This is a genomic window from Nocardioides terrae (assembly GCF_900112345.1).
In the GTDB taxonomy this organism is placed as follows: Bacteria; Actinomycetota; Actinomycetes; order Propionibacteriales; family Nocardioidaceae; genus Nocardioides; species Nocardioides terrae.
In genome coordinates, this window is record NZ_FOLB01000010.1 from 56,220 (window position 1) to 112,588 (window position 56,369).

50 protein-coding genes and 1 riboswitch (2 of these 51 cut by a window edge) are annotated in these 56,369 nt (G+C 71.8%); of the genes, 30 read left to right on the plus strand and 20 right to left on the minus strand.

Going from position 1 to position 56,369, the window contains the following annotated elements; genetic code table 11:
- The 5 genes from BM236_RS13840 to BM236_RS13860 all read left to right on the plus strand — a co-directional run.
- Positions 1-683: the 3' portion of a serine hydrolase gene (locus BM236_RS13840; protein WP_091124854.1), read on the plus strand. 100 nt of this gene lie to the left of the window's left edge; only the last 683 of its 783 coding nucleotides appear in the window; its start codon lies off the left edge, out of view; the stop codon is at positions 681-683.
- Positions 677-1,783: a dipeptide epimerase gene (locus tag BM236_RS13845; RefSeq protein ID WP_091125033.1), complete on the plus strand. Its 1,107-nt coding sequence runs from the start codon at positions 677-679 to the stop codon at positions 1,781-1,783. The genes BM236_RS13840 and BM236_RS13845 overlap by 7 nt, the downstream gene beginning before the upstream one ends.
- 54 nt (positions 1,784-1,837) lie before the next feature.
- The gene (locus BM236_RS13850) at positions 1,838-3,577 is read left to right on the plus strand and encodes a glycerol-3-phosphate dehydrogenase/oxidase (RefSeq protein ID WP_175507690.1); all 1,740 of its coding nucleotides are present in this window, start codon (positions 1,838-1,840) and stop codon (positions 3,575-3,577) included.
- Between the two features lie 92 nt (positions 3,578-3,669).
- A complete protein-coding gene (locus tag BM236_RS13855) occupies positions 3,670-5,286 on the plus strand; it encodes a succinic semialdehyde dehydrogenase (protein WP_091124856.1) in 1,617 nt (538 codons plus the stop codon).
- Between the two features lie 67 nt (positions 5,287-5,353).
- Positions 5,354-7,117 carry a GMC oxidoreductase gene (locus tag BM236_RS13860; RefSeq protein WP_091124858.1) on the plus strand — a complete coding sequence of 588 codons (1,764 nt, stop codon included), beginning with the start codon at positions 5,354-5,356 and terminating at the stop codon, positions 7,115-7,117.
- A 401-nt stretch (positions 7,118-7,518) separates the two neighbouring features.
- Here the strand turns inward: BM236_RS13860 and BM236_RS13865 are convergent, their stop codons facing one another.
- Complete coding sequence (locus tag BM236_RS13865; protein ID WP_091124860.1) at positions 7,519-8,271, minus strand: ZIP family metal transporter; 753 nt, start codon at positions 8,269-8,271, stop codon at positions 7,519-7,521.
- Positions 8,272-8,400: 129 nt separating this feature from the next.
- Here BM236_RS13865 and guaA point away from each other — a divergent pair, with 129 nt between their 5' ends.
- Positions 8,401-9,975, plus strand: a complete 1,575-nt coding sequence (guaA, locus tag BM236_RS13870; protein ID WP_091124862.1) for a glutamine-hydrolyzing GMP synthase — start codon at positions 8,401-8,403, stop codon at positions 9,973-9,975.
- A gap of 37 nt (positions 9,976-10,012) precedes the next feature.
- Positions 10,013-10,960 carry a hypothetical protein gene (locus BM236_RS13875; protein WP_091124865.1) on the plus strand — a complete coding sequence of 316 codons (948 nt, stop codon included), beginning with the start codon at positions 10,013-10,015 and terminating at the stop codon, positions 10,958-10,960.
- A gap of 73 nt (positions 10,961-11,033) precedes the next feature.
- Here the strand turns inward: BM236_RS13875 and BM236_RS13880 are convergent, their stop codons facing one another.
- Positions 11,034-12,569 (minus strand): hypothetical protein, encoded by a 1,536-nt coding sequence (locus BM236_RS13880; protein ID WP_091124866.1) that lies wholly within the window; start codon positions 12,567-12,569, stop codon positions 11,034-11,036.
- 202 nt (positions 12,570-12,771) lie between these two features.
- On the opposite strand from BM236_RS13880, the gene BM236_RS13885 reads away from it, so the two are divergent.
- Together BM236_RS13885 and BM236_RS13890 are read left to right on the plus strand one after the other, a co-directional pair.
- Positions 12,772-13,407 (plus strand): UdgX family uracil-DNA binding protein, encoded by a 636-nt coding sequence (locus BM236_RS13885; protein WP_091124869.1) that lies wholly within the window; start codon positions 12,772-12,774, stop codon positions 13,405-13,407.
- A 45-nt stretch (positions 13,408-13,452) separates the two neighbouring features.
- Positions 13,453-14,295 carry an SMP-30/gluconolactonase/LRE family protein gene (locus BM236_RS13890; RefSeq protein WP_091124871.1) on the plus strand — a complete coding sequence of 281 codons (843 nt, stop codon included), beginning with the start codon at positions 13,453-13,455 and terminating at the stop codon, positions 14,293-14,295.
- 77 nt (positions 14,296-14,372) lie between these two features.
- On the opposite strand, the gene BM236_RS19045 is transcribed toward BM236_RS13890, so the two are convergent.
- Both BM236_RS19045 and BM236_RS13895 read right to left on the minus strand, forming a co-directional pair.
- Complete coding sequence (locus BM236_RS19045; protein WP_175507691.1) at positions 14,373-14,516, minus strand: GPGG-motif small membrane protein; 144 nt, start codon at positions 14,514-14,516, stop codon at positions 14,373-14,375.
- A gap of 79 nt (positions 14,517-14,595) precedes the next feature.
- Positions 14,596-15,024, minus strand: a complete 429-nt coding sequence (locus BM236_RS13895) for a DUF5709 domain-containing protein (protein WP_091124873.1) — start codon at positions 15,022-15,024, stop codon at positions 14,596-14,598.
- Between the two features lie 129 nt (positions 15,025-15,153).
- Between BM236_RS13895 and xylB the strand changes: the two genes are divergently transcribed.
- The 3 genes from xylB to BM236_RS13910 are packed head-to-tail and all read left to right on the plus strand — an operon-like array spanning position 15,154 to position 18,912.
- Positions 15,154-16,539 carry a xylulokinase gene (gene xylB / locus BM236_RS13900; RefSeq protein ID WP_091124875.1) on the plus strand — a complete coding sequence of 462 codons (1,386 nt, stop codon included), beginning with the start codon at positions 15,154-15,156 and terminating at the stop codon, positions 16,537-16,539.
- Entirely contained in the window at positions 16,536-17,702 is a 1,167-nt protein-coding gene (gene xylA / locus BM236_RS13905) for a xylose isomerase (RefSeq protein WP_091124877.1), read from the plus strand. Before xylB ends, xylA begins: the two co-directional genes overlap by 4 nt.
- A 16-nt stretch (positions 17,703-17,718) precedes the next feature.
- On the plus strand, positions 17,719-18,912 hold the full coding sequence (locus BM236_RS13910) for an ROK family transcriptional regulator (RefSeq protein WP_091124879.1): 1,194 nt from the start codon (positions 17,719-17,721) through the stop codon (positions 18,910-18,912).
- Between the two features lie 27 nt (positions 18,913-18,939).
- Here the strand turns inward: BM236_RS13910 and BM236_RS13915 are convergent, their stop codons facing one another.
- From BM236_RS13915 to BM236_RS13945, 7 genes are all read right to left on the minus strand, one after another.
- On the minus strand, positions 18,940-20,178 hold the full coding sequence (locus BM236_RS13915; RefSeq protein ID WP_091124882.1) for an ROK family transcriptional regulator: 1,239 nt from the start codon (positions 20,176-20,178) through the stop codon (positions 18,940-18,942).
- Between the two features lie 31 nt (positions 20,179-20,209).
- Entirely contained in the window at positions 20,210-21,499 is a 1,290-nt protein-coding gene (locus BM236_RS13920) for a sugar ABC transporter permease (protein WP_091124884.1), read from the minus strand.
- Between the two features lie 29 nt (positions 21,500-21,528).
- Positions 21,529-22,305: an ATP-binding cassette domain-containing protein gene (locus BM236_RS13925; RefSeq protein WP_091124886.1), complete on the minus strand. Its 777-nt coding sequence runs from the start codon at positions 22,303-22,305 to the stop codon at positions 21,529-21,531.
- 392 nt (positions 22,306-22,697) lie between these two features.
- Positions 22,698-23,783: a sugar ABC transporter substrate-binding protein gene (locus BM236_RS13930; protein WP_217645346.1), complete on the minus strand. Its 1,086-nt coding sequence runs from the start codon at positions 23,781-23,783 to the stop codon at positions 22,698-22,700.
- Positions 23,784-24,045: 262 nt separating this feature from the next.
- The gene (locus tag BM236_RS13935) at positions 24,046-26,190 is read right to left on the minus strand and encodes an MMPL family transporter (RefSeq protein WP_091124892.1); all 2,145 of its coding nucleotides are present in this window, start codon (positions 26,188-26,190) and stop codon (positions 24,046-24,048) included.
- 92 nt (positions 26,191-26,282) lie between these two features.
- Positions 26,283-27,320, minus strand: a complete 1,038-nt coding sequence (locus BM236_RS13940; RefSeq protein WP_091124895.1) for an LLM class F420-dependent oxidoreductase — start codon at positions 27,318-27,320, stop codon at positions 26,283-26,285.
- Positions 27,321-27,476: 156 nt separating this feature from the next.
- Positions 27,477-27,947, minus strand: a complete 471-nt coding sequence (locus tag BM236_RS13945) for a DUF6328 family protein (RefSeq protein WP_091124897.1) — start codon at positions 27,945-27,947, stop codon at positions 27,477-27,479.
- A gap of 41 nt (positions 27,948-27,988) precedes the next feature.
- Here BM236_RS13945 and BM236_RS13950 point away from each other — a divergent pair, with 41 nt between their 5' ends.
- The gene (locus tag BM236_RS13950; RefSeq protein WP_091124899.1) at positions 27,989-28,726 is read left to right on the plus strand and encodes an acyltransferase; all 738 of its coding nucleotides are present in this window, start codon (positions 27,989-27,991) and stop codon (positions 28,724-28,726) included.
- 22 nt (positions 28,727-28,748) lie between these two features.
- Here the strand turns inward: BM236_RS13950 and BM236_RS13955 are convergent, their stop codons facing one another.
- Complete coding sequence (locus BM236_RS13955; RefSeq protein WP_245750338.1) at positions 28,749-29,303, minus strand: YbaK/EbsC family protein; 555 nt, start codon at positions 29,301-29,303, stop codon at positions 28,749-28,751.
- A 91-nt stretch (positions 29,304-29,394) separates the two neighbouring features.
- Between BM236_RS13955 and BM236_RS13960 the strand changes: the two genes are divergently transcribed.
- Positions 29,395-30,231 carry a glycerophosphodiester phosphodiesterase family protein gene (locus BM236_RS13960; RefSeq protein WP_091124903.1) on the plus strand — a complete coding sequence of 279 codons (837 nt, stop codon included), beginning with the start codon at positions 29,395-29,397 and terminating at the stop codon, positions 30,229-30,231.
- Positions 30,232-30,233: 2 nt separating this feature from the next.
- On the opposite strand, the gene BM236_RS13965 is transcribed toward BM236_RS13960, so the two are convergent.
- Both BM236_RS13965 and BM236_RS13970 read right to left on the minus strand, forming a co-directional pair.
- The gene (locus tag BM236_RS13965) at positions 30,234-30,602 is read right to left on the minus strand and encodes a hypothetical protein (protein ID WP_139230114.1); all 369 of its coding nucleotides are present in this window, start codon (positions 30,600-30,602) and stop codon (positions 30,234-30,236) included.
- Entirely contained in the window at positions 30,599-31,966 is a 1,368-nt protein-coding gene (locus tag BM236_RS13970) for a PspC domain-containing protein (protein WP_091124908.1), read from the minus strand. Before BM236_RS13970 ends, BM236_RS13965 begins: the two co-directional genes overlap by 4 nt.
- Before the next feature lie 144 nt (positions 31,967-32,110).
- Here BM236_RS13970 and BM236_RS13975 point away from each other — a divergent pair, with 144 nt between their 5' ends.
- The 4 genes from BM236_RS13975 to BM236_RS13990 are packed head-to-tail and all read left to right on the plus strand — an operon-like array spanning position 32,111 to position 35,032.
- Positions 32,111-33,388 (plus strand): ATP-binding protein, encoded by a 1,278-nt coding sequence (locus BM236_RS13975; protein ID WP_091124911.1) that lies wholly within the window; start codon positions 32,111-32,113, stop codon positions 33,386-33,388.
- The gene (locus BM236_RS13980; RefSeq protein WP_091124913.1) at positions 33,385-34,023 is read left to right on the plus strand and encodes a LuxR C-terminal-related transcriptional regulator; all 639 of its coding nucleotides are present in this window, start codon (positions 33,385-33,387) and stop codon (positions 34,021-34,023) included. Before BM236_RS13975 ends, BM236_RS13980 begins: the two co-directional genes overlap by 4 nt.
- Positions 34,024-34,050: 27 nt before the next feature.
- Positions 34,051-34,641 (plus strand): LysE/ArgO family amino acid transporter, encoded by a 591-nt coding sequence (locus BM236_RS13985; RefSeq protein WP_091124915.1) that lies wholly within the window; start codon positions 34,051-34,053, stop codon positions 34,639-34,641.
- A gap of 19 nt (positions 34,642-34,660) precedes the next feature.
- On the plus strand, positions 34,661-35,032 hold the full coding sequence (locus tag BM236_RS13990; RefSeq protein WP_091124918.1) for a hypothetical protein: 372 nt from the start codon (positions 34,661-34,663) through the stop codon (positions 35,030-35,032).
- Between the two features lie 23 nt (positions 35,033-35,055).
- On the opposite strand, the gene BM236_RS13995 is transcribed toward BM236_RS13990, so the two are convergent.
- Both BM236_RS13995 and BM236_RS14000 read right to left on the minus strand, forming a co-directional pair.
- The gene (locus BM236_RS13995) at positions 35,056-35,697 is read right to left on the minus strand and encodes an NAD(P)-dependent oxidoreductase (protein WP_091124919.1); all 642 of its coding nucleotides are present in this window, start codon (positions 35,695-35,697) and stop codon (positions 35,056-35,058) included.
- A gap of 22 nt (positions 35,698-35,719) precedes the next feature.
- Entirely contained in the window at positions 35,720-36,742 is a 1,023-nt protein-coding gene (locus tag BM236_RS14000; protein ID WP_091124921.1) for an LLM class flavin-dependent oxidoreductase, read from the minus strand.
- Between the two features lie 136 nt (positions 36,743-36,878).
- Between BM236_RS14000 and BM236_RS14005 the strand changes: the two genes are divergently transcribed.
- Together BM236_RS14005 and pcrA are read left to right on the plus strand one after the other, a co-directional pair.
- Positions 36,879-37,991 carry a hypothetical protein gene (locus tag BM236_RS14005; protein ID WP_091124923.1) on the plus strand — a complete coding sequence of 371 codons (1,113 nt, stop codon included), beginning with the start codon at positions 36,879-36,881 and terminating at the stop codon, positions 37,989-37,991.
- A gap of 63 nt (positions 37,992-38,054) precedes the next feature.
- A complete protein-coding gene (pcrA, locus tag BM236_RS14010) occupies positions 38,055-40,469 on the plus strand; it encodes a DNA helicase PcrA (protein ID WP_091124926.1) in 2,415 nt (804 codons plus the stop codon).
- Positions 40,470-40,536: 67 nt separating this feature from the next.
- Here the strand turns inward: pcrA and BM236_RS14015 are convergent, their stop codons facing one another.
- Complete coding sequence (locus BM236_RS14015; protein WP_091124929.1) at positions 40,537-41,847, minus strand: peptidoglycan DD-metalloendopeptidase family protein; 1,311 nt, start codon at positions 41,845-41,847, stop codon at positions 40,537-40,539.
- Between the two features lie 421 nt (positions 41,848-42,268).
- Between BM236_RS14015 and sucC the strand changes: the two genes are divergently transcribed.
- Both sucC and sucD read left to right on the plus strand, forming a co-directional pair.
- Entirely contained in the window at positions 42,269-43,435 is a 1,167-nt protein-coding gene (gene sucC, locus BM236_RS14020) for an ADP-forming succinate--CoA ligase subunit beta (protein WP_091124931.1), read from the plus strand.
- 18 nt (positions 43,436-43,453) lie between these two features.
- The gene (gene sucD, locus BM236_RS14025; RefSeq protein WP_091124934.1) at positions 43,454-44,350 is read left to right on the plus strand and encodes a succinate--CoA ligase subunit alpha; all 897 of its coding nucleotides are present in this window, start codon (positions 43,454-43,456) and stop codon (positions 44,348-44,350) included.
- A gap of 120 nt (positions 44,351-44,470) precedes the next feature.
- On the opposite strand, the gene BM236_RS14030 is transcribed toward sucD, so the two are convergent.
- Positions 44,471-46,285, minus strand: coding sequence for a sigma-70 family RNA polymerase sigma factor (locus BM236_RS14030; RefSeq protein ID WP_091124935.1), 1,815 nt, complete (start codon positions 46,283-46,285; stop codon positions 44,471-44,473).
- 80 nt (positions 46,286-46,365) lie between these two features.
- Between BM236_RS14030 and BM236_RS14035 the strand changes: the two genes are divergently transcribed.
- From BM236_RS14035 to BM236_RS14060, 6 genes are all read left to right on the plus strand, one after another.
- Complete coding sequence (locus BM236_RS14035) at positions 46,366-47,613, plus strand: cell division protein PerM (RefSeq protein ID WP_091125037.1); 1,248 nt, start codon at positions 46,366-46,368, stop codon at positions 47,611-47,613.
- Positions 47,614-47,624: 11 nt separating this feature from the next.
- Positions 47,625-48,230 carry a phosphoribosylglycinamide formyltransferase gene (purN, locus tag BM236_RS14040; RefSeq protein ID WP_175507692.1) on the plus strand — a complete coding sequence of 202 codons (606 nt, stop codon included), beginning with the start codon at positions 47,625-47,627 and terminating at the stop codon, positions 48,228-48,230.
- A 9-nt stretch (positions 48,231-48,239) separates the two neighbouring features.
- Positions 48,240-48,317: riboswitch (ZMP/ZTP riboswitch) on the plus strand.
- 37 nt (positions 48,318-48,354) lie between these two features.
- Positions 48,355-49,938, plus strand: a complete 1,584-nt coding sequence (gene purH, locus BM236_RS14045) for a bifunctional phosphoribosylaminoimidazolecarboxamide formyltransferase/IMP cyclohydrolase (RefSeq protein ID WP_091125043.1) — start codon at positions 48,355-48,357, stop codon at positions 49,936-49,938.
- 8 nt (positions 49,939-49,946) lie between these two features.
- Entirely contained in the window at positions 49,947-50,807 is an 861-nt protein-coding gene (locus BM236_RS14050) for a bifunctional methylenetetrahydrofolate dehydrogenase/methenyltetrahydrofolate cyclohydrolase (RefSeq protein WP_091124938.1), read from the plus strand.
- A 5-nt stretch (positions 50,808-50,812) separates the two neighbouring features.
- Positions 50,813-51,196, plus strand: a complete 384-nt coding sequence (locus tag BM236_RS14055; protein ID WP_245750341.1) for a DUF3017 domain-containing protein — start codon at positions 50,813-50,815, stop codon at positions 51,194-51,196.
- A gap of 92 nt (positions 51,197-51,288) precedes the next feature.
- A complete protein-coding gene (locus BM236_RS14060) occupies positions 51,289-52,101 on the plus strand; it encodes an alpha/beta fold hydrolase (protein WP_091124939.1) in 813 nt (270 codons plus the stop codon).
- An 8-nt stretch (positions 52,102-52,109) separates the two neighbouring features.
- On the opposite strand, the gene BM236_RS14065 is transcribed toward BM236_RS14060, so the two are convergent.
- Positions 52,110-53,132 (minus strand): malate dehydrogenase, encoded by a 1,023-nt coding sequence (locus tag BM236_RS14065; protein WP_091124942.1) that lies wholly within the window; start codon positions 53,130-53,132, stop codon positions 52,110-52,112.
- 10 nt (positions 53,133-53,142) lie between these two features.
- On the opposite strand from BM236_RS14065, the gene BM236_RS14070 reads away from it, so the two are divergent.
- On the plus strand, positions 53,143-53,799 hold the full coding sequence (locus BM236_RS14070; RefSeq protein WP_091124943.1) for a hypothetical protein: 657 nt from the start codon (positions 53,143-53,145) through the stop codon (positions 53,797-53,799).
- A 16-nt stretch (positions 53,800-53,815) separates the two neighbouring features.
- On the opposite strand, the gene BM236_RS14075 is transcribed toward BM236_RS14070, so the two are convergent.
- Complete coding sequence (locus BM236_RS14075; protein WP_245750339.1) at positions 53,816-54,889, minus strand: MIP family channel protein; 1,074 nt, start codon at positions 54,887-54,889, stop codon at positions 53,816-53,818.
- Between the two features lie 126 nt (positions 54,890-55,015).
- Here BM236_RS14075 and BM236_RS14080 point away from each other — a divergent pair, with 126 nt between their 5' ends.
- Positions 55,016-56,369, plus strand: the 5' portion of a protein-coding gene (locus tag BM236_RS14080; protein WP_091124947.1) for an NADP-dependent isocitrate dehydrogenase. The gene runs 845 nt beyond the window's last position; the window shows 1,354 of its 2,199 coding nt (coding positions 1-1,354); its start codon is at positions 55,016-55,018; its stop codon lies beyond the right edge, outside the window.

The window sequence follows — 56,369 nt, forward strand, 5'->3', positions numbered from 1 at the left end:
CGAGCCTGGTGAAGCTGCCGATCGCGCTGGCGGCCTACCGCATGCACGATCGCGGCGAGCTGGACCTGGACGCCGTCGTGCCGGTCCACCCGGACTTCGCCTCGGCGGTCGAGGGCGAGCGGTTCGAGATGCATGAGGCCTACGACCAGGACCCGGAGACCTGGGCGGCCGACACGGTGCCGCTGCGAGAGCTCGTCGCCCGCTCGCTGGCCCGCTCCGGCAACCTCGCGGCCAACCTCGTCCTCGAGCAGGTCGGCCCGGCAGAGGTGGCCGCCGTGCTCGCCGACGCGGGGTGCTCGCCGATGACGGAGGTCGGCCGGGCCATCGAGGACGCGCCGGCCGAGGAGGCCGGCCTGACCAACCTGATGACCGCCCACGACGCCGGCCGCCTGCTCGCGGGCATCGCGGAGCGCACCCTCGCCTCCGCAGCCGCCTGCCAGGAGGTCGAGCAGGTCCTGACCCGTCAGCGGCACCGCGACGGCATCCCGCTCGGCCTGCCCGAGGGGACGGCGGTCGCCAACAAGACCGGCTGGGTCGACGGCGTCCGCCACGACATCGCGCTGGTCCGGCCCGACGACCGGCCCGGCTTCGTCCTCGCCATCCTCACCAGTGGGCTCGACGACGACGAGGCGGAGTGGCGCATCAGCGAGCTGGCGCGGTTCCTGTGGCAGTCCGCGTGGTAGCGCCCGTCGTCTCGCTCGAGACCGAGGTCGTCCGCGTGCCGCTGCACACGCCGTTCGTCACCGCCCTGCGCCGCACCGAGCACGCCGAGACGCTGGTGCTGCGGCTGACCGACGCCGACGGCGTGACCGGTTGGGGCGAGGCGCCGCAGGTGTGGCGGGTCACCGGCGACTCCCTCGCCGGGTCGCAGGCGTGCCTGGAGGGCCCGTTGCGCGACGTGCTCCTGGGCGCCACCGGGCTCACCGCGGCCGTCGGCGCGGTCCAGCGTGCGGTCGTCGGCAATGCGGCGGCCAGGTCGGCCGCCGACGTCGCCCTCCACGACCTCGCGGCGCGACAGGCCGGCCTCACCCTCGCCGCCCACCTCGCGGCGTACGCCGGCGCGGAGCCGGACCGCGGCGAGGTGCTGACCGACATGACCCTGTCGGCCGGCACCGCCGACGTGCTGGCCGAGGCCGCGCGGGCCCGCGTGGCCGACGGCTTCGGCACGCTCAAGCTCAAGGTCGGCGCCGACCCGGCCGGGGACGCTGCGCGGGTCCGGTCCGTGCGCGAGGCGGTCGGGCCAGGCGTCGTGCTGCGGCTCGACGCCAACCAGGGCTGGGACGCCCATCAGGCCGTGCGCATCCTCGACGAGATCCGCGACCTCGGCGTCGAGCTGGTCGAGCAGCCGGTGCCGCGCCGCGACCTCCTCGGCCTCGCCCACGTCCGGACCCACGCCCGCGAGGTCGGCGTCCCCCTGCTGGCCGACGAGTCGGTCTTCGACCTCGACGACCTCGTCGAGGTGGTCCGGCACCGGGCGGCCGACCTGGTCAACGTCAAGCTGGCCAAGTGCGGCGGCCTGACGCCCGCCCTCGAGCTCATCCGGGTCGCGAGGCACCACGACCTCGGCGTCGTCATCGGCTGCATGATGGAGAGCCACCTCGGCGTCGGCGCCGCCGCGGCGCTCGCACAGGCCACCGGGCTGGCCGGCGCCGGTCATGTGCACGACCTCGACGCCGGCTGGTGGGTGACCGGCTCGCCGTACGTCGGCGGCGTGTCCTACGACCGCGACCGGATCGTCCTGCCGGACGCCCCGGGCCTCGGGATCACCGGCCCGGCCGGCTGAGCCGGCGCCCGCCGAGGCGGACCTGCCGGCCCCGGTGCCTGACAGACTGGCGGCATGACCCAGCCCGGAGCGCTCAGCCCTGCGGCCCGTGAGGCTGCGATCACGGCGATGACCCGAGCCGGTGTTGAGGGCGAGCTGGACGTCCTGGTCGTGGGCGGCGGTGTGGTCGGGGCCGGCGTGGCGTTGGACGCGGTGACCCGCGGCCTGTCGACGGGCCTGCTGGAGCAGCGCGACCTGGCGTCGGGCACGTCCTCGCGGAGCTCGAAGCTGATCCACGGCGGGCTGCGCTACCTGGAGATGATGGACTTCGCGCTGGTGCGTGAGGCGCTGACCGAGCGCGGCCTGCTGCTGACCCGGCTGGCGCCGCACCTGGTCCGGCCCGTGTCGTTCCTCTACCCGCTGACCCACAAGGGGTGGGAGCGCCCGTACGTCGGGGCGGGGCTCGCGCTCTACGACGGGATGGCGGCTGTCGGCGGTCTGGCGCAGGGTGGCGGGATGGGGCTGCCCCGACACCGGCACCTGACCCGCAAGGGCGTCGCGCGGATCGCGCCGGACTTCCGGTCCGAGACGGTGACCGGGGCGATCAAGTACTACGACTGCCAGGTCGATGACGCACGGCTCGTGGTGACGATCGCCCGCACCGCCGCGCGGCACGGCGCGCAGGTCGCGACCCGGGTGCGGGTGACCGGGTTCCTGCGCGAGGGGGATCGGGTCGTGGGCGTCACGGCCCGCGATCTCGAGCAGGGCCGGGACCTCGAGATCCGTGCCCGGGTGGTGGTCAACGCGGCCGGGGTGTGGACCGACGAGATCCAGGAGATGGTCGGCGGTCGCGGCGCGCTGCACGTGCAGGCGTCGAAGGGCGTCCACCTCGTCGTACCCCGCGACCGGATCCGCAGCGACTCCGGGTTCATCGTGCGCACCGAGAAGTCGGTCCTCTTCGTGATCCCCTGGGGCCGGCACTGGATCATCGGGACCACCGACACCGACTGGAACCTCGACAAGGCGCACCCAGCCGCGTCGCGGACCGACATCGACTACATCCTCGCCCACGTCAACGCGATCCTGCGGGAGCCGCTGGACCACGACGACGTCGAGGGCGTGTACGCCGGCCTGCGGCCGCTGCTCAAGGGGGAGTCCGAGCCGACGTCGAAGATCAGCCGCGAGCACACGGTGGTCACCCCGGTGCTGGGGCTGGTCATGATCGCGGGCGGGAAGCTGACGACCTACCGGGTGATGGCCAAGGACGCCGTGGACGCCGCCGGTCACTCGCTGCGCACCACGTCGAACCTCAGCCTGCGCGAGTCGATCACCGACAAGGTGCGCCTGCTGGGTGCCGACGGCTTCGAGACCCGGTCCAACCAGCGGGTCCTCCTGGCCCGGCGCTCGGGGCTGCACGTGGCGCGCATCGACCACCTGCTCGGCCGGTACGGCGGCCTGGTCGACGACATCCTCGACCTGGTCACCGCCCGCCCCGACCTCGGCGTGCCGCTGGCGGGTGCCGAGGACTACCTGGCCGCCGAGGTCGTCTATGGGGTCACGCACGAGGGCGCCCGTCACCTCGACGACCTGCTCACCCGGCGGACCCGGATCTCGATCGAGACCTTCGACCGCGGCGTCTCGTCCGCTCCCGTCGTCGCCCGGCTGATGGCCGGCGAGCTGGGCTGGACCGACGAGACCGTGTCCGAGGAGGTCGACCACTACCGTCGCCGCGTCGAGGCGGAGCGCCAGTCGCAGCTGATGGTGACCGACCAGGAGGCCGACGAGGCCCGCATCCAGGTCACCGACCTCCTCTGACCCCGCCCGGCCGGATGAGCGCGACACGATGTGACAGATATTTCCTACCAACGGGTAGCAACTGAGACGCCCGTCTCATACGCTCAGGTCACATGAGCGCCCCCAACTCCGAGAACCACCCGCTCGTCGACGGTCCGCTCGATCCGGAGCACGACGCAGGTGCGTCGTACGTCCTGGAGCCCGGGGACGTCGCCGCGCTGACCGGCCGCCTGGTCGCCACCTCGGGGGAGGCCCACGAGGTCCGCTCGCCGATCGACGGCGCGCCGCTGGCGCACATCCCGCAGTCGAGCGAGGCGGACGTCGTCGAGGCGTTCGCGCGGGCCCGTCGCGCGCAGGCGGAGTGGGCGACCACGACGTACGGGCACCGGCAGCGGCTGCTGCTGCGGTTGCACGACCTCGTCCTCGACCGGCAGGACGAGATCATCGACCTCATCGTGCTCGAGTCCGGCAAGGCGCGGAAGCACGCCTTCGACGAGCCGCTCCACATCGCGCTCACCGCCCGCTACTACGGCCGCACGCTCGCCGACCACCTCGCGAGCGAGCGCAAGCCCGGCGTGCTGCCCGGCCTGACCCGGGTCGACGTCAACCACGTCCCGAAGGGCGTCGTCGGCGTGATCTCGCCGTGGAACTACCCCTTCACGATGGCGCTCTGCGACGGCCTCGCCGCGCTCGCGGCGGGCAACGCCGTCGTCGCCAAGCCCGACGCGCAGACGATGCTGAGCGGGCTGTTCGCCGCGCAGCTGCTCGAGGAGGCCGGCTTCCCGAAGGACCTCTGGCAGGTCGTCGCCGGGCCCGGATCGCGGGTCGGCACGAGCATCATCGGATGCGCCGACTACATCTGCTTCACCGGCTCGACCGCGACCGGCAAGCTCGTCGCGAAGGGCTGCGCCGAACGACTGATCGGCTGCTCGCTGGAGCTGGGCGGCAAGAACCCGATGCTGGTGCTGGCCGACGCCGACATCGAGAAGGCCGCCGAGGGCGCCGTGCGGGCAGCCTTCTCCAACGGCGGCCAGCTCTGCGTCTCGATCGAGCGGATGTACGTCGCCGACGCGATCTACGACCGGTTCGTCGAGCGCTTCGTCTCGCGGGTGCAGGCGATGTCGCTCGGCGCGGGCCTGTCGTGGGACATCGACATGGGCACGCTCGTCAGCGCCGCCCAGGTCGAGACGGCCCAGAAGCACGTCGACGACGCGGTCGCCAAGGGCGCTCGGCTGCTGACCGGCGGCAGGGCCAGGCCCGACCTGGCGCCGTACTTCTTCGAGCCCACGGTGCTCGAGGGCGTGACCTCCGACATGACCTGCTTCGGCAACGAGACGTTCGGGCCGGTCGTCAGCCTCTACCGCTTCGGCGACGAGGCGGAGGCGATCGCGCGTGCCAACGAGGGCGACTACGGCCTCAACGCCTCGATCTACAGCCGTGACGGCGCGCGCGCCCGGGCGGTCGCGCGGCAGGTCAAGGCCGGCACGGTCAACGTCAACGAGGCGTTCAGCGCGACGTTCGCGAGCCTGGCCGCGCCGATGGGCGGCATGCGCTCCTCCGGCATGGGCCGGCGGCAGGGCCGCGAGGGCCTCCTGCGTTACACCGAGACCCAGTCGGTCGCGACCCAGCGGGTCGTCCCGATCGCGCCGTCGTTCGGCATGTCGGACCGCGCCTATGCCAAGACGATGACGCTCGGCCTGCGCCTGCTCAAGAAGCTGGGCCGCGCATGAACACCCCACTCGATTCTTCGCTCCTCCGCTTCGCTCCCCCGCGAACAATCGAGCGGGGGCCCCGCTGATGCACTACGACGTCCTCGTCATCGGCTCGGGCTTCGGTGGCTCCGTCAGCGCGCTGCGCCTGACCGAGAAGGGATACCGGGTCGGCGTCCTCGAGGCGGGCGCGCGGATGGACGACAGCGACTTCGCCGACACCTCGTGGGACCTGAAGCGCTTCCTCTTCAACCCCGCGCTCGGCTGCTACGGCATCCAGCGCATCGACATGGTCCGCGACTGCCTCATCCTCGCCGGGGCCGGCGTCGGCGGCGGCTCGCTCGTCTACGCCAACACCCTCTATGAGCCGCTCGACCCGTTCTACGCCGACCCGTCCTGGTCGCACATCACCGACTGGAAGGCGGAGCTCGCGCCCTACTACGACCAGGCCAAGCGGATGCTCGGCGTGGTCGAGAACCCGTTCGTCACCCCGGCCGACAAGGTGATGCAGCAGGTCGCCGAGGAGATGGGCGTCGGCGACACCTACCACCAGGCGCCGGTCGGCGTGTTCTTCGGTCAGGAGGGCGTCGCGCCCGGCACCCCCGTGGCCGACCCCTACTTCGGTGGTGTCGGCCCGAGCCGCAACACCTGCCTGCAGTGTGGGGAGTGCATGGTCGGCTGCCGGCACAACGCCAAGAACACGCTGGTCAAGAACTACCTCTACCTCGCCGAGCAGAACGGCGCCGAGGTCCACCCGCTCACCACGGTGACTCGGGTGATCCCGCGCAGGGGCGGCGGCTACGAGGTGCACGCGCGCTGGACCAAGGCCAAGCTCAGCCGGCTCTCCCGGAGCGGGAGGGCGACCAAGGTCTTCACCGCCGACCAGGTCGTCTTCAGCGCCGCCGCGATCGGCACCCAGAAGCTGCTCCACAAGCTCCGGAGCACCGGCGACCTGTCGGCCATCTCCGAACGGCTCGGCGAGCGCACCCGCACCAACTCCGAGGCGATCCTGGGTGCCATCGCACCCGACCTGAGCGTCGACTACACCGAGGGCGTCGCGATCACCTCGTCGATCCACCCGGACCCGACGACGCACTTCGAGCCGGTCCGCTACGGCAAGGGCTCCAACGCCATGTCGCTGCTCCAGACAGTCCTCACCGACGGCGGGCCCGGCCGCAAGAAGCGGTGGCTCAAGGAGCTGTGGACGCAGCGGGCCAACATCACCAAGCTCTACGACTTCAAGCACTGGTCGGAGCGGATGGTCGTGCTCCTGGTCATGCAGGCGCTCGACAACTCGATCACGACCTTCCCCAAGAAGACGCCGTTGGGCTGGCGGCTCTCCTCCAAGCAGGGGCACGGCCAGCCGAACCCGTCGTGGATCCCGGCGGCCAACGAGGGCGCGCGCCGGATGGCCGCGGTGATGTCCAACGAGTCGGGGGAGGGATACGCCGGCGGCACCGTCGGAGAGCCCTTCGACGTCCCGATGACGGCGCACTTCATCGGCGGCTGCGCGATCGGCGACTCGCCCGAGAGCGGCGTGATCGACCCCTATCAGCGTCTCTACGGGTACGACGGCCTGCACGTCGTCGACGGGTCGGCGATCTCCGCCAACCTCGGCGTGAACCCGTCGCTGACGATCACCGCGCAGGCCGAGCGGGCGATGGCCTTCTGGCCGAACAAGGGGCAGTCCGACCCGCGGCCGCGGCTCGGGTCGGCGTACGTGCCCGTGGCGCCGGTCCAGCCGCTGCGCCCCGCCGTCCCGGAGGCTGCTCCCGGGGCGCTGCGACTGCCGATCGTCGGTGTCTCGGGAGGCCGCCCGACGCGGCGCGGAAAAGATTCCGAGATTTCTTGAGGACCGGCGTAACCGGGCCCGACGGGTCTCGTTGGAAGGTCGGACCCGGGACTTGCTCCCTCCCTTAGATTTCCGGGTCTTCCGCCCGCGCTCAGTGCGGACGACCAGGGCCCGGCCACCCTCCCTCCCCGGCCGGGCCCTGGTGCACTCTCAGCAGTCGTCGGCTTCGCGAGGAACGAGCGAAGGCGACGAGTGCGGCGAGACCAGAGGATCGACCCCGACACCGGTCTCAGGCTCAGTGGCGAGGAGCTGCGGGGACGAGCGTCGGCCGAGCTGGTCGACCGGATCCCGAAGGGCACGCTGATCCCGGCTGCCGGCCCCACCACACCTACGCCGACCACCCCGACCACAGCGTCGAACGGCTACGCCCCGGCCGCATCCGCCTCCACCGGCGATGCTGATCAGCCCGCCCGTGAGATGGCGAAGGACGTGAGGAAACCGAGCGTGGCCAGCAGGCCGGCGTACATGTGCGTCCGCTCGAAGGCCTCGGGGATCATCGTGTCGGCGATCATGGTGAGGATCGCGCCGGCCGCGATGGCGGTGATGACCGCGATGGTCCCGTCCGAGGCGCCGTCCAGGAGCAGGCAGCCGAGCAGTCCGGCGGTGCCGCTGGCGACGGCGATACCGATCCACACGCCGAAGACGTAGCCCGGGCCACGGCCGTTGCCCTTCATGCCGGCGGAGCTGGAGAGGCCCTCGGGCAGGTTCGAGATGAAGATCGCGGCCAGCACGGGTACGCCGACGCCCCCACCGCCCAGCAGGGAGAGCCCGAGCACCACCGACTCGGGGATGCCGTCGAGCAGGGCTCCGATGGCGATGGCCGCCCCGCTACCGCCCTGCTCGGTCTCCGACGGCTGCTCGTCGCCCGAGCGCTTCCGGTGGCGGGCGCCGTGCTTCGCGAGCACGAGGTTGGCCGCGAGGTAGACGACCGCGCCGGCGAGGAAGCCGATCACTGTCGGGAGGAGCCCGCCCGTCCGCTCGGCCTCGTCGACCAGGTCGAACGAGAGCGCGGAGATCAGCACGCCGGCACCGAAGGCCATGATGGAGGCCACGACCTTGCGGGGGACGTGCGCCCACCACGCCACGGCGGCGCCGAGGACGAGCGCACCGCCCGCCAACAGCCCCCACAGTCCTGCCTGGATCCAGACGGGCATGCCCCTCCTCCTGATCGCGAGTCTCACGGAGCCGGCCGCAGCCGGCTCCGATGCCGGTATCGCCGGACCGACCGTTTCACGCCTGTGACGATCACGGTGACCCGCGCCGGCGCCGATAGACTCGCGGGCATGACGGACACGCCCGAGCATGACCTCGTCCTCGTCGTCGACTTCGGGGCGCAGTACGCCCAGCTGATCGCCCGGCGCGTACGCGAGGCGCGGGTCTACTCCGAGATCGTGCCGCACTCGATGCCCGTCGCCGAGATGCTCGCCAGGCAGCCCAAGGCGATCATCTTGTCGGGCGGCCCTTCGTCGGTCTACGAGCCCGGAGCGCCGGCGATCGACAACGGCATCTTCCAGGCCGGAACGCCCGTCTTCGGCATGTGCTACGGCTTCCAGCTGATGGCCCAGGGCCTTGGTGGCACGGTTGCCGCGACCGGTGCCCGGGAGTACGGCCGCACCCCCGTCACGGTCGGTCACGCCGGCACCCTGCTCGGCGGCGTCCCGACCCAGCACAACGTCTGGATGTCCCACGGCGACTCGGTCACCGCCGCACCCGAGGGCTTCGAGGTCCTCGCGTCCACGGACACCACCCCCGTCGCGGCCTTCGAGAACGTCGGCGCGGGCATGGCCGGCGTCCAGTGGCACCCCGAGGTGCTCCACTCCGAGCACGGGCAGCGCGTCCTGGAGCACTTCCTCTGGGACATCGCCGGCTGCCGCCAGACCTGGACGATCGGCAACATCGCCGACGAGCAGATCGAGCGGATCCGCGAGCAGATCGGCGAGGACGGCCGGGCGATCTGCGGCCTCTCCGGCGGCGTCGACTCCGCGGTCGCTGCCGCGATCGTGCAGAAGGCCATCGGTGACCGCCTCACCTGCGTGTACGTCGACCACGGGCTCATGCGCAAGGACGAGACCGAGCAGATCGAGCGCGACTTCGTGGCCGCCACGGGCACCCGTCTGGTCGTGGTCGACGCGGAGAAGCAGTTCCTCGACGCGCTCGCCGGGGTGACCGACCCCGAGACCAAGCGCAAGATCATCGGCCGCGAGTTCATCCGCACCTTCGAGGCCGCCGAGGCCGACATCATCAAGTCGGCCCCGGAGGGCTCGACGGTGAAGTTCCTCGTCCAGGGCACGCTCTACCCCGACGTCGTCGAGTCCGGCGGGGGAGCGGGCACGTCGAACATCAAGTCCCACCACAACGTCGGCGGCCTGCCGGAGGACCTCGAGTTCGAGCTGGTCGAGCCGCTGCGCACCCTCTTCAAGGACGAGGTGCGGCTGGTCGGCGAGCAGCTCGGCCTGCCGCCCGAGATCGTCTGGCGCCACCCGTTCCCGGGTCCCGGCCTCGGCATCCGGATCATCGGCGAGGTCACCAGGGAGCGGCTCGACATCCTGCGCGAGGCTGACGCGATCGCCCGCGCCGAGCTCACCCGTGCGGGTCTGGACCGCGACATCTGGCAGTTCCCGGTCGTCCTGCTGGCCGACGTACGCTCCGTCGGCGTGCAGGGCGACGGCCGCACCTACGGCCACCCCGTGGTCCTGCGGCCGGTGACCTCCGAGGACGCGATGACCGCGGACTGGGCACGGCTGCCCTACGACGTCCTCGAGCGGATCTCCACCCGCATCACCAACGAGGTGCGCGAGGTCAACCGCGTCACCGTCGACATCACGAGCAAGCCGCCGGGCACCATCGAGTGGGAGTGATCCCGGCCTTCTGGACCGGGCTGTCACCATGGGGCCCGTGACGTCGGACGAGGACTTCGAGCTCCTGGCCATCGGCCTTCGCGCGCAGGCACGGACGGCGGCCGATCTGGCGGCTCTCGCGCTGCGCCCCGAGTCGGAGGTGCAGGAGGGCCTGCGGGCCCTCGCCGAGGCGGGCTATGTCTCGCTCGCCGGGGACGATCTCGTGTGGGCGCCTCCGGTGCAGGCCGTCGCCGCCGATGTACGCCGTCAGGCGACCGAGCTCGTGGACCAGCTCTCCGTCCTCGCGGACCGGCTGGCGCGCACCGCCGACCACGGCCCGGGCCTGGCCGAGTCGAGCAGCTGGTCGGGCAGCGCCCTGGAGGTGGAGCTCTTCCACGGGGAGAGCGCGGTGACCGACCTGTGGCACCACCTGATCAAGCGCACACCGCTGCGCCGGACGGACGTGATGCTGCCCGACGCGTCGCCGCTCGCGGTCCCCGACCTGGAGATGCAGCGGGTCTGGCACCAGGTGATCAACCAACCGGGCAACCGGGCGCGGGTGCTCGCGAGCGTCACGGACATCGGCAGCGCCGGCCTCGCCGAGCGACTGGCCCAGGAGCTCGCGGCCGGGCTCCAGGTGCGGATGCGCGCCGACCTGCCGTCCTGGTTCTGGGTGGCGGACGGCGAGGTGGTCGCGCTGCCGCTGGTGTGGGGCGAGCGCTGGCCCACGTCTGTGATGGCGGTGCGGAACGCCGCGATGGCGGGCGTCGCGGGCTGGGTCTTCGAGCAGCTCTGGCACCGGGGCGTCGACCCCCTCACCGACACCGCCTCGTGGGACCCGCTCCTCCGCCTGATGTCGACCGGCTCGACGCTCGAGGCGTCGGCGCACGCCCTGGGGATCTCCGATCGCACCGGCCGCCGTCGGATCTCCGACGCGATGGATTACTACGGGGTCGCGTCCCAGCTGGCGCTCGGAGTGGCGTGGGGCGCCAGCCGCAGGCGGTAGCGCCGGACCGACCCCGAGCACGCACGAAGGGCCCGGCACCCCATGGGAGCCGGACCCTTCCTGCGGTTCTGGGCTAGTGCTTGTGCTTCTTGTGCGTCGCCTTCTTCGCGGCCTTCTTGGCCTTGACGAGCACCGCTTTCTGCTTCTTGAGCTGCTTCTTGAGCTTGGCGACCTTCTTGGCCAGCTTCTTGGCGGCAGCCTTGTCGTGCGCTGCCTTGGCCGCGCGGGCCTCGGCCTTCGCCCGGGCGATCGCGGACAACGTCCTGGTGACCTTCACCTGGGCGTTGGCGACCTTCTGCTGCGCCGGGGTCAGGTGGACGACGGGAGCGGGCGGCGTCGGCTGGGTGACCGGCGGCGCCGGCGGGGTCGGCGTCGGGTCGGTCACGACGGGCTGCGCGACCCACGGCAGGGCGATGGGCTCGACCGCGTAGGTCGCCTCCTCCGCGCTGTCGTAGCCGTAGCTGACGGCGTACGCCTTCGTGTCCGAGAAGACGACGTCACTGATCGTGCCCCGGTCGGAGTAGGTGTAGAGCAGCTCGTCCTGCGGCTTCGCCGGGTCGAAGGCGAAGGTCCCGCTGTAGCCCACGCCGATGACCTTGGCTCCGTCGGGCGACATCTGCAGGTGGTCCGGGTACTCGCCGCCGAGGGCGCCGGAAGCAGCTTCCCCGCCGTTGGCGGGGAAGACCTCGAGGTTGGTCGCAGGCAGCTCGTTGTCCTGGTCGTACACGGCCTCGCCGACGTAGACCGCGCCGGCGTCGTCAGCGGTCATGGAAACCGGTTCGTGGGCGAGCGAGGCCCGGGTGACGCTCTGCGAGGCGACGTGCCACAACACGTTCGTCGTCGTGCCGTCGCCTGAGTACACGCGACCGGCGACGGAGAGCACCGGGGTGCCGTCCATGTCGCTCACCGCGAGGAGGCCGACGTCACCGGTCACGTCGTCGTCGTAGTCCTCGTTGTCGTGGGTGGCGGCCTCGTCCTCGGTCAGCAGCGGGATGACCGGGCTCGTGGACAAGTCAGTGCCCCAGTCCGCGACCGGGCCCGTCTGCACCACGGGCATGTAGTCGTCGGCGCCACCGACGACGAGCGTGCTGCCGTTGAGGGCCAGCGTCTGGGCCTCCGAGAAGCCGTCCAGGGCGGTCGCGGTCGGGTCGCTGCTGTCGCTGGGGATCGTCCAGAGCATCCCGTCGACGGACTCGGCGTTGCCGAACTCGTCCTGCTGCTCGCGGTAGCCGCCGGCGTAGACCGTGCCGTCGGGGCCGACGATGGTGGTGTCGACCTGGGTCTCGACCTGGTCGACGGTGGTCCGCTCCGTCGGAAGCGCCAGGGTCTTCTCGGTGACGTTCCCGTTGCTCGTGTCGACCGTGTCGAGGACGTAGGTCTCGCTGTCGTCCTGGCCGTAGACGGTGCCGAGGGCGTAGACGAAGGCGCCGTCGGCGGACAGGGTGGTCGCGACGGGGTTGTCGAAGCCGAGCTGCCACGGCGTGGCCGTGGGCTCGGCGTGGGCGGGCGCGGTGGCCAGGGCCAGGCCGCTGGTCATCACCGCGGCGGCGGCGAGGGCCGGCAGGAGCCGGCGGGGGCGAGGGGCTCGCGAGCTGCGAGACGTGATCATCGGGTGTCCTCCGTGGAATCGGGTGGCAGCCCAGAGCTGCCTGTCGCTGATTGTTCGGTCGTGATGCCTAGGACCCCTGTCCGCGACAGGACGTGGCCGCCTTCGGCCAGCAAGTCGGGTACAAGGTCCCGGCCCACGGCGACGTGAGCCGGCGGGACCTTGGGTACGGGAGCAGTCAGCCGACCGACGAGAGGGGCGACCCGTGGCCGAGAGCGCCGAGGCGTGGGTCCCTGATGAGCCGTCGCTCGACCGGATCAGGGCTGCGCTGCCGGCCTGCCGGGGCTGCGAGCTCTACGCACCCGCGACCCAGGCGGTCGGAGGAGCAGGGGCGGCGGACGCCGACCTGATGGTGGTCGGCGAGCAGCCGGGTGACCACGAGGACCGCGAGGGCCGCCCCTTCGTCGGACCGGCAGGCACGCTCCTGGACCGGGCGCTCGCCGACGCGGGAATCGACCCGGGACGGGTCTACACCACCAACGTCGTCAAGCACTTCCGCTTCACCACCCGGGGCAAGCGGCGCATCCACGAGTCGCCCGGCCGTGAGCACATCGCCGCATGCCTGCCCTGGCTCGAGGCGGAGCTCGCCGCCGTCCGGCCGACCGGCGTCGTGCTGCTGGGCGGGACCGCCGGCAAGGCGATCTACGGCTCGAGGTTCAAGGTCGGGGAGCGACGCGGCGTGCTGGCCGACTGGCCGCTCGAGTCCGAGGTCGCACCGTCGTGGGTGCTCGCGACCACCCATCCCTCGGCGGTGCTTCGTGCCCGCGACGCACGCGAGGCGGCGTACGACGGCCTCGTCGCCGACCTGCGGGTCGCGGCCGAGGCCATGGCCGGTCTCTGAGACGGCGCCCCGATGACCGGCCCGCGAACGCACTAGGGTCCCCGGATGACCGATCGCGAGTGGCTCGGCGACCCGACCGTCTTCCACGGCGAGGGAGCGTTCTGGGATCCGTCCATCGACGGGCTCCGCTACGTCGACATGCTGCGGGGGGACATCCACACCCTGCGCGACGGAGAGCCGTCGCGCTCGCACGTCGGCGACGTGGCCGCGGTGATCAGGCGGCGAGAGGCGGGCGGCTACATCGTCGCGGTCGAGAGGGGCTTCCTCCTGCTCGACGCCGAGCTCCGGGTGGAGCAGGAGATCCCGGTCTTCGACGACCCGGAGATCCGCATGAACGAGGGCGGCTGCGACCCCGCTGGACGGTTCTACTGCGGTTCGACCGCCTACGACGAGCGGCCGGGCGGCGGCGCGCTCTACCGGCTCGACCCCGACCTCGGCGTCCACGTCGTTCGGGAGGGCGTCACGCTCCCCAACGGGCTGGTCTGGTCGCCCGACGGCACGACGGCGTTCCACGCCGACAGCGCCGAGCAGAGGATCTACGCCTACGACGTCGACCCGGTGACAGGAGACTTCGGCGAGCAGCGGGTCCACGTCGAGCTCGGGTCGGGGAGTCCCGACGGCGTCGCGATCGACGAGGAGGGCGGCCTGTGGGTGGCGGTCTGGTCGGGCGGCCACGTGCGCCGCTTCGACGCCTCCGGCGCGCTGAGCGAGACTGTCGACGTCGGCGTCACGAACCCGACGTCGTGCGCCTTCGGCGGAGCCGACGGCCGCACCCTGTTCGTCACGTCGTCGAAGAAGGGCCTCGAGGCACCCGAGGAGCACGCGGGCCAGGTGCTCGCCGTACGTGTCCGTGTCCGGGGTGCCGCCGTGCACGCCTTCAGGGGCTGAGGCGCCTGAGCCGGACGTGCGAGAGGCCCCGCCGTCAGGCGGGGCCTCTCGTGTGTCCAGGCGCGATCAGGCGCTCGTCACGTGAAGATGCTGACGCCACCCGGCCCGACGAGCAGGCCGACGATGATCAGCACGACGCCCCACAGGATCTGCCCGCGGACCAGGCTCACAATGCCCGCCACGACCAGAATGACCGCGAGGATCCACAACAGAAACGCCATCGTTCCCTCCTGAGTCATTGCCCCACGAGAACGTGGGGCTTCGGCGCATAGGTAACCGGCCGGAGCCGCTGTCATGCCTCTAGCGGTTGTCCCACTCCTCGTCAGGCACGACGTGCATGGCCGCCTCCTCGGCTGACGCCGCCGCGCCGTCGATGCCGACGTCCTGGCCGACCATGTCCTTCTCGCTGTCCTCGCCGCCGCCCTGGTCAGGGTCGACGAGCCGTCCGGCCCGGACGTCCCCGACCTCGCCGTCGCCGTCCTCCTCGTCGGTCCAGCCGTCCTCGGTGTAGGGGTCCTCCTCCGGGACCTCCTGGCGGACGCGCTGGTCGAGCGTCTCGCCGTGCGCCTCCTCCCAGGGGGTGTTGCCGTAGTCGGGGGAGTAGCGCTCGGGCGGGGAGTAGCCGCGGTCGAGCTCGTCCTTGAGGTCCTCCGTGCCGTCGGGCTCGGCGCCCGGCTGGTCCTCGTCGTCGACGCTGTAGTCGCCGTACGACTCGCGCTCTTCGGTCATGGCCTGTCCTCTCGTCGGTGCAGCCTCTACCGAGTGCTGTGACCATCATGTCTCCGGACATGCGTCATGGCGAGAGCCGGCGGACAGCACCTGTTGACTTTTGTTTGAGTCTCGTACTTAATAGGTGATGTGACGCTCGTGCTTGGCGTGGACTCCTCCACGCAGTCCACCAAGGCCCTCCTGATCGATGCCGCTGACGGCACCGTGGTCGAGCAGCGCAGCACGCCCCACCCGGCCGGCACCGAGGTCGACCCGCGGGCCTGGCTCGCCGCGTTCGACGAGGCTGCCGGCCCGCTGCTCGAGCGCGCCGAGGCCCTCTCCGTCGGTGGCCAGCAGCACGGCATGGTGGCGCTCGACGCGGCCGGTGAGCCGGTGCGCGACGCGCTCTTGTGGAACGACACCCGCTCGGCCGAGGAGGCCGGGGACCTGATCGAGGAGCTCGGTGGCCCGCAGGCCTGTGCCGACGCGATCGGCTCGGTCATGGTCGCGTCCTTCACCGCCTCCAAGCTCCGCTGGGTCCGCGACCACGAGCCGGATCACGCCGCGCGAGTCGCCCAGGTGCTCCTTCCGCACGACTACGTCTCCCGGCACGCCGCCGCTCCAGGGACCGCCCCGTTCACCGACCGCGGCGACGCGTCGGGCACCGGCTACTTCGCGACCTCGACGGGCGAGTGGCGCCCCGACCTCGCCGCCTCCGCCATCGGCCACGAGATCGCGCTGCCGCGCCTGGTGGAGCCGGGCACGGCCGGTGCCGAGACCGCCGCCGGGGTCCTCATCGCCGGCGGCAGCGGCGACAACGCGGCCGCTGCGCTCGGCATGGGCCTCGAGACCGGCGACGTGCTCGTCTCCATCGGCACCTCGGGTGTCGCCTCCGCGATCAGCGCCGTCCCGGTCGCCGATGGCTCCGGCGCGGTCACCGGCTTCGCCGACGCCGCCCACGGGTTCCTGCCGCTGGTCGCCACCGTCAACGCCGCCCAGATCCTCGACCTCCAGGCCCGCTGGCTCGGCGTCGACCATGCCGAGCTCGCCGAGCTCGCGCTGGCCGCGCCCGCCCGTTCCAACGGCGTGTCCTTCCTGCCCTACTACGGCGGCGAGCGCACCCCGAACCGTCCCGACGCCACCGGCGTGTGGACCGGCCTGACGCCGCGCACCACGCGCGAGGACCTCGCCCGCGCCGCCTTCGAGGCGCTGCTCTGCTCTCTTGCCGACGCCGTCGACCTCCTCGTGAAGGCGACCGGCGCGGAGCCGCGGCGCATCCTCATGGTCGGCGGCGCGACCAGGTCGGCCGCCGTACGCGCCCTGGCGCCGGCCATCCTCGGCCGGCCCGTCGTCCTCCCGCCGTCGGGCGAGTACGTCGCCCGCGGTGCCGCCCGGCAGGCCGCCTGGGCGCTCACCGGCGAGCTGCCGGACTGGCCGCTGCCCGACACGGAGACCCTCGAGGCGGACCCGACCCCAGGCGTGCGCGACGCGTACGCCGCACTGCGAGACTCAACGAAGAGAGAGGCACGAGCATGACCATCGAGATCCCCACCCCCCAGCCGGAGGACAAGTTCTCCTTCGGTCTGTGGACCGTCGGCTGGCAGGGCGTCGACCCGTTCGGCGGCGCCACCCGGCCGCCGATGGACACCGTCCACGCGCTGGAGAAGCTCGCCGAGCTCGGTGCGTACGGCGTGAACTTCCACGACGACGACGTCATCCCGTTCGGCAGCGACGACGCGACCCGCGACAAGATCATCGAGCGGTTCAAGAAGGGCCTGGCCGACACCGGGCTGGCCGTCACCACCGCGACCACCAACCTGTTCAGCCACCCGGTCTTCAAGGCCGGCGGCTTCACCAACAACAACCGCGAGATCCGCCGCTTCGCGATCCGCAAGGTGATGCGCAACATCGACCTCGCCGCCGAGCTCGGCGCCAAGGTCTACGTCGCGTGGGGCGGTCGCGAGGGTGCCGAGTTCGGCGCCTCGCAGGACACCGCCGTCGCGCTCGACCGGATGAAGGAGGCCTTCGACCTCCTCGGCCAGTACGTCACCGACAAGGGCTACGACCTCCGGTTCGCGATCGAGCCGAAGCCCAACGAGCCCCGCGGCGACATCCTGCTCCCGACGATCGGCCACGCGCTCGCGTTCATCAACGAGCTCGAGCGTCCCGAGCTCGTCGGCGTGAACCCGGAGATCGGGCACGAGGAGATGGCCGGCATGAACGCGGCCGCCGGGTACGCCCAGGCGCTGTGGCAGGGCAAGCTCTACCACATCGACCTCAACGGCCAGAACGGCCCGAAGTACGACCAGGACCTGCGCTTCGGCGCCGGCAACGCCCGCGGCGCGTTCTGGGTGGTCGACACCCTGCTCGCCGGCGGCTACGACGGTCCGGTCCACTTCGACTACAAGCCCTCGCGCATCGAGGACGAGAACGGCGTGTGGGTCACGGCTGCGGCCAACATGCGCAACTACCTCATCCTGCGCGAGAAGGTGAAGGCGTTCCGCGCCGACCCCGAGGTCCAGGCCGCGCTCGAGGCCGCCAAGCTCCCCGAGCTGGCCCAGCCGACGCTCTCCGCCGGCGAGGGCTGGGAGCAGTTCCTCGAGTGGGAGCTCCCCGACCCCGAGGTCCTCGCCGCCCAGGGCGCGGCGGTCGAGAAGCTCGACCAGCTCGCGCTCGAGCACCTGTACGGCGTTCGCTGAGCCGTATCTCCAGCGCATGACGACGACCGCCGACCGCGCCGCGAGCCCCGGCTCCACCGAGGGGCTCCGGCGGCGGAACACGTCGATCGTGCTGCGCAGCCTGCGCCAGCTCGGCCCGGCCACCCGGGCCGAGCTGGCCAAGCGCACCGGCCTCGCCAAGGCCACCGTCGGGGTGATCGTCGCCGGGCTCGAGGCCGCCGGCGCCGTGACCGAGATCGAGCGCTCCGGGTCGGTCGCGGCCGTTCGGGGTCGCCCGGGCACCCCCGTCTCGCTCTCCGGCCACCGCTTCCTCGGCATCGGCCTGGAGCTCAACGTCGACTACGTCGCCGTCGCGGTGCTCGACCTCTCGGGTCAGACGCGGCTGAGCGCCACCCGTCCGGTCGCCGCACCCGGTGACGTCACCGCCCTCCTCGAGCTGGCCGCCTGGGCGCGGGGCCAGGTCTCCGGCAACGGCGAGATCCTCGTCGGCGGCACGGTCGCGGTTCCCGGACTCGTCCGCGGCGACAACCGCACCATCGACTGGGCGCCCAACATCGGCCTCTCCGGAGCCGGCCTCGCCGAGGACGTCGAGGCGGTCCTCGGCTGCCCGGTCGCCGTGCTCAACGACGCCAACTGCGCGGCGTACGCCGAGGCCCACCACGGTGCGGCCACCGACACCGACCACGCGCTCTACCTGACCGGGACCGTCGGCATCGGCGCCGGCATCGTCGACCGCGGCGACCTGATCCGCGGTGCGGTCGGCTTCGCCGGGGAGGTCGGCCACATGCCGATCGGCGACTCGACCGCGCTGTGCGGCTGCGGCCGGCGCGGCTGCTGGGAGGCCTCGATCGGCCTCTACGCCGTGCTCGCCAAGGTCGGACTCCCCGAGCTGTCCACCCCGCTCGCCACCGCCGCTGCGGTCGCCGCCGCGGCCGCCTCCGACCCCCGCGTCACGGCCGCGCTCGAGGAGGTCGGGCGCGACGTCGGCCTCGGCGTCGCGATGCTCACGTCCGTGCTCGACCCGGCCGTCGTCGTCCTGGGTGGCTACTTCGTCCCTCTGGGAGAGCTCGTCCTCGCGCCCGCCCGCGCGGCGCTCGACGCGCGGCTGGCATCGGCCGCGCAGCACCGCCCGGAGCTGCGGCTCTCCACGCTCGGCATCGAGGCGGCCGCGATGGGCGCCGCCGAGCAGTCCTTCGCCGACGTGTTCTCCGGCGACCTCGAGCTGGTCTGAGCGCCGAGCCGGCGCGAGCTGGATCGCTCAGCCGGCGAGGCGAGCGGGTACGTCGAGCAGCGCGGTGCCGATCGATGCGACCGGGTCGACGAGGAGCGGGTCGAGCGCGGCCTCGGCCGCGCCGAGCAGCACCGAGTCGTCGCCGAGCGACGGGACGGTGAGCGTGACCGAGTCGAGCGCGGCGGGCAGTGCGGCGCAGGTGAGGCCGTCGAGGATCTCGTCGCGCACCAACGGATGGACGTCGCTGAAGTAGCCTCCGAGCACGACGAGCTGGGGGTTGAACGCGTTGATGATCGACGCGAGTCCGCGTCCGATGTCGCCGCCGATGCGGCGCAGCTCCGGCGAGGCCTCGGTCAGCTGACGCAGGTGCTGGGGCAGCTGGGCGACGTCTTCGAGCGCGCTGCCGATGGCGGCGGCGATGGCGGGGCCGCCGACCGCCGTCTCCCAGCAGCCGGTGCTGCCGCAGTGGCAGGGGGGCCCGGTCGGGTCGAAGCGGAGGTGCCCGATCTCGCCGGCGTACCCGCCGACGCCCTCGAGCGGGTGGCCGCCGGTGATGATGCCGGCACCGACGCCGACCTGGCCGGAGATGTAGACGAGGTCGTCGACGCCGACGCCGGCCCCGCGCTCGTGCTCGGCCAGCGCGCCGAGGTTGGCGTCGTTGGCGACCATGACCGGGATGTCGACGCCCAACGCGGCGAGCACGACCGAGCTGAACGACACGTCGTGCCACTCGAGGTTGGGGGCGAGCCGGATCAGGCCGTCGGTGCGGCGCACCATGCCCGGAACGGCGATGCCGATCCCGACGAGCGGAGCGCTCGACGAGGCGTCGGTGACCACCTTGCGGATGAGGGTGGCCACGGCGGCCCCGACCTGCCAGGCCTCGGCCAGCCCCGCGGTGGAGGCGTGGGCGCGCTGCTGGATCGCGCCACCCAGACCGACGCGGGCGACCGTCGCGTGGTCGACCCTGAGGTCGACCGCGATCACGTAGGGCCCGGTGGCGGCGAGACGCACGCCGGTCGACGGCCGACCGGCGCCCTGTCGCTCTCCGGCCGAGACCGTCGCGGGTCCGGTCCGCTCGGTGATCCCGAGGGTCTCGAGCTCGGCGGTGAGGGCTGCGATGGTGGAGCGGTTCAGGCCCATCCGGCGGGTCAGCTCTGCGCGTGAGAGCTGACCCGCGCGGTGGACGTGGCGCAGCACCGTCCCGAGATTGTGACGGCGGACGGCCTCCTGGTTGGTGCCCGTCCCGACCCGCCGCGGCGCTTGCATCGTGATGCCTTCCTTTGTCTCCGTCGACGCCTCAGACGCCCGAGGCCGAACGGCGACGGCGGGAGATCGCGTCGACGCTCGCGGCGACCAGGAGCACGCCACCGGTGACGAGGAAGTTGATGTAGCTCGCCTGGTTGAGCAGGCCGAGTCCGTTGGCGACGGTCGCGATCACGACGCCACCGATGACGGCGTCGACAGCACGCCCGCGACCACCGAAGAGCGACACGCCACCGATGACCGCCGCGCCGACGGCGTACAGCAGGACGTTGCCGCCGCCCGAGCCGGGGGAGACCTTGCCGGAGTACGACGCCGACAGGATGCCGCTGATCGCCGCCATGGAGGAGCAGATCACGAAGGCGCTGATCTTCATCATGCCGACGTTGATGCCGGCGCGTCGGGCGGCCTCGGCGTTGCCGCCGACCGCGTAGAGGTGCCGGCCGTAGGACGTGCGGGTCAGGACGAACGTCCAGAAGAGCAGCAGCACGGCCACGACCGGAAGCACCCACGGGATTCCGTGGATCGGGAAGACCGGGTTGAGCGACCGGTTGGTGTTGAGCAGGGCGGTCACGCCCAGGATGATCGCGGCGAAGACGACGATCTTGATGACCACCAGCACCAGCGGGTCATGGGCGAGGCCCTTGGCGACCTGGACGCGGTGCCGGTTGTAGGACAGTGCGGCGAACGCGATGACCAGCACCACGGCGGCGATCCAGCCGGCCGTGACCGGGACGTTCTTGATGGTGAGACCGCGGATGACGTCGTCGTCGATGCCGATCGAGCCGCCCTGGCCGATCAGCTTGAGGTTGACACCCTGCAGGGCCAGGAAGAATGCCAGGGTCACCACGAAGGACGGGATACCGAGGTTGGCCACGAGCAGGCCGATGGCGACGCCGATGACGGCGCCGGCCGCGATGCCGGCGAGCGCAGCAACCCACCAGGGCTGTCCGTGGTCGGTCATCGCGAGACCGACGATCGCTGCGGACACGCCGCCGGCGACACCCGCGGAGAGGTCGATCTCGCCGATGAGCAGCACGAAGACGAGGCCCATCGCGAGCACGCAGATGGAGCCGGACTGGGTGATGAGGTTGGCGAGGTTCAGCGTCGAGAGGAACTTGTCGTTCGCCAGGCTGAAGATGATGAAGAGGACGAGCAGTCCGAAGATGGCGGGCAGCGAGCCCATGTCGCCGCCGCGGACGCGGTTGGCGTAGGAGCGGACGGCGTCGCCGAGCGTGGCGGCCTGCTGGTTGTCACCGGAGAAGTCGCTGTTGGCGACGCGCGAGCCGGCGGGCGGCGGCGTGGTGTCGGGGGAGTTGACGGTCATGAGAGGTCTCCTGCGTGAGTCGCGGGCGGTCAGACGGCAGCGGTCTCGGGGTTCTCGGCGATGCCGAGGCTCCCCGACCGGCCGGCGGTGATGAGCTCGACCACCTGCTGGTGGGTGACGTCCTTCGTGGGTACGTCGGCGGCAACCCGGCCGAGGTAGAGCGCGGTGATCCGGTCGGCGACCTCGAACACGTCACCCATGTTGTGGGAGATCAGCACGACGCCGAGGCCGCGGTCGGCGAGCCGGCGTACGAGGTCGAGGACCTGCCGCGTCTGGGCGACGCCGAGGGCCGCGGTCGGCTCGTCGAGCAGCACGATCTTGGAGTTCCAGAGGACCGCCTTGGCGATGGCGACGGTCTGGCGCTGGCCACCGGAGAGGCTGGCGACGCTCTGGCGGACCGACTTCACGGTGCGCACGGAGAGCGAGGCGAGGGTCTCGCGGGCGCGCGACTCCATCGTGACCTCGTCGAGGGCGAGGCCCTTCTTGGCCTCGCGACCGAGGAACATGTTCTCGACGATGTCGAGGTTGTCGCACAGGGCGAGGTCCTGGTAGACGACCTCGACGCCGAGGTCGGCGACGTCCTTCGGGTTGTGCGCGGCGACGGGCTCGCCGTCGAACAGGTAGTCGCCGGAGTCGCGGCCGTAGATGCCGGCGATGATCTTGACGAGGGTGGACTTGCCGGCGCCGTTGTCACCGACGAGCGCCGTGACCTGACCGGGGTAGACGGCGAAGTCGACGTCGTGGAGGACGTGGACCACACCGAAGCTCTTGTTGACACCGCGGAGCTCGAGCAGCGGCTGCGTCATGGGAGACCTTCTTCATGGAGTTGGTGGTTCGCCGCAACCGGGCAGTTGCGGGTGCCGGCCGGGTCGTCTCGCGGACGTGGTTCGGGCGTCCGGAGCCGACCCGCTCGGCGTGGTGATCAGGAGCTGCCGGCGTCGGTCGGAGCTGCCTGGTTGGCGGTCACGGCGCGTCCTGACCCGTCGGGGACGGGCCGCTCGCCGACCTTTCACGTGGCTGAAGGCCCGCCCGAGGGGCGAGGCCGGAGAACTGCCGAGACCTTTGTTGTTCGGGGCAACTTATCCGTTGCTGGCGGTCGGGACCAGCGGACTCGCGACCGTGGTCAGCTGGGAGCCGCCTACGGGTCCGGCCGACCCGACCGCGCGAGCGGTCGGGTCGGCCTGTGCCGAGCGACAGGTCAGCTGATGCCGGCCTTGGTGCACAAGTCGGCGAACTTGCCCGAGCAGACGTCGGAAGCCTTCTGGCCACCGTCGTCGATGACAGCCTTCACGTTGTCCTTGGTGATGGCCTGCGGGTCGAGCAGGATCGACGGGACGTCGCGACCGCTGGTGCTGTCCTTGGTCGTGCCCGTGGTCTGCGCCTCGTCACCCTTGGTGAGGGCGATCGCGGCCTCGGCCAGCGCGCCGGCCTCCTGCTTGGCGGACTTGTAGACCGTCATGCACTGCGTGCCCGCGAGGACGTTCTGCAGACCCTCGACGGTGGCGTCCTGGCCGGTGACCGGGACCTTGCCGGCAGCGCCGTTCTTCTCGAGGATCGAGATGGCCGACCCACCGAGGCCGTCGTTGGCGGCGAGGACGCCGTCGACCTTGCCGCCGGCGGCGGTGTAGAGCTGCTCGAAGATCGTCACGGCCTGGTCGTTGTCCCAGTCCGGAACGGCCTGCTCGCCGACCTTCTTGTAGGTGCTGATCTTGTCGAGGACGCTGTGCGCGCCCTGGGCGAAGAGCGTCGCGTTGTTGTCCGTCGGCGAACCGTTGAGGTAGACGATGTTCGCCGGCTTGTCGCCGAGGCAGTCCGCCAGGCCCTGGCCCTGCAGCTCGCCGACCTTGGTGTTGTCGAACGAGACGTAGTAGTCAGCCGAGCCGCCGAGGGTGAGGCGGTCGTAGTCGATGGTCTTGACGCCCTGCGAGGCAGCCTTCTCCTCGATGGCCTTGCCCGAGTCGGAGTCGAGGTTGACGATCGCCAGGACGGTGACGCCGGACGCGATCATGCTGTCCGCGATCTGCGTCATCTTGTCGGCGTCGCCCTCGGCGTTCTGGATGTCCGAGTCGACACCGGCGGCGTCGAACGCAGCCTTGAGCGCCGGACGGTCCGCGGTCTCCCAGCGCACCGAGGACTCGGTGTCGGGGAGGATGACGCCGACCTTGCCCTTGGCGGGCTTCGACGACGACGACTTGCTGTCGCTGCCGGAGTTGTCGTCGCTGCTGCCACAGGCGCTCAGCGACAGAGCGGCGCCGAGGGCGCCGACGAGGACCAAGCTGTGCATTCGCTTCACGCGAACCGCCTCCTTGCGGGGTGGGGCCTGCCGTGCTTCCTCGGGCAGCACGCCTGGTGGCGTGCTGGAATCACGGTGGGGCCGTTTGTTGTCCGCGGCAACTTATCGAGGTGACAGCGGTCACGTCTAGACGCGTATCCATGTTGTTGGCCGAATCGTTATCAACCGGACGAACTCGACGGATTTCGTAGGCATACGGGGCGTGATCGTGCCGATCCCGTGTGCAAGGGCGGACCGAGGTGCGGTTCGCGTACTAGACGACCTCGGTCTCGACGTCCGGAGCGGCGACGGGAGCCGCCGGGGCGCGGTCCAGCTTGCTCGGCCACCAGATCCTGCCTCCGAGGTCGAGGTTGATGGCGGTGACCAGCACCGACCGCACGATCATCGTGTCGAGGATGACGCCGAGCGCGACCGCCGTCGCCAGCTCGGCGAGGAAGACCAGCGGCAGGGTGCCGAGCACGGCGAACGTGGCGGCCAGGACCAGGCCGGCCGACGTGATGACGCCTCCGGTCGAGGCGAGCGCCACCAGCGAACCCTCCCGCGTCCCACGCGTCGCGGTCTCCTCGCGCACCCGAGTCATCAGGAAGATGTTGTAGTCGATCCCGAGGGCGACCAGGAACACGAAGACGAACAGCGGGAACGACGAGTCGGCCATGTCGAAGCCGTAGATGCCGCGGAAGATGAGTGTCGACAGGCCCAGCGCCGCACCGAAGGACAGCACGACGGTCAGGATGAGGATCAGCGGCGACAGCACGGCGCGTAGCAGGACCAGCAGGATCAGCAGCACCACGAGCAGGATCAGCGGGATGATGACCAGGTTGTCGCGGTGCGACGCCTTCGCGGTGTCGAGGTAGAGCGCCGCGGACCCACCGACGAGTGCGTCGGCGTCCGGCACCCGGTGGACCGCCGCCCTCACGGCGCGGACCTGGTCCGCCGCAGCGTCGCTGGCCGGGTCGACACCCTGCGCGACCTCGATGTACTTCACCCCGTCGACGGCAGGCACCTCGGCGTTGACCGCGCCCAGCCCCTGGACGGATCCGAGCGCGGAGACGACCGCGTCGGTCGAGTCCACGCTGGTGACGACCTGGATCGGGGTGGAGCTGTCGACCAGGCCGTGGTCCACGAGCAGCTGCTGGCCGGTCGTGGAGTCCATGTCCTTCGTGTACTGCTCGTCGCTCGGGATGTTGCCGGTCCTGAGCGCGAAGATCCCGGTGCACGCGATCGCGAGCACCACGGCGGTGATGGTCCAGACGGTGCGCGGCCTCGGGGCGATCCGTCGTCCCACCCGCGCCCAGAACCCCGTCGCCGTCGGCTCGACCGAGCCGTACGACGGCCGGGCCGGCCAGAAGATCCAGCGGCCGGCGATCACCAGGAGCGCCGGCAGCAGCGTCACCATGACGACGAGCGTCACGATGATGCCGATCGCCGCGACCGGGCCGAGACCGGCCGTCGAGTTCATGTCGGCGAAGAGCAGGACCATCATGCCGATGGCCACGGTCGACGCGCTGGCGATGATCGCCGGAGCCGCCCGGTGGAGGGCGAAGGCCATCGCCTCGTGCCGGTTGGCGTGGCGGCGCAGCTCCTCCCGGTAGCGGGCGACCAGCAGCAGGGCATAGTCCGTCCCGGCGCCGATGACGAGCACGCTCAAGATGGCCTGGCTCTGGCCGTTGACCGTCAGGTCGGCGTACTTGGCGAGGAAGTAGATGATCGCCTCGGCGACCTGGAGCGACACCACCGCGGAGAAGATCGGGAGGATCCACAGGATCGGGCTGCGGTAGGTGAACAGCAGGATCACGATCACGACGCCGAGGGCGGAGAAGAGCAGCGTTCCGTCGATCCCGCCGAAGGCCTCGGCCGCATCGGCCGCCTGCCCTCCTGGGCCCGCCAGATGGACGGTGACGCCGTCGATGACCGCGATGTCCCGGATCTGGTCGGCGACGTCCGGCAGCTTGTTCCAGCCCTCGGAGCCGAGGTTGAAGGTCACCGACGAGGTCGCGACGGTCCCGTCGGAGGAGACCAGGCCGAGCTGCTGGCCGGTCGCGGCGTCGGTCGGGAAGGCGACGGTCGGTTGCCCGCCGGTGCCCTGGACCGCACCGTCGATGGCGCCGATCTCGGACGCCTGGGCGGCGATGGCCTTGAAGTCGGCATCGGTCAGGCCGCCGTCGCGGTGGTAGACCACGATGGTGGGGATGTCGTTCTCGTCCTGGAACGGCGCGAGCTTGGCGAGGGCGCGGGTCGACTCGGCGGTGTCCGGGAGCCACGACGAGGCCTCGTTGTTCTGGACGTCGGTGAGCTTGGCCGCGAAGACGGACGCGACCCCGACCGCGATGAGCCAGGTGACGAGGACCAGCCACTTGGTGACCGGACCGGTGAGCTTTCCTGCGACGGCGAGATGCATAGACACAACTCCAGCACTTTTTGCACTCCGGTGGCATCAGGGTTTTCCCCGACGTCCTCCCGACACCGCAGCCGGCCGGATCGTGACACTCGCTAGGAGATCCACTCCTTGACCTGCTCGACGATCGCCGCCGGGTCCTCGCCGATCGGGACGACCTGCAGCGAGGTGACGCCCGCCTCCTGGTAGGCCTGGATGCGCTCCTTGACGTAGGACGCGGGCCCGACGAGGTTGGCCTTGTCGAGCCACTCCAGCGGCACCTTCGCCTCGGCGTCGCGCTTGTTGCCGCCGAGATAGAGGTCCTGGATCTCCTGCGCCTCCTGCTCGAAGCCGTAGTCGCGGGCCAGCTGGTTGTAGAAGTTCTTGCCGCGGGCGCCCATGCCACCGACATAGAGCGCGTACGTCGGCCGGGCGAAGTCGAGCAGGCTCTTGGTCTCCGGCCCTTCGCCGATGGCGACCATCCCGCCCGCGCTGACCTCGAGCGGCTTCAGGTCGGCGCTGCGCTTGGCGAGGCCCTTGGCCAGCGCCGCTCCCCAGACCTCCTGCGCCTTCTCGGGCAGGAAGAGGAAGGGCAGCCAGCCGTCGGCGATCTCGGCCGTCATCGCGACGTTGTTGTCGCCGAGCGCGGCGACGTAGAGCGGCAGGTCGGCGCGCTGGGGCTTGTTGAGCAGCTTGAGCGGCTTGCCGAGCCCGAGCCCCTGGTCGGCCGGGAGCGGCAGGGTGAACATCTTCCCCTGGTGGTCGAGCGTCTCGCGGCGCAGGCCCTTGCGGAGGATCTCGATGACCTCTCGCGTGCGCCCGAGCGGCTTGTCGTAGGGCATGCCGTGGAAGCCCTCGATCACCTGCGGGCCGCTGGCGCCGAGACCGAGGATCGCGCGGCCGTTGGAGACGTTGTCGAGGCCCGCCGCGGTCTGCAGCAGCGCCGCCGGAGTGCGGCTGAAGACGTTGAGGATCCCCGCGCCGATCTCGACGGTCCGGGTCTTCGCCGCGAGGTAGCCCATCAGGCTCACCGCGTCGAAGCCGTAGGCCTCGGCGACCCAGACCTGGTCGAGCCCCGCCTTCTCGAGCGCGGCGACCTGGTCGGCGGCCTCACGCGGGTTGCCGGCGTACTGCAGGGGCATCGAGAGCTTCATGGGCGAGAACCTACCGGCCGGTCACCTCGTCCACGAGTCCTGCGCTCGGGCCCTGGCCGCAGCCGCAGCCCCGGACGATGGTGCGTGACGGCGAGACGCACGACGTCCACGGCTCGACACTGCTCGCGCGCCGCACGGCCGACTGACCGGAGAGCCTCAGCCGAGCCTGCGCAGCCGCTCGGGGAGGACCACGAGGAGCAGCACGAGCACGACCAGCGCGACGCCGCCCGCCGCCCAGGCCGCCGTACGGTCCACGACGAGGTCGAAGACGAAGACGGTGATGCCGACGAGGGTGACGGCGAGCAGCGCCACCACGGTCCGGACGACCAGCCGGCCGACCTGGACGACCCGGTCCTTCACCCGCCGGCCGGTCAGCCGCTGGTGGGTCGCGACGGCGGTGATCACCAGCGCCGTGGTCATGACGGCGAGCGCCACCAGGCCGAGGTAGAGCCCGCGGCCGAAGCGGTCGAGGTCGTGGAACCTGCTCTGGAAGGGCAGGGTCAGGAGGAAGCCCGCAAACAGCTGAGCGCCGGTCTGCATGACGCGGAGCTCCTGGAGGATGTCGGCCCAGAGGCGGTCGGCGCGCTCGGCCGGCGTCTCGTCGCGGTCCTGTCCCGTCGGAGTCATACGCCGACCGGTACCACCCACCGGCTGGTAGAAACACCCCCATGCCCGCGCAGCCCTGGTCCCTCGGCGGCCCGATCGAGCCGGACCACCGGGCCCGGCTCCACGGTCTCGGGGCGCCGGCCGAGGTCCTCGACGGCCTCGACCTGCGCAGCGTGTCCGGGGGCCCGTTGCCGCCGTGGTGGGAGGCGAACGGCAACGCGCTCTACTCCGTGCCGGGGTTCCCGATCCCGGAGCGACTCTTCGAGACGATGGTGTTCTACCCGTTCTCCCGGGCCCTCATCGTGCTGGGCACCGACGTCTCCGCCGTCGCCTCGCTCCTGCTCGGCGGGGACGACGCCACCGTCTTCGTCGGCCCCGACACCTTCCTGTCCTTCGGCGAGCTCTACTGCGGAGCGGCCTCCTCGATCGTGCTGGTCGGCGGCGTGGTCGCCACGTCCCGTGCGGTCGTCGACGCCCGGAACGGCGGCTCGGTGTTCGCCGAGCAGGACCAGCTCTGGGCCGCCAATGTCTACCTCGCGACTGACGACATGCACCGGCTCGAGGACGTCGAGACCGGGGAGCGGCTCAACCCGTACGGCGCCCACATCCGCCTCGGCGAGCACGTCTGGCTGTGCCGCGACGCGATGGTCTCCGGCCACGCCGACATCGGGAACGGCTGCGTCGTCGCGGCCCGCTCGCTCGTCCGCGGCCAGAAGGTCCCGCCGAACACGGCCGTCGCCGGCACTCCCGCCCGAGTGATCCGCGAGGGAGTCACCTGGCGCGGCGAGGACACTCCCTAGCCGGACCCGGGCAGACCCGGCCCTAGCCGGTCGGCAGGCTCGCGAGCCCCTCGACGACCTCGGCCCCCGGCAGCTCGGCGAGCAACCGGCCCGACAGCAGCAGCTTGGAGCGTCGTACGCCGGACCCGATGACCGTGACGTCGATGTCCACGACCCGCGCGTCGACCAGGAGGCGCCACGACGCGGGCAGGCCGACGGGCGTGATGCCGCCGTACTCCATCGACGACTCGGCCGTCGCCCGGTCCATCGGCAGGAAGGACGCCTTGCGCACGTCGAGCAGCCGCTTCACGACGTTGTTGACGTCGAGTCGGGTGTCGGCGCGCACCATGCAGGCGGCGATCCGCTCGACACCGTCCCGGCGGCCCGACACCAGGATGCAGTTGGCGCCCGACTCGAGCGGCAGCGAGTAGGCCTCGCTCATCGCCGCCGTGTCCGCGATGGCCGGGTCGATCTCGACCACGGCGGTCTCGGCGGCGTGCGGCCACGCGGCCAGGGCGGCCGCGACGGGTGGCGCCACCAGGTCGAGGTGGTCGGTGACGGCGAGGGACCGGAGGGTCGACAGCGACGGAAGTGCCACGCCCGCATTCTGCAGAAGGCTTGCCGCAACCGTCACCCGGGGTTCAGGTCGACGGCGCGCGCCGGACATCCCCGCTGCGGAGCCTGGGTGCATGAGCCCACTGGTCATCGGTCACCGCGGCGCCCCGACGCACCTGGCCGAGAACACCCTGGCCTCCTTCCGGCTCGCGTTCCGGCTCGGTGCCGACGCCGTCGAGACCGACCTCGTGATGAGCCGCGACGGCGTGCTGGTGCTCAGCCACGACCCCGAGCTCAGCCGGACGACGGATGTCCCCTTCCGGCCGGAGTTCGCCGAGCGGCGTACCCGCAAGGTGATCGACGGGCGGCTCGTGGAGGGCTGGTTCGTCGACGACTTCACCCTCGCCGAGCTGCACACCCTGCGGACGTCACCGGCCGGCGACCGCCTCGCGACCTTCGACGAGCTGCTCCTCCTCGTCGCGCAGGAGTCGGCGCGCTTCGGCCGCCGGTTCGGCCTGCACGTCGAGCTCAAGCACCCGTCCTACTTCGCCTCCGTCGGTCTCCCGATGGCCGGAAAGGTCATCGGCACGCTCCGCGACCACGGGGTCGACGAGCCCGGCCACGGGCTGTGGCTGCAGTCCTTCGACGAGTCGTTCGTGCGGACCCTCTCACCGATGACCCGGCTGCCCCTGGTGCAGCTGCTCGACGTCGGCCGGCCCTTCACCTGCCACCGGGTCGCGGCCTACGCCGACGCGATCGGCCCGGCCCGGCGCATGGTGCTCGAGGGGGACCGGCGGTCGACCGGCCTCGTCGCCCAGGCGCACCGGGCCGGGCTGCAGGTCTTCGCCTGGACGATGCGGGGCGGCGTCGAGCAGGCGCGGGCCTTCTTCGCCGCCGGCGTCGACGGCATCTTCAGCGACGACCCGTCGGTGGCCGTCGAGGCGCGGCAGATCCTCGCCCCGATCGGCTGACCTCAGCGGCGTACGCCGTGCCGGCGGGCGCTGGTCACGGCGACCACGACCAGGCCGACCGCGCCTGCGACCAGCCACGGGATCGGCAGGAGCCATCGGATCGCGTCGCCGGTGACGACGTCGGCCTGCACCAGCCCCCAGCCGCCGACGAAGCAGAGGAACGCCAGGCCCATCACCAGGTGGCCGATGTTGACCCGGTGCCAGCCGCTCCGCACGAGCTCGCGTGCCTCCGAGCCGGTGTCGGGCCGATCGGTGTCCTCGGTGCGGGTGTCCTGGGTGCGGGTGTCCTTGGTGCGGGTGTCCTCGGAGCCGGTTTCTTCGGGGACGCTGTCCTCCGGGTCGGTGCCGGGGGTGTCGAAGAGGTCGCTCATCGCGTGCTCCATCCTGAGAAGTCGTCGTCGGGCCACGGGAAGTCGCTCTCCCGCATCACCTGGATCGCCCCGACGCCGAGGTGGACGTCGAAGCGGACCTCCGGTGCTCCGACCGCGCCGGACTGGCCGCCCGAGCGGGAGATGCCGATGCCGCCGTCCTCGCCGCTGTCGAGGACGCGGGAGCTGCCGACGCCCACATCGGTGTCGGCGTGCACGGCCCAGTCGTCGGGCACGACGACGGAGAGCTTGCCGATGCCGCCCGTGACCGTGATGGTGCGGCCGTCGAGCGCCGCAGGGTCGCTGATCCCGGTCAGGTCCAGCACCAGCTCACCGGTGTGGACGTCGTAGTCATCGTGCACCGCCGCGGCGCTCGTGGGCGCGGCATGGATGCGGTGGTCGTCGTTGTCGAACTCCTGGCTGGCGGTCGCCCCGATCAGGCCGACGGTGGCCAGCAGGCCGACCAGGATCAATCCGCCGGCACGACCCCAGAACGCACCGAGGACCAGCATCGCGCCGGTGATGCCGACGGCAACGGCCGGGTAGGCCGAGTCGGCCACTGACGCGCCGGCGGCGTCGATGATGCCCAGCGTGCCGAGGGAGAGCGCGATCAGCGCGAGGGTGAACCAGAAGAGGATCGGCCCGCGCCGCCGGGGGTTCGGCTGCGGCACGTAGGTCGGGTAGGTGGGCGCCACGTACGTCGGCGGTGCCTCCCACGTCGCCGTGCCCGGCGCCTGCGCGGAGCTGCCGTAGGGCGCGGCGGCAACCGGTGGGTCAGCCGCCCCGTCCGTCGGGGCGCCCGGTGCGGCGGGACCGTAGGCCGGGCCGTGCCCGGGGCCGTTCACGGGGCCGTACGCCGGGGGTGCGACCGGCCCGGCCGGCCGGCGTCCGGCGCGGAGCTGGTCGCGCTTGCTCACCAGCACCAGCACGATGAGCGCGATCACCGCGAGCGGCCACGGGAAGTCGAAGCGGCCGACAGTGTCGCCGAGCACGGCGAGGGCCGCCAGGCCCCCCGCGACGTAGAGCGCCAGCGAGCGGTTGCGGTCGTCGAGCTGGATCATCGCCCGGTCGTCGCCCTCCTCCGGGACGAGCACCCAGCAGGCGCCGTAGAGCAGGAGCCCGGCACCGCCGAAGAACACCAGGATCACCAGCAGGACCCGCACGATCACCGGGTCGATGTCGAAGTGGCGCGCGAGGCCGCCGGCGACGCCGGCGACGTGGCGGCCCTCCGGGCTCGCCTTGACGGTGCGACGCAGGCCGCCCAGGTCACGGGCCTCGTGGCTGGAGATGCGGGGGCCGCTCGGCCCGGCGGGCGGCGGCCCGGCAGGCGGCGGCGGGGGAGGTGGTGGAGAGTCGGTGGTGCTCATGGCATCAACTCTGTCCGCCCGGACGGCACAGGACCATCGGGGACAGCCCTGATTCCCGCTCGCCGGCCCCGGGCGGTGCTCAGGGTCGCGTCGGGGTGGATCCTCATGGTCGGCGCACGCCGCGCGTGTGACGATTGTTCCGAGATGAGCAACCCACTGTCAGGCACAGCCGCCCCCCGCCAGCCACGCAAGGCGGCCCGCGCGACCGAGAGCGCTGTCTTCGGCGGGGTCGCTGCCGGGCTGGCCGACCACCTGGGCCTGCCGGTGCTCTGGGTTCGCGCCGGGTTCGTGCTGGCCACGCTGCTGCACGGCCTCGGCCTCTTCATCTATGCCGCTCTCTGGGTCGTCCTGCCGGGTGACGCCCGGTTCGAGCAGTCCACTCCCGGCGGTGAGGCCGCGACCCGCGGCGGCCGCCGGCCCCGGCGCATCAGGCGGCTGGCCGACGCCGGCCCGGCCGTCGCCCTGGCCGCGCTGGGCTTCGGCGCGCTGCTCGTCGTGGAGGCCGTCTTCGGCGGAGGCTTCGTCCTGATCCCGGTCGCACTCGGCGTCGCCGGTGTGACGCTGCTGTGGCGGCAGGCCGACGAGGCGCAGCGCGAGCGCTGGCTGGACAGCACCGGCCGGGTCGACCCGTTGCGGGTCGTCTTCGGCAGCGGCGGCTGGGCGTCGTACGCCCGGGTCGCTGCGGGCGTCGTGCTGGTCGTGCTCTCGTTGAGCCTGTACGCCTTCCGCGGTGGCTCGCTCGGGATGGCGCGCGACCTCACCATCGCCGCGCTGCTCGGCGTCGCCGGACTCGGCGTGGTGATCGGGCCGTGGATCTACCGCCTGGGCGCGGACCTCGTCGCCGAGCGTGCCGAGCGCGTCCGCACCCAGGAGCGCGCCGACGTCGCCTCCCACCTGCACGACTCGGTGCTGCAGACCCTCGCCCTCATCCAGAAGAACTCCTCCGACGCCACCACCGTCGCGCGGCTGGCCCGTGCCCAGGAGCGCGACCTGCGGGCGTGGCTCTACGCGGGCGAGTCGACGACCGCCGACACCGTGGCGGCCGCCCTGCGCGGCGCCGCCGCGGAGGTCGAGGACAGCCACGGCGTGGTCGTCGACGTCGTCGTGGTCGGAGACCGGCCGTTCAGCGAGTCGGCCCGGCCGGTCGTCGCCGCGGCGCGGGAGGCGATCGTCAACGCGGCCAAGCACGCCGGCGTCGACCGGGTCGACGTCTACGCCGAGATCACGCCGACGCTGGTCGAGGTCTTCGTCCGCGACCGCGGGGTCGGTTTCGACCCGTCGAGGATCCCGCCGGACCGGCACGGCGTCGCGGACTCGATCATGGATCGCATGACGCGACACGGCGGCACCGCCGACGTACGCTCCACCACCGGCGAGGGCACCGAGGTGCGCCTCTCCCTGCCCCTCGAGGAGGACGCATGACCGACGCCGTCAAGGTGCTGATCGTCGACGACCACGCGATGTTCCGTCGTGGCGTGCACGCCGAGCTGGGCGCCGCCGACACCGTGGACGTGATCGGCGAGGCGGAGGACGTCGACACGGCCGTCGCCGCGATCGCCGCCGACCGGCCCGACGTGGTGCTGCTCGACGTCCACCTGCCCGGGGGCGGCGGCGTCGAGGTCATGAGGCGCGCGCCCGGTCCGCTCTTCCTGGCCCTGTCGGTCTCCGACGCGGCCGAGGACGTCATCGGCACGATCCGCGGTGGTGCCCGTGGCTACGTCACCAAGACCATCACCGGGGCCGAGCTGGTCGCCGCGATCCATCGCGTGGCCACGGGCGACGCGGTCTTCAGCCCGAGGCTGGCCGGCTTCGTGCTCGACGCGTTCGCCGGAGCGATCGATGTCTCCGCTGTCGACGAGGACCTCGACCGGCTCACCGAGCGCGAGCGCGAGGTGATGCGGCTGATCGCGCGCGGCTACTCCTACAAGGAGGTCGCCAAGGAGCTCTTCATCTCCATCAAGACCGTCGAGACCCACATGTCGTCGGTGCTGCGCAAGCTCCAGCTCTCCTCGCGCCACGAGCTCACCCGCTGGGCGAACGACCGACGGCTCCTCTGATCCGGCGCCTGCTCTAGCCTCCTGCGCGTGACCGCCGTCCTGCCCGGCCTGCTGACCGGGCTCTCGCTGATCGTCGCCATCGGCGCCCAGAACGCGTTCGTGCTCCGGCAGGGGCTGCGACGCGACCGGGTCGGACCGGTGGTGCTCGTCTGTGCCCTCTCCGACCTCGTGCTGATCGGGGCCGGCGTCGCCGGGATCGGCGTGGTCGTCGAGCAGGCCGGCTGGGTGCTCGACGTGGTGCGCTGGCTCGGCGTCGCCTTCCTGGTCTGGTACGCCGTCTCCTCGCTGCGTCGCGCCGCCCACCCCGACGGCCTGGCCGCTGAGGGCCGCGGCACGCAGAGGGTCGTGACGACGGCGCTGCTGCTGACCTGGCTCAACCCGCACGTCTACCTCGACACCGTCCTGCTGCTCGGGTCGATCGCCAACACCCACGGCACGGACGGACGCTGGTGGTTCGCGCTCGGCGCGGGCGTGGCGAGCATCGCCTGGTTCACCGCGCTCGGGTACGGCGCCCGGCTGGCTGCTCCGCTGCTCGCCCGCCCGGCCGCCTGGCGGGTCCTCGACGTGCTGATCGGGCTCACGATGCTGGCCATCGCGCTCAAGCTGGCGCTGGGCTGAGCGCCACTAGGGTCACCGCATGGAGAACGTCCGCCTCGTCCTTCTGCTGGTCCACGTGCTCGGCTTCGCCGCGCTCATCGGCGGGCTGCTGGTGCAGGTGCGCGAGCCGGTCAAGCAGGTCAACGGACTGATGCGGGACGGCTCCGTCACGACGGTCGTCGCCGGCCTCCTGCTGGTCTGGGTGATCGAGGAGGGCGACTTCCCCACCGACGAGTCCTTCGCCGCGAAGACCGCGGTCAAGCTCGTCCTCGGCGTCGTGATCCTCGGCCTCGTCCTGGCCAATCTCCGCAAGGAGCGGATCCCCGCCGCGCTCTTCTGGGTGATCGGCGCGCTGACGGTGGCCGACCTGGCCGTGGCGATCTTCTGGGCGTCGGCGCACGGGCCGCGCTGACCGCCCCACCGGTGCCGACCCGATCAGTAGGCGATGCCGATGTGCTCGCGGGGATGCGCATGCGCCTCGATCTCGTCGAGGACCGCGACGGCCAGGTCGGGGCCGGAGATCTCCGAGCCCCCGTCCGCGTCGAAGAGCGCCACCTCGCCGCCGAGGCGATAGCGCCCGGTCCGCTCGCCGGCCGCCCAGGCGCCGTACCCGCTGGCCGGGCTGACGAACGTCCAGTCCAGGCCCTCGGGCGCCGACCCGGCGAACCAGGCGCGGATCGAGTCGCCCTCGAGCGCCTCGTCGCGGAACTGCTCGGGGATCTCGCCCTCGGCGAAGCGGGGCTCACCGGGCGCCGGCCGCAGCGACGAGAAGCCGCCGATCACGATCAGTCGTACGCCGGCCTCGGCCGCCGTGGCGGCGTACTCCCGGTAGAGCCCGAGCTGACGGCCCCGCTCGGCGAGCTCGCCACGCGGCGAGAGCGTCAGGACGGCGACGTCGGCGCCGGGCAGGATCGCGGCGGCGTCGGCGGCGTCGCCGGTCTCGTAGCGGACGCCGTCGAGCGGCTTCTCCGGCACCGACCGGCTCCACGACACCGCGTCGTGGCCGCGCGCGACGGCCTCCCGAGCGATGTTGGTGCCGGTGTAGCCGGTGCCGCCGATGATCGCGATGGTGGACATGCGCACTCCTCTTCTCGGTGGGTCAGCGCCAGCCGAGATCAGGCGCCACGTGCTTGATGATGCCCTCCAGGAGGTGCGCGTTGTAGTCCACGCCGAGCTGGTTGGGGACGGTGAGCACCAGCGTGTCGGCCGCGGCGATGGCCTCGTCCTCGCGCAGCTGCTCCACCAGGACGTCGGGCTCGGCGGCGTACGTCCGCCCGAAGACGGCCCGCGTGGTGGCGTCGATGTTGCCCACTTGGTCGCGCGAGTCGCCGTCGCCACCGAAGTACATCGCGTCGACGTCGGTGACGATCGGCATGATCGAGCGGCTCACCGAGACGCGCGGCTCCCGGTCGTGGCCCGCCTCCTTCCAGGCGGACCGGAAGACCTCGATCTGCTTGCGCTGCTGGACGTGGAACGGCTCGCCGGACTCGTCCTCCTTCAGCGTCGAGCTCATCAGGTTCATCCCGAGCTCGGCGGCCCAGCGCGCGGTCGAGTCGGACCCGGCGCCCCACCAGATCCGGTCGCGCAGCCCTTCGGAGTGCGGCTCGACGCGAAGCAGGCCGGGCGGGTTGGCGAACATCGGGCGCGGGTTGGGCCGGGCGAACCCCTCGCCCTTCAGCACCTCGAGGAGCACCTCGGTGTGGCGGCGGCCCATGTCGGCGTCGCTCTCGCCGTCGGCGGGGGAGTAGCCGAAGTAGCGCCACCCGTCGATGACCTGCTCCGGGCTGCCCCGGCTCACGCCGAGCTGCAGCCTGCCGCCCGCGATGAGGTCGGCCGCGCCGGCGTCCTCGGCCATGTACATCGGGTTCTCGTAGCGCATGTCGATCACGCCGGTCCCGATCTCGATCCGGCTCGTCCGCGCCCCGATGGCGGCGAGCAGCGGGAACGGCGAGGAGAGCTGCCGGGCGAAGTGGTGGACGCGGAAGTAGGCGCCGTCGGCACCCAGCTCCTCCGCGGCGACGGCCAGGTCGATCGACTGGAGGAGTACGTCGGCCGCCGACCGCGCCTGCGAGTGCGTCGACGGCGTCCAGTGACCGAAGGACAGGAACCCGATCTTCTTCACGACGGTTGAACCTTCAATCTCTCGGTGGCATTCCCCGACCGACGATGCCAGCAGGCGTCGCCCACCCGATAGGGCCGGATGGATCCGACCGATCGTCTGATGACTCGTCGCCGACGTGCGCGTTGACTCGGCTCTCATGGGAGAACCGCTCGTCTGGTCCTCGTTGGAGGGGCAACGCCCGCGCGGGCCGTGGCTGTGGAGCCGTGCCGTCGACACGGCGGTCGTCGGCAGTGGCGCGTCGCTGGCCTTCGCCGCCGTCGCCGTGGTCGCGTCGGCAGTCTCCTGGCGCACCGGTGACTGGCTGATCATCGCCTTCATGCACCTGGGCATCGCCGTGAACTACCCGCACTATGCGGCGACCTACCACCTCATCGTCCGTGAGCGGCACCTCAAGCGCCGCAGCTTCCACATCCTCCTGGCCAGCCTGCCCGTCGTGGCACTGCTGGCGGTGCTGGGCGCGGTCTACGAGCACACCTGGCTGGTCCTGCTGCTCCGGGTCTACCTCACCTGGTCGCCGTACCACTACGCCAAGCAGCACTTCGGCATCGCCTGCATGTACGCCGGCCGCAACCGGACCCCGCTCGCCCAGACCGAGAAGCGGTTGCTCGTAGCGGCGTTCGTGCTCCAGGCCGCCTTCATGATGATCGTGATCAACGCCTCGACGCTGGATCCCAGTGCCGGCGGCTCCGGCGTACTCCTGCTCGAGGCGATCCTCCCCAGTTGGACCTACGGCGTCGCCGTCGCCTGCTCCGTCGTCGGCCTGGGGCTCTTCGCGGAGGTCTGCCGTCGCCACCGTGCCCGGACCGGGGCGTGGCCGATGCGAACGGTCCTCCTGCTCTTCCTCGTCAACCTGGTCTGGCTGGTCGTACCCAACGTCTGGCTGCCGGGACAGGCCGGCCCGTGGGTGGGTCCGCGGATCGCGGTCTGGGTGCCGGTCGCCGTCCCCTTCTTCCACTGCGTGCAGTACCTCGCCGTGTCCGGACACCGCGAGCGGCTCTCCGGGCCGGTGCGGCCGATCGTGCTGATGGCGGGGCTGATGGTGCTCGGCTACACGATGTTCGAGGTGACCGCGCAGGGGCTCCACCACGGCCTCGGGCTGCCGCTGCCGCACGCCCTCTTCCTGATGAGCAGCCTGATCAACGTCCACCACTTCTGGCTCGACGGCATCGTGTGGCGCAGCCCGCGGCCCGCGCAGAAGCCGGCGCAGCCGTCCGCCGCCGAGCGGGGCCTGGTCGGGTCACCGCGCTAGTCCCGTCTCGTCATCACGGGCATTGCCCGACTGTCCGTGCGGGCGCCTAGGCTGGACGCCAGCATGAGCATCATCCCCGGCCTCGAGTCCTTCGCCACTCCACGCGAGGAGAAGCCCGCCCGCAAGGGTCCCTCGTCCGAGGAGCTCCTCGAGGGACTCAACGAGCCGCAGCGCGCCGCCGTCGTGCACGAGGGGGCGCCGCTGCTCGTCGTCGCCGGTGCCGGGTCGGGCAAGACGCGGGTCCTCACCCGGCGCATCGCCTGGTTGATCAGCCAGCGCAAGGCCCACCCCGGCAGCATCCTCGCGATCACCTTCACCAACAAGGCCGCGGCCGAGATGAAGGAGCGCGTCGAGGAGCTCGTCGGCGGCCGCGCACGGATCATGTGGGTCTCCACGTTCCACTCCGCCTGCGTGCGCATCCTGCGCAAGGAGGTCGAGCGGATCGGCTACAAGTCGAGCTTCACGATCTACGACGCCGCCGACTCCAAGCGGCTGATGGCGCTGGTCTGCGGCGACCTCGACCTCGACCCGAAGCGCTACCAGCCGGCGCAGGTGCTCAACTGGGTCTCGGACCAGAAGAACGAGCTGCGCGACCCCTCCGATGCGGAGAAGGACGCCCGCAACAGCCTCGAGGAGACCTACGCGTCGGCGTACAAGCTCTACCAGCGGCGGCTGCGCGAGGCCAACGCGTTCGACTTCGACGACCTGATCATGACGACCGTGCACCTGATGCGGGAGTTCCCCGAGGTGCGAGAGACCTACCGGCGGCGGTTCCGGCACGTGCTGGTCGACGAGTACCAGGACACCAACCACGCGCAGTACGCCCTCGTCCACGAGCTGTGCGCGGACAGCCCGGAGGGCGATTCGCTGGTCGAGCCTGTCGAGACCCAGCGGGTCGAGCCGGCCGAGCTGATGGTCGTCGGCGACGCCGACCAGTCGATCTACGCCTTCCGCGGCGCCAACATCCGCAACATCCTCGACTTCGAGCAGGACTTCCCCAACGCGAAGACCATCCTGCTGGAGCAGAACTACCGCTCCACCCAGACCATCCTCACCGCCGCCAACGCGGTCATCGACCACAACAAGGGCCGGCCGCCGAAGCGGCTGTGGAGCGACGCCGGCCAGGGCGAGCGGATCGAGGGGTACGTCGCCGACGACGAGCACGACGAGGCGCGCTTCGTCTCCGACCAGATCGACAAGCTCGTCGACGCCGGCCGGTCGGCGGCCGACGTGGCCGTCTTCTACCGCACCAACGCCCAGTCCCGTGTGTTCGAGGAGGTGTTCATCCGCACCGGCCAGCCCTACAAGGTCGTCGGCGGGGTGCGCTTCTACGAGCGTCGCGAGGTCCGCGACGCCCTCGCCTACCTCCGCGCGCTGGCCAACCCGGCCGACCAGGTCTCGCTGCGCCGGATCGTCAACACCCCCAAGCGCGGGATCGGCGACCGGGCCGTCGCGTGCGTCAACGCGCTCGCCGAGCGCGACGGGCTGACCTTCTGGGAGGGGCTGCAGCGCGCCGAGGCCGCCCCCGGTCTGGCCACCCGGTCGCTCACCAACATCCGCGGCTTCGTCGCGATGATGGAGGAGCTGATGTCGATGGTCGAGGCCGGCGAGCGGGCCGACGTCGTGCTGGAGTCGACGCTCGCGCGGTCGAGCTACCTCGAGGAGCTCGAGGCCTCCGACGACCCGCAGGACGCCACCCGGGTCGAGAACCTCGCCGAGCTGGTCGCCGTGGCCCGTGAGTTCTCCGACGACCCGGTCGCCGGGCCGTCCGCCGACCCTGCCGACGTGGACGCGGGGGTCGTGGCCCCCGGGCTCGTCGACTTCCTCGAACGGGTCGCGCTCGTGGCCGACTCCGACCAGATCCCGGACGACGGCGAGGGCGTCGTCACGCTGATGACGCTGCACACCGCCAAGGGCCTGGAGTTCCCGGTCGTCTTCCTCACCGGCCTCGAGGACGGCGTGTTCCCGCACTCGCGCGCCCTGGGTGACAGCACCGAGCTGGAGGAGGAGCGTCGGCTGGCGTACGTCGGCATCACCCGTGCCCGCGAGCGGCTCTTCCTCTCCCACGCCCTCGTGCGCTCGGCCTGGGGCGCGCCGATGCACAACCCGCCCAGCCGCTTCCTGGCCGAGCTCCCCGTCGACCTCGTCGACTGGCGGCGTACCGCCGCCGACCAGACCCGCTGGTCGCGCCCCGACGTCTCGTCGTCCTGGTCCTCGGGCGGGCTGTCGACACCCACCGAGCGCGGCCGCCGCAACTTCTCCTCCGCCGCCCTGCGCGCCGACGCGGCGGCCAAGTCGAAGCCGTCCGGCCCCGTGCCGTCCCTCGAGCCCGGCGACCGGGTCACGCACAACTCGTTCGGCCTCGGCACCGTCGTGTCCGTCGAGGGCGTGGCGGACAAGGCGGTTGCCTCGATCGACTTCGGCTCCTCGGGCGTCAAGCGCCTGCTGCTGCGCTACGCCCCGGTCGAGAAGCTCTGACACGCCTCCGCCTAGCGGCTCCGGCTACTCGACCACCGACGATCCGGCGCGCTCGGGCGGTCCGGCTCTACGGCTGCAGGCCGTGCTCGACCAGGGCGGGGTAGGGGTCGACCGGGTCGCCGCCACCGGGGCGGACCTCGACGTGCACGTGCGGCCCGGTCACGTGACCGGTCGAGCCGACGAAGCCGATGACGTCGCCGGCGTGGACCTCCTGGCCGGGCTCGACGCCGAAGCGCACCTGGTGGGCGTACCAGAGCTCGGTGCCGTCCTCGAGCGTCTCCACGGTCTTGTTGCCGTAGGCGCCGTCGTAGGCGATGGTCGCCGAGATCACGCCGTTGGAGATCGCGTGGATCGGGGTCCCGGTCGGCGCGGCGAAGTCGAGGCCGGTGTGGCAGTGCGACCAGAGGCCGCAGTCGCCGAAGCGGGCGGTCAGGTGGTAGACGCCGGAGGGGATCGGAAGGCCCCACTGGTTCTTCTTGAGCACCTGCGCCCAGCCGGAGGCCTTCTGGTTGATCGCGGCGAGCGCGTTCTCGTGCGCCTCGGCGGCGGAGTTGGCGGCGCCGCGGCCACCGCCACGGCTCACCGAGACGGTGCGGTTGCCGATCGAGGCGACGGCGCTGCTGCCGGTGAGAGCGCCCGCCTGGCGCAGCGGGCCGGCGTCGGCGCGGACCAGGTCCTGCTTGCCGGCCGTCATCGCGCCCGCGCCGGCGACCACGAGGGCGGCCGCGCCGACGAGGGCGGAGAGCGACGGCAGCACGCGCAACCGGGTACGCCGGGGGGCGACCCGGGCGCGCTTGCCGGTCTTGATGGCGGGCATCGTGGTGGTGGTGTCGAAGCTGAAGTCGGTCCCGGGGAGGTCCTCGATCCGCGGCATGCTGCCCGTGAACGCCTCGGTGAGTGCGAACGGCAGCTGGCCGGTGTCCTCGGGGGACTCGGCGGCGAAGAGGTTCCAGTCCGACCACTCGGTGGAGCGGCGCGGCGCGGGGACGTCGAGCAGCGCGACCGGGGCGACAGGCTTGACGAACGCGACGGCCGGCTCGGGGACCGGCTCGACGACGGGCTCGATGACCGGCGCGGGCATCATCTCGACACGCGGGCGGATGGTCGGCACCGGCGCCTCGATCGGCCGCGGCGCGGCCAGGTCGATCAGGTCGGCCGGGGCCGGGGCGTCCACGGCCGGGCGCGCGATGCGCTTGCCCACGTACGGCGTGGCGGGCGCGGGGATGATCGAAGCGGGGACGGTCGATGCGGGGACGATCGGCGCGGAATCGGCGACCGGACGGGCGGCGCGCTTGCCGACGTACGGCTGAGCGACCGGAGCGGGCTGCTCGTCGGGGGCGACGTCACGTCGGGCACGCTTGCCGACATAAGGGGTCACCGGTGCCGAGGGCTGTCGGTCGGGACCGACAATGTCCACTCGGGGGTCACTCACGTTTCATCGCTCCGCTGGTCGGGATTCAGACGGCGAGGCCCGACCTTAGCGGACGTCCTAGGACGTCTGTAAATCGGTGCCGGTCCCCGATTGTGGAGATTGCACTCCGTCGCGGAGACGCTTTCGTGCGGAATCGGGACTTTGGGCCCAAGGTGCCGCTGCGCGGGTGCATGACCGGTGCATGACTATGTCGTGCGTCACCCTGGGCGCCCCCGGGGTCGTCCTACCGCCCGGTCACGTCTAATGTGCCTCGAGGACATCCCACCGCCCGAGCCTCAGGACGCCGAGGCACTTCTCGGCTGAGCCATGGCTCCGACGAAGGACCGACCGTGGACGAGAACCGTTCCCTAGAAGCATTGGTGGATCAGTGGATCTGATGGAGTACCAGGCGAAGCAGCTCTTCGCCAAGCATGGTGTCGCGACCACCCTCGGTGTGGTCGTCGAGACCGCTGAGGCGGCCAAGGCGGCTGCCGAGGAGATGGGCGGCGTGACCGTCATCAAGGCTCAGGTCAAGGCCGGTGGCCGTGGCAAGGCCGGTGGCGTCAAGCTCGCCAAGACCGCTGACGAGGCTTATCTGCACGCCAGCAACATCCTCGGCATGGAGATCAAGGGCCTCACGGTCAACCGCGTGCTGGTCACGCCGGCCACCCCGCCGGAGGAGGAGTACTACTTCTCGTTCCTGCTGGACCGCTCCAACCGCCAGTACCTCTGCATCGCGTCGGTCGAGGGTGGTGTCGAGATCGAGGAGGTCGCGAAGACCAACCCCGACGCCGTCAAGCAGATCGGCATCGACCCCGGCAAGGGCGTCGACGAGACCAAGGCCCGGGAGATCGCCACCGAGGCGAAGTTCCCCGAGCCCGTCTTCGAGCAGGCCGTCGAGCTGATCCAGGCGCTCTACAAGACCTTCGTCGAGGAGGACGCCACCCTCGTCGAGGTCAACCCGCTGGCCCGTCTGGCCGGTGACAAGCTCGAGGCGCTCGACGGCAAGGTGTCGCTCGACGACAACGCCTCCGAGGTGCGCCACCCGGACCACGAGGAGTTCGAGATCCGCGAGGAGACCGACCCGCTCGAGGCGAAGGCGAAGGACCTCGGTCTCAACTACGTCAAGCTCGACGGCCAGGTCGGCATCATCGGCAACGGCGCGGGTCTCGTCATGAGCACCCTCGACGTCGTCGCCTACGCCGGCGCGGCGCACGGCGGCGTGAAGCCGGCCAACTTCCTCGACATCGGCGGCGGCGCCAACGCGCAGGTGATGGCCAACGGCCTCGACGTCATCCTCAACGACGACCAGGTCAAGGCGGTCTTCGTGAACGTCTTCGGCGGCATCACCGCCTGCGACGAGGTCGCCAAGGGCATCGTGGGCGCGCTCGACATCCTCGGCGACGAGGCGACCAAGCCGCTCGTCGTACGCCTCGACGGCAACAACGTCGACCTGGGTCGCCAGATCCTCAACGAGCGCAACCACCCACTCGTGACCGTTGTCGAGACCATGGACGGCGGAGCCGACAAGGCCGCCGAGCTGGCGAACGCCTGAGGCCGGGAAGAGACTGAAGTGAGCATCTACCTCAACAAGGACAGCAAGGTCATCGTCCAGGGCATCACGGGCGGCATGGGTGCCAAGCACACCGCCCTGATGCTCGACTCGGGCGCCCAGATCGTCGGCGGCGTCAACGCGCGCAAGGCCGGCACCACGGTGACCCACAAGGACCACGAGGGCAACGACGTCGAGCTGCCCGTCTTCGGCACCGTCGCCGAGGCCATGGAGAAGACCGGGGCCGACGTGTCGGTCGCGTTCGTCCCGCCGGCCTTCACCAAGGACGCGTGCATCGAGGCCATCGACGCCGAGATCCCGCTCCTGGTCGTGATCACCGAGGGCGTCCCGGTGCAGGACACCGCCGAGGTGTGGGCCTACCTGCAGGGCAAGAAGACCCGCATGATCGGCCCGAACTGCCCCGGCATCATCACGCCGGGCGAGTCGCTGGCCGGCATCACGCCGCACACCATCACGGGCAAGGGCCCGGTCGGTCTCGTGTCGAAGTCGGGCACGCTGACCTACCAGATGATGTACGAGCTGCGTGACTTCGGCTTCTCCACCGCCATCGGCATCGGCGGCGACCCGATCGTGGGCACCACCCACATCGACGCGCTCCAGGCGTTCCAGGACGACCCGGAGACCGAGGTCATCGTGATGATCGGCGAGATCGGCGGCGACGCCGAGGAGCGGGCCGCGGCCTACATCAAGGAGAACATCACCAAGCCGGTCGTCGGCTACGTCGCGGGCTTCACCGCCCCCGAGGGCAAGACGATGGGCCACGCCGGTGCGATCGTGTCCGGCTCGGCCGGCACCGCACAGGCGAAGAAGGACGCGCTCGAGGCCGTCGGCGTCAAGGTCGGCAAGACGCCGTCCGAGACCGCCGCGCTCGCCCGGGAGCTGCTCCAGAGCCGCTGACGCGACCTCCCCGGGGCTGACCGCTCCAACGTCCTGCGCCCTGGCTGCTTCGGCAGCCAGGGCGCACGACGTTTTCGGCCTGTATCGCGGGAAGGGGAGCGGGGACCGGGCCGGCGAGCCTCAGCCGAGCTGGCGCAGCCGCTCCGCCGCGCGGTCGGTGAGCGTGGCGAACACCGCGTCGGGGATCGTGGCCGAGCCGGACGGGACGAAGCCGACCTGCGCCACGTTGTCGCCCTCGCGGAGGATCGCCATCAGGAAGACGACAGTCGTCTTGTCGGACGTCTCGACCTGCACCCGCCACGAGGTCAGGTCGCGTGCCGGCGTCGCGACGTTCTCCAGCTGCGTGGCCTTGGTGCTCAGGTCGGTCTTCGGGCAGGTCGCGACGGCGTCCCGGGTCGTCGCGACCAGCTTGCGGGCCGCCCTGGCGGAGCCGAAGGAGCCGATCGTCTCGGTGAGGCCGAACTGCGGGGCCACCTTGGCCATCGGGATGACGTAGGAGCGGGTCAGGTCGCCCGACACGCCCTTGCGATGGAAGACGGTCTGGTCGCAGCGGGTCGCGGCCAGGTTGCTCGTGGCCGGCTTGGGAGCGGTCGCGGCCCAGGGCTGGGCCACCCCCTCGACGGGCGGCAGGTCGACCACGTCGAGCATGGCCGGGTGGTCGCCGACCGCGATCGGGGGCCGCGGCGTGACCTTGGGCGTGGACGTGCAGGTGCCGCCGTCGGGCAGCTCGCAGAGCCGTCCGACCGCCTGCGCGAGCAGCCCCGTGTTGGTGGCCACGGGCTTCTTGCCCGGCGCCGGCTGGGCGCTGACCACGGTCGTGGTGACGGAGCCGGTGCGGGCGATGCTGGCCACCACCGACCGGTTCGGCCGCTTCCAGTCGCGGAGGTCGACCAGCGTCGCCTCGTCACCGATTCCGGTCACCTGCCGGGTGGAGAGCAGCTGCAGGCGGGGCTCGCGACAGCCGGCGTACCACGTGAGGGAGGCGACGTAGGCGGCGTGTGCGGACGCGGGGCTCGTCGACACCTCCGTCGACTGGCCGACGGAGAGCGCCTTGCCGGAGACCAGCGTCCGCATCAGCGCCGCGCGCGGCGACTGGTCGGCGAACCGCTGCTGCTGGCACGGCAGCACCAGGCCGTCGCCGTCGGTGTTGTCCGAGGTCATCTGGGTGGTCCACACGCCGCCGAGGGCGCTGGTGACCTGGTCGGGGGAGATGAGGTCGTCGGTGGTGATCCGGGCGACCGCCGGCTCCGGGCCGTCGGACCCCGGGGTGTGCATGCTGAGCGCCTCGAGCGTCGGCCGTACGCCGTCGGCGTCGGTGACCAGCAGGCCGGAACCCGCGAAGCCCACGAGCGCGACGGCGGCAGCGATCGCGGTGTGCATCCGGCGCCGGGCGCTGCCCGCCCGGGTGAGGATGCTCGGCCGCGGCCAGCGCAGGTCGCGCAGCTCGGCGGCCATCGGCTCGAAGAGGCCGAGGATGCTGGTGGTCGGCACGTTGCGGGCCAGGGCGAACGCGGCCGTGGCGGCCTGCAGCTCGCGCTCGGCCCGCACCTGGGTGATGCCCGCCTCCCGGGCGAGCTGGTCCAGCGGCAACGTGGTGAGGTGCGCCAGCAGCAGCACCTTGCGCTGCAGCTGCGGGAGCTTGGCCAGCGCGGCGAGTGTGGCGCGGATCTCGTCGTCGAAGCCGCGTTCACGGTGGAACGGACGGGCCGTGTGACGGCGCAGCGCGTGCGACCACGCCTGAGGCCTGACGAAGCTCTCGGGGTCCTCGAGGCGGCTCACCTTGCGCCAGTGGTGCCACCCGATGACCAGCGCGTCGCGCACCGCCTTCTGAGCGGCAGGGAGGTCGCCGGTGAGCGCCCAGGTTTGGAGGAGGAGGCGTCCGCGGACGTCCTTGTAGAACGTCTCGAACGCGTGGGGGTCGGCCTTTTTCCTCATGAGCAACCGAAAGGCTACCCGCCGGTCGGTCGGCGCGCCGCACCCACGAACCACCCCCTCCCTCAGCGAAGATGGCCACGATGACTTCTCTGCTGCCCCGACCGACCCGGACCTCGGAGCAGGTCAGCGCCGACCTGCGCCACCGTCGGCCACTGGTCGTCGTGGCCACGGCGGGCGGGGTCGCGGCGGCCGCTGCGACGCTCCTGGTGTGCCTCGCGGTGGGGGTCGTCGGCTGGTTCCTCACCGACAGCGGAGCCCACGGCGCTCCCCGGGACGCCCTGCGAGCCGGGGCCACGGCCTGGTTGATGGCGCACGGGTCGGGCGTCCACGTGGAGGGTGTGGCGGTCACCGTGGTCCCGCTCGGCCTGACCCTGATAGTCGGCTGGGCGTTGTGGCGGATCGGCAACCGCGTCGGCGACTCGATCTCGGGCCACGGCCCCGACGCCGACCGGATCGCCGACGGCGAGCGCGACTGGACCGTGCCGCTCGCCTCGGCCCTCTTCGCGCTCGGCTACCTCGTCACCACGATCGTGACCGGCTCGGTGGCCGGCACGGTGTCGACGTCCCCCGACGTCGCCCGCGCCGCCGCCTGGGCCTTCCTCCTCTCCCTGCTGGTCGGCGGCACCGGCATCGCCGTGGGCGCGGGACGCGCGGCGGTCGCGGCGGCCTGGCTCCCGCCGACGATCCGGGCGGTCGCCCACGCGGCCCGCCTGACGCTGCTCGGCTGGCTCGCGGTGAGCCTGGTGGCGCTCCTGACCAGCTTGGCGCTGGACTTCAGCACCGCCGCCAACGTGATGTCGCAGCTGCACACCGACTCGGGCGCCAGCACGCTCTACACGTTCCTCACCGCGACGGTGCTCCCCAACGCCACGGCGTTCTCCGGCTCCTACCTGCTCGGCCCCGGCTTCACCGTGGGGGTGGGCACGCTGGTCAGCCCCGGTGCCGTCGTCCTCGGCCCGCTGCCGATGTTCCCGCTGCTCGCGGCGCTGCCCGACGCCGGACCGACGCCCGCCTGGACGTCGTGGCTGGTGCTGCTGGCCCCGCTGACGGCGGCGTTCGCCGCCGTCCGCGCCCGGCGTCGGCACCCCACCGCGAGCTGGCAGGAGGGCGCCGTCCGCGGTCTGGCCGGCGGTGTCTGCGCCGGGGTCGTCTTCGGGATCCTGGCCGGGCTGTCCGGGGGAGCGGTCGGCCCCGGCCGAATGGCCGACGTGGCGCCGTACGCGCTCGACGCGACGGTGCGCGCGGTCCTCGGCTTCGGCATCGGCGGGCTGCTCGCCGGCCTCGCGGCCGCCTGGGTGACCGGACGCCGGGAGCGCCGGTCGCAGTAGGCTCGCGGCCCGTGCGCATCGTCGTCCTCGTCTCCGGCTCCGGCACCAACCTGCAGGCACTGCTGGACGCAGCGGCCGACCCGTCCTACGGGGCCGAGGTGGTCGCCGTCGGCGCCGACCGCGACGGGGTCCTGGCCCTCGAGCGCGCCGAGCGGGCCGGCGTCCCCACGTTCGTACGCCGGCTGGGCGACCACGCCACCCGCGAGGAGTGGGACACCGCGCTGGCGGACGCGGTGGCCGAGCACGAGCCGGACCTGGTCGTCCTGGCCGGCTTCATGAAGCTGGTCGGCCCGGCGTTCCTCGACCGCTTCGGCGGACGCACGCTCAACACCCACCCCGCCCTGTCGCCGTCCTTCCCGGGCACCCGAGGCCCGGCCGACGCGCTCGACTACGGCGTCAAGGTCACCGGCTGCACCCTCTTCGTGGTCGACGCGGGCGTCGACACCGGCGCCATCGTGGCGCAGGCGGCGGTGCCGGTGGAGGACGACGACACCGTCGACACGCTGCACGAACGGATCAAGGTGGCCGAGCGGGCGTTGCTCGTCGAGAGCGTCGGCCGGATCGCGCGAGAGGGCTTCGTCATCGACGGCCGACGGGTTCGCCTCGGCCGCCCCTGAGTCTCTACGATGGACGCACACGACTGGCGCGGGTGGGGTGACCACCGGGGAGTGTGTGAGAAGGCATCGTCCGCCTGGGTGCCCCTCGTCGACCGTCCGACCGACCGATGAGGGAGTGGCCGCCATGGCTGGGCAGCAGGACAAGATCGAGATCAAGCGGGCGCTGGTGTCCGTCTTCGACAAGACCGGACTCGAGGAGCTCGTCCGCGGCCTGCACGACGCCGGGGTCGAGCTCGTCTCGACCGGCGGCTCGGCCGCCCTCATCGAGGGGCTCGGCCTGCCGGTGACCAAGGTCGAGGACCTCACCGGCTTCCCCGAGTGCCTCGACGGCCGGGTGAAGACGCTGCACCCGCGCGTCCACGCCGGCATCCTCGCCGACCGCCGTCTCGAGTCCCACGAGCAGCAGCTGGCCGACCTCGGCGTGGAGCCCTTCGACCTCGTGGTCGTCAACCTCTACCCGTTCGTCGAGACGGTCCTCTCCGGGGCCTCCATCGCGGAGTGCGTGGAGAAGATCGACATCGGCGGACCGTCGATGGTCCGTGCCGCCGCCAAGAACCACCCCAGCGTCGCGATCATCACCGACGGCGCCGACTACGGTCGCGCCCTCGAGGCCGCGCGCAGCGGCGGGTTCACCTACGAGGAGCGCAAGGCACTGGCCGCCAAGGCGTTCGCCCACACCGCGTCCTACGACGTCCAGGTCGCCTCCTGGATGGGCAACGTGCTCACCGACACCTCCGAGGGCAGCGGGTTCCCCGCGTGGACCGGCGCGACGTGGGAGAAGGCGGCCGTCCTGCGGTACGGCGAGAACCCCCACCAGCGGGCCGCGCTCTACCGGCACTGGCGCGGCGGCCTCGCCGGCGCCGAGCAGCTGCACGGCAAGGAGATGTCCTACAACAACTACGTCGACACCGACGCCGCGCGCCGTGCCGCCAACGACTTCGCCGAGCCGGCCGTTGCGATCATCAAGCACGCCAACCCGTGCGGGATCGCGGTCGGCGCCGACGTCGCCGAGGCGCACCGCAAGGCGCACGCCTGCGACCCCCTCTCGGCCTTCGGCGGCGTCATCGCGGCCAACCGCCCGGTCTCGGTCGAGCTGGCCCGCCAGGTCGCGGAGGTGTTCACCGAGGTGATCGTTGCGCCGGCGTACGAGGACGGCGCGGTCGAGATCCTCCAGGGGAAGAAGAACATCCGCATCCTGGTGTGCGCAGCGGACGAGCACCCCGACCCGATCGAGTTCCGGCCGATCAGCGGCGGGATGCTGGTCCAGACCGTCGACCACGTCGACGCCCCCGGCGACGACCCGTCCACCTGGACGCTGGCCACCGGTGAGGCAGCCGACGAGGCCACCCTCGCCGACCTCGCCTTCGCCTGGCGTTCGGTGCGCGCGGCGAAGTCCAACGCGATCCTGCTCGCCAAGGACGGCGGCGCCGTCGGCATCGGCATGGGCCAGGTCAACCGCGTCGACTCCTGCCGGCTCGCCGTCGAGCGGGCCAACACGCTGGTGCAGGCGCAGGAGCGGGCCCGTGGCGCGGTGGCCGCGTCCGACGCGTTCTTCCCCTTCGAGGACGGCCCGCAGATCCTGATCGACGCCGGGGTGAAGGCGATCGTCCAGCCGGGCGGCTCGGTGCGTGACGAGCTGACCATCGAGGCGTGCAAGGCCGCCGGCGTGACGATGTACTTCACCGGCACCCGCCACTTCTTCCACTGAGGACCACGATGACTGCACAGAGGCTGGACGGCACCGCCACCGCGAAGGCCATCAAGGACGAGCTGCGCGAGCGCGTCGCGACGCTTCGCGAGAAGGGCGTCCACCCCGGCCTCGGCACGATTCTCGTCGGCGACGACCCGGGCTCGCGGTGGTACGTCAACGGCAAGCACAAGGACTGCGCCGAGGTCGGCATCGAGTCCATCCGGATCGACCTGCCCGCCACGGCGAGCCAGGAGGAGATCGAGGACGCCGTCCGGACGCTCAACGACGACCCGGCGTGCACGGGCTACATCGTCCAGCTCCCGCTCCCGAAGGGGATCGACGAGAACCGCGTCCTCGGTCTCATCGACCCGTCGAAGGACGCCGACGGGCTGCACCCGACCAACCTCGGCTGGCTCGTCCTCGGCAAGGAGGCCGCGCTGCCGTGCACGCCGTACGGCATCGTCGAGCTGCTGCGCCGCCATGGTGTTGAGCTCGACGGGGCCGAGGTGGTCGTCGTCGGCCGGGGCGTGACCGTGGGCCGCCCGCTCGGGCTGTTGCTCACCCGGCGCTCCGAGAACGCCACCGTCACGCTCTGCCACACCGGCACCCGCGACCTGGCCGCCCACACCCGCGGAGCGGACATCGTCGTCGCGGCTGCCGGCGTGCCCGGGATCATCACGGCCGACATGGTGAAGCCCGGTGCGGCGCTGCTCGACGTCGGCGTCAGCCGGGTCGACGGCAGGATCGCCGGCGACCTCGCCGACGACGTCTGGGACGTGGCGGGCTGGGTGTCGCCCAACCCTGGCGGCGTCGGACCGATGACTCGTGCCATGCTGCTGTCCAACATCGTGATCAACGCAGAGAACACCGTGAAGGGTCTGGCTTGACGCTCGTGCACGACGGCGCGGAGTCCCCGGCGGAGCCGGGTGGCGTCCCCTCCCCGGAGGAGGTGGAGGCGGAGCTCGTCGCTGCTGGCGTGCAGGAGCCCGACCGCGACGAGCGGCGCTACCCCTCGACCCTCGGCGGTGCGTTCTACCTGGGCATCCTCGCCGTCGTCGCGCTGGGCCTCGGCGTCACCGCCGCCGGGCACTGGCGCGGGGGAGTGCACCTGATGGCAGGGGCGCTGGTCGGTGCCGCGGTGCTGCGGCTGGTGCTGCCGTCCCGCGATGCAGGGATGCTCGCGGTCAGGCACCGCGCCCTGGACTGCTCGCTGCTCGCCGTGGTCGGGTTTGCGCTGTGGTTCCTGGCGAGCACCATCCCCAACCAGCCGGTCTGACGTCCCCGCTCCCCGCCGCGCCCGGCAAGTGTCTGTGACACCGTGTAGCGTGTAACGCGACGACACGCCCGTGTCCTCGGCAGGAGGTCGAGATGGTGCTCGCGTACGAACGGTCCGGCAGTGGCGATCCGCTGGTGCTCGTCCACGGGATCGGCCACCGCCGGCAGGCGTGGTACCCGGTCCTCGACCGGCTCGCCGAGGAGTACGACGTCATCGCGGTCGACCTGCCCGGCCACGGTGCCAGCACGGACCGGCTCGACCCGGCACTCCCCGCGAAGGACGCCTTGAGCGCCTCGCTCCGGGAGACCCTCGACCACCTGGGCATCGACCGGCCCCACATGGTCGGCAACTCGCTCGGCGGCCTGATCGCCCTCGAGGCGGCCCAGGAAGGGCTGGCGCGAAGCGTCACCGCCCTCTCGCCGGCCGGGTTCTGGGGCGGCCCGCGCGAGTTCCTCTACGTGCGCGCGCTCTTCGCCACGATCATCGCCGCGGCGCGCGTCTCCCGGCCGGTCGCCGGACGCCTGCTGGGCACCAGGGCCGGCCGCGCGGCGATGTTCGCCTGGCTCCACGCGCGTCCGGGCGACCTCGACCCCGAGCTCGCCCGGGGCGACTTCGCCAACCTGCTCGATGCCCGCACGACGGTGAAGCAGCTCTTCGCCGCTGCCTACCCCTTCGCGCTCGCCGAGCACGCGGCGGAGGTGCCGACCACCATCGCCTGGAGCGAGCGCGACCACGTCCTGCTGCCCCGCCAGGCCCGACGGGCGCAGCAGCTCCTGCCGAACGCCCAGCACGTCACGCTCGCCGGCGTCGGGCACGTCCCGATGCCCGACGACCCCGAGCTGGTCGTGCGCACGATCAGGCAGGGTGCGCGGCCCGTGGACGGGCGGCTGTCCGCCCTCGCCTGACGCGCTGGTCAGACCAGGCCGAGCGAGCGGACCGCGTCCGCCTCCTCCTGGAGCTCCGCGACGGACGCGTCGATCCTCGACCGGGAGAAGTCGTCGATCTCGAGGTCCTGGACGATGCTCCAGCTGCCGCCACCGGTCGTGACGGGGAAGGACGACACCAGACCCTCGGGCACGCCGTAGGAGCCGTCGGAGACGACCGCCATCGACTGCCAGTCGTCGGCCGGCGTACCGAAGAGCCAGCTGCGCGCCGCGTCGATCGTCGCCGACGCCGCCGACGCCGCCGACGAGAGGCCGCGGGCCTCGATGATCGCCGTGCCGCGCTTGGCGACGGTCGGGATGAAGTCGCTCTCGATCCACTCGCGGTCGACGAGCTCGGTCGCGGGCCGACCGTCGACGAGCGTGTGGAAAAGGTCGGGGTATTGCGTCGCCGAGTGGTTGCCCCAGATCGTCATGCGCGTGATGTCGTGGGCCGGGACGCCCGTCTTGCGCGAGAGCTGCGCGATCGCCCGGTTGTGGTCCAGACGGGTCAGCGCCGAGAAGCGGTCGCGCGGGATGTCGGGGGCGTTGGCGGCGGTGATGAGGGCGTTGGTGTTCGCCGGGTTGCCGGTCACCTGGATCCGCACGTTGTCGGCCGCCGCGTCGTTGAGCGCGCGGCCCTGGGCGGTGAAGATCGCGCCGTTGGCCTCCAGCAGGTCCTTGCGCTCCATCCCGGCGCTGCGCGGGCGGGCGCCGACGAGGAGCGCGAGCTCCACACCGTCGAAGACTTCCTTCGGGTCGTCACCGATCTCGACGCCCGCGAGGTGCGGGAAGGCGCAGTCGTCGAGCTCCATGACGACGCCCTCGAGCGCCTTCAGCGCGGGGGTGACCTCGAGGAGCCTGAGCTCCACCTCGCGATCACCGCCGAGCGCGCCGGACGCGATGCGGAAGAGCAGGCTGTAACCGATCTGACCGGCGGCACCAGTGACGGCCACCTTGAGGGGAGTGCTCACCTTCAGCAACCTAGCGGAGGCGTGACGGAGGTGACAGGGCATCCTGGGGCGTGTGCGCGTACGACGGACACTGGCCGCCCTGCTCCTGCCGCTCGGCCTCGGCCTGACCGCGAGCGGGTGCGGGACGTTCGCCCAGTCCTACGACCCCACCGGCGTGGACGGGCTGACCATCCCGACGCCGAGCCCGCGCCCGCAGGACTTCGTCGGGACCGTCGACAACCCCTGGTTGTCGCTCGCCGAGGGCACCAGGACCTATACCGTGGTCCGGCCCGGCTCGCCGGAGACGACGCGGACCGTCGAGGTCCTGGCGGGCCGCGTGGAGGTGGCCGGCGTGGCGACGACGGCCGTGCGGAGGACGTCCGGCGCGGACGTCACGACGGACTACTACGCCCAGGACACCCGCGGGAACGTGTGGTGGTTCGCCCACGACGGGGCCGTCGGGGCCTGGCGGGCCGGCGAGGGTGACGCGCAGCCCGGCCTGGCGATGGCGGCGTCGCCCCGGCTGCGTGACGGCTACCGGACGGCGTACGTCCCCGGGGTGGTGGAGGACGTCGCCACGGTGGTGCGCCTGCAGAAGGATACGCTCGAGGTCGACGTGACGTCGTCCCTCGCGCCCCGAGGGGTCGTGCGGGAGACCTACCGGCGCGGCGTCGGACTGGTCATGCGGGTCGATGCCGCGACCGGGGCCTACGACGAGCTGCAGCCCTGATCGCCCGGGATGCGCATCAGGAGTCGGTCGGCGGGTCCTGCAGCGGCTTCCACTGCTGCGAGGCGTAGTCCCACTCCCAGCCGTCCTGGATGATCCGCGGCTGGGCTCCCGGGTCGGCGGCCGAACCTGCGGTGGATGCTCCGGTGGACGCTCCGGCGGAGTCGGTCGTCGAACCCGTCGTCGAGCCCGTGCTCGACCCGGTCATGGGGTGGGTCGTCTCGTCGGTGGCCGAGGTGTTCATCGGGGTGGTCGTGGTCGCGTCGTCCTGGTTCCACTGCTGCTGGAACGAGTCGGGCGCGCCGTAGCCGGGCACCGCGGCACCGGTCGCCGCGCGGGCGCCGAAGCGCAGCCCGGAGCCCGGGACCGGCTCGGTCGCGTGACCGAACAGCACCGGGTAGAGCAGGCCGCCGATCGCCCCGCCGGCGAGCGGGGCGAGGATGAAGAGCCAGAGCTGGACGATGTGGTCGCCGCCCGCGAACAGCGCCGGGCCGATGGACCGGGCCGGGTTCACCGACGTGCCGGTCAGCGGGATCGCGACGAAGTGGATCGCCGAGAGGGCCAGGCCGATCGCCAGCGGCGCGATCGCCGGGTGCTCGTTGCGCTCGTCGGTGACGCCGAGGATGACCACGACGAAGACGGCGGTCAGCACCAGCTCGACCAGGAAGGCCGCCCACCAGGCGATGTGGGACGAGGCGTGGTCGCCGAAGCCGTTCTGGCCCATGTGGTCGGTGCTGGTGAAGCCGGGGATGCCCTGGAAGACCACGAAGAGCACGAGGGCGGCCACGACGGCCGCGACGACCTGCGTGATGACGTAGGCCGGGACCTGCTTCCACGGGAAGCGGCCGCCGACCGCGGCGCCGACCGTCACGGCGGGGTTGAAGTGACCACCGGAGATCCGGCCGACCGCGTAGACGGCGATCAGCACCGCGATGCCGAACGCCAGGCCGGTCGGGGTCACGTCGCCGCCGGTGGCGATCGCCGCCCCGACGCCGAGCGTGACGAGGATGAAGGTGCCGAGGGCCTCGGCGGCCAGCTTCTGCATCTGCTCTGGGGCCGCGGTGCTTCGCGGCTGCTGCTGCGATGTCGCCATGGTCGGGACTCTAGTCCCAGGGTCTGTCTTCCGCCGGTTGCCGTGCGGTGCGAAGGTGAGCGAAGAACGCCCGTCAGGTATCTTGACGTCAAGCAATCTTCTCCCAGTTCCAGGAGTGACGCCGCAATGGCCGGTAACGCAAGGATCATCTACACCCACACCGACGAGGCGCCCCTGCTGGCGACGTACTCGTTCCTGCCGATCGTCCAGGCGTACGCCGCCAAGGCCGGCGTGGACGTGGAGACGCGCGACATCTCGGTGGCCGCCCGCATCCTGGCCCAGTTCGGCCTGGCCGACGACGCGCTGACCGAGCTCGGCGAGCTGGCGAAGACCCCCGCCGCCAACATCATCAAGCTGCCCAACATCTCCGCCTCGATCCCGCAGCTCAAGGCCGCGATCAAGGAGCTCCAGGCGCAGGGCCACGCGGTGCCGGACTACCCCGACGACCCGAAGACCGACGGGGAGCGGGAGGTCCGGGCCAAGTTCGACAAGGTCAAGGGCTCCGCCGTCAACCCGGTCCTGCGCGAGGGCAACTCCGACCGGCGCGCGCCGCAGTCGGTGAAGAACTACGCCAAGGCGCACCCGCACCGCAACAAGCCCTTCCCGGGTGGCTCCAAGACCGCCGTGGCGACGATGGGGGACCACGACTTCCGCGCGAACGAGAAGTCGGTGACGCTCGCGTCCGACGACACCCTCTCGATCGTGCTGGAGACGGCGGCCGGCCAGACGATCACGCTGAAGGAGGGCCTGGAGGTCCTCGCCGGCGAGATCGTCGACGCGACCAAGATGGACGTCGCCAACCTGCAGGCCTTCCTGCGCAACGCGCTCGCCAAGGCCGAGGCCGAGGACGTGCTGTTCTCCGTCCACCTCAAGGCCACGATGATGAAGGTCTCCGACCCGATCATCTTCGGCCACGTCGTGAAGGCCTACTTCGCCGACGTCTTCGACAAGTACGGCCAGGACCTCGCCGCCGCCGGCCTGTCGGCCAACGACGGCCTCGGCGCCATCCTCGCCGGCCTGGACAAGCTCGCGAACGGCGCGGAGATCAGGGCCGCGTTCGACGCCGCCCTCGCGTCCGGCCCGCGGCTGTCCTACGTCAACTCCGACAAGGGCATCACCAACCTGCACGTCCCCTCCGACGTGATCGTCGACGCATCCATGCCCGCGCTGATCCGCAACGGCGGCAAGCTCTGGGGTGTCGACGGCGGCGAGGACGACACCCTCGCCGTCATCCCGGACTCCTCCTACGCCGGGGTCTACCAGACGGTCATCGAGGACACCATCGAGCACGGACCGCTCGACCCGGCGACCATCGGCACCGTCCCCAACGTCGGCCTGATGGCGCAGGCGGCCGAGGAGTACGGCTCCCACGACAAGACCTTCGAGATCCCGGCGGCGGGCACCGTCCGGGTGGTCGGCGCCGGCGGCGACGTGCTCATCGAGCACGACGTCGAGGGCGGCGACATCTGGCGCGCCTGCC

What these genes read in the sequence shown, in the direction of transcription:
- BM236_RS13850 (WP_175507690.1), top strand. Translation starts at nt 1,838, where the DNA reads ATGACCCAGCCCGGAGCGCTCAGCCCTGCGGCCCGTGAGGCTGCGATC.
- BM236_RS13855 (WP_091124856.1), top strand. Translation starts at nt 3,670, where the DNA reads ATGAGCGCCCCCAACTCCGAGAACCACCCGCTCGTCGACGGTCCGCTC.
- BM236_RS13860 (WP_091124858.1), top strand. Translation starts at nt 5,354, where the DNA reads ATGCACTACGACGTCCTCGTCATCGGCTCGGGCTTCGGTGGCTCCGTC.
- BM236_RS13865 (WP_091124860.1), bottom strand. Translation starts at nt 8,271, where the DNA reads ATGCCCGTCTGGATCCAGGCAGGACTGTGGGGGCTGTTGGCGGGCGGT.
- guaA (WP_091124862.1), top strand. Translation starts at nt 8,401, where the DNA reads ATGACGGACACGCCCGAGCATGACCTCGTCCTCGTCGTCGACTTCGGG.
- BM236_RS13880 (WP_091124866.1), bottom strand. Translation starts at nt 12,569, where the DNA reads ATGATCACGTCTCGCAGCTCGCGAGCCCCTCGCCCCCGCCGGCTCCTG.
- BM236_RS13890 (WP_091124871.1), top strand. Translation starts at nt 13,453, where the DNA reads ATGACCGATCGCGAGTGGCTCGGCGACCCGACCGTCTTCCACGGCGAG.
- BM236_RS19045 (WP_175507691.1), bottom strand. Translation starts at nt 14,516, where the DNA reads ATGGCGTTTCTGTTGTGGATCCTCGCGGTCATTCTGGTCGTGGCGGGC.
- BM236_RS13895 (WP_091124873.1), bottom strand. Translation starts at nt 15,024, where the DNA reads ATGACCGAAGAGCGCGAGTCGTACGGCGACTACAGCGTCGACGACGAG.
- xylA (WP_091124877.1), top strand. Translation starts at nt 16,536, where the DNA reads ATGACCATCGAGATCCCCACCCCCCAGCCGGAGGACAAGTTCTCCTTC.
- BM236_RS13910 (WP_091124879.1), top strand. Translation starts at nt 17,719, where the DNA reads ATGACGACGACCGCCGACCGCGCCGCGAGCCCCGGCTCCACCGAGGGG.
- BM236_RS13915 (WP_091124882.1), bottom strand. Translation starts at nt 20,178, where the DNA reads ATGCAAGCGCCGCGGCGGGTCGGGACGGGCACCAACCAGGAGGCCGTC.
- BM236_RS13920 (WP_091124884.1), bottom strand. Translation starts at nt 21,499, where the DNA reads ATGACCGTCAACTCCCCCGACACCACGCCGCCGCCCGCCGGCTCGCGC.
- BM236_RS13925 (WP_091124886.1), bottom strand. Translation starts at nt 22,305, where the DNA reads ATGACGCAGCCGCTGCTCGAGCTCCGCGGTGTCAACAAGAGCTTCGGT.
- BM236_RS13930 (WP_217645346.1), bottom strand. Translation starts at nt 23,783, where the DNA reads ATGCACAGCTTGGTCCTCGTCGGCGCCCTCGGCGCCGCTCTGTCGCTG.
- BM236_RS13935 (WP_091124892.1), bottom strand. Translation starts at nt 26,190, where the DNA reads ATGCATCTCGCCGTCGCAGGAAAGCTCACCGGTCCGGTCACCAAGTGG.
- BM236_RS13940 (WP_091124895.1), bottom strand. Translation starts at nt 27,320, where the DNA reads ATGAAGCTCTCGATGCCCCTGCAGTACGCCGGCAACCCGCGTGAGGCC.
- BM236_RS13945 (WP_091124897.1), bottom strand. Translation starts at nt 27,947, where the DNA reads ATGACTCCGACGGGACAGGACCGCGACGAGACGCCGGCCGAGCGCGCC.
- BM236_RS13950 (WP_091124899.1), top strand. Translation starts at nt 27,989, where the DNA reads ATGCCCGCGCAGCCCTGGTCCCTCGGCGGCCCGATCGAGCCGGACCAC.
- BM236_RS13960 (WP_091124903.1), top strand. Translation starts at nt 29,395, where the DNA reads ATGAGCCCACTGGTCATCGGTCACCGCGGCGCCCCGACGCACCTGGCC.
- BM236_RS13965 (WP_139230114.1), bottom strand. Translation starts at nt 30,602, where the DNA reads ATGAGCGACCTCTTCGACACCCCCGGCACCGACCCGGAGGACAGCGTC.
- BM236_RS13970 (WP_091124908.1), bottom strand. Translation starts at nt 31,966, where the DNA reads ATGAGCACCACCGACTCTCCACCACCTCCCCCGCCGCCGCCTGCCGGG.
- BM236_RS13975 (WP_091124911.1), top strand. Translation starts at nt 32,111, where the DNA reads ATGAGCAACCCACTGTCAGGCACAGCCGCCCCCCGCCAGCCACGCAAG.
- BM236_RS13980 (WP_091124913.1), top strand. Translation starts at nt 33,385, where the DNA reads ATGACCGACGCCGTCAAGGTGCTGATCGTCGACGACCACGCGATGTTC.
- BM236_RS13990 (WP_091124918.1), top strand. Translation starts at nt 34,661, where the DNA reads ATGGAGAACGTCCGCCTCGTCCTTCTGCTGGTCCACGTGCTCGGCTTC.
- BM236_RS13995 (WP_091124919.1), bottom strand. Translation starts at nt 35,697, where the DNA reads ATGTCCACCATCGCGATCATCGGCGGCACCGGCTACACCGGCACCAAC.
- BM236_RS14005 (WP_091124923.1), top strand. Translation starts at nt 36,879, where the DNA reads ATGGGAGAACCGCTCGTCTGGTCCTCGTTGGAGGGGCAACGCCCGCGC.
- pcrA (WP_091124926.1), top strand. Translation starts at nt 38,055, where the DNA reads ATGAGCATCATCCCCGGCCTCGAGTCCTTCGCCACTCCACGCGAGGAG.
- BM236_RS14030 (WP_091124935.1), bottom strand. Translation starts at nt 46,285, where the DNA reads ATGAGGAAAAAGGCCGACCCCCACGCGTTCGAGACGTTCTACAAGGAC.
- BM236_RS14035 (WP_091125037.1), top strand. Translation starts at nt 46,366, where the DNA reads ATGACTTCTCTGCTGCCCCGACCGACCCGGACCTCGGAGCAGGTCAGC.
- purH (WP_091125043.1), top strand. Translation starts at nt 48,355, where the DNA reads ATGGCTGGGCAGCAGGACAAGATCGAGATCAAGCGGGCGCTGGTGTCC.
- BM236_RS14050 (WP_091124938.1), top strand. Translation starts at nt 49,947, where the DNA reads ATGACTGCACAGAGGCTGGACGGCACCGCCACCGCGAAGGCCATCAAG.
- BM236_RS14060 (WP_091124939.1), top strand. Translation starts at nt 51,289, where the DNA reads ATGGTGCTCGCGTACGAACGGTCCGGCAGTGGCGATCCGCTGGTGCTC.
- BM236_RS14065 (WP_091124942.1), bottom strand. Translation starts at nt 53,132, where the DNA reads ATGCCCTGTCACCTCCGTCACGCCTCCGCTAGGTTGCTGAAGGTGAGC.
- BM236_RS14075 (WP_245750339.1), bottom strand. Translation starts at nt 54,889, where the DNA reads ATGGCGACATCGCAGCAGCAGCCGCGAAGCACCGCGGCCCCAGAGCAG.